General features: G+C 61.9%; 53 protein-coding genes, 1 tRNA gene and 3 pseudogenes (1 of these 57 only partly in view). 23 read left to right on the top strand and 34 right to left on the bottom strand.

Features of this window, described 5'->3' with window-relative positions; translation table 11 throughout:
• The 3 genes from M2375_RS07165 to M2375_RS07155 form a co-directional block, all read left to right on the top strand.
• Positions 1-1,185 carry the 3' portion of a glycosyltransferase family 39 protein gene (locus M2375_RS07165; RefSeq protein WP_259164870.1) on the top strand. Its footprint begins 432 nt before the window's first position, so 1,185 of the gene's 1,617 nt are visible here — the last part of the coding sequence; the start codon falls outside the window, past its left edge; it ends in the stop codon at positions 1,183-1,185.
• A 115-nt stretch (positions 1,186-1,300) separates the two neighbouring features.
• The gene (locus tag M2375_RS07160; RefSeq protein WP_259164869.1) at positions 1,301-1,858 is read left to right on the top strand and encodes an NADPH-dependent FMN reductase; all 558 of its coding nucleotides are present in this window, start codon (positions 1,301-1,303) and stop codon (positions 1,856-1,858) included.
• A 63-nt stretch (positions 1,859-1,921) separates the two neighbouring features.
• Positions 1,922-2,590, top strand: a complete 669-nt coding sequence (locus tag M2375_RS07155) for an alpha/beta hydrolase (RefSeq protein WP_259164868.1) — start codon at positions 1,922-1,924, stop codon at positions 2,588-2,590.
• Positions 2,591-2,599: 9 nt separating this feature from the next.
• Here the strand turns inward: M2375_RS07155 and M2375_RS07150 are convergent, their stop codons facing one another.
• The 5 genes from M2375_RS07150 to M2375_RS07130 form a co-directional block, all read right to left on the bottom strand.
• Complete coding sequence (locus M2375_RS07150) at positions 2,600-3,439, bottom strand: zinc-dependent peptidase (protein ID WP_259164867.1); 840 nt, start codon at positions 3,437-3,439, stop codon at positions 2,600-2,602.
• 1 nt (position 3,440) lies between these two features.
• Complete coding sequence (locus tag M2375_RS07145; RefSeq protein WP_259164865.1) at positions 3,441-4,298, bottom strand: UDP-2,3-diacylglucosamine diphosphatase; 858 nt, start codon at positions 4,296-4,298, stop codon at positions 3,441-3,443.
• A 19-nt stretch (positions 4,299-4,317) separates the two neighbouring features.
• Complete coding sequence (locus tag M2375_RS07140) at positions 4,318-4,824, bottom strand: peptidylprolyl isomerase (RefSeq protein ID WP_259164864.1); 507 nt, start codon at positions 4,822-4,824, stop codon at positions 4,318-4,320.
• Between the two features lie 69 nt (positions 4,825-4,893).
• Positions 4,894-5,475 (bottom strand): peptidylprolyl isomerase, encoded by a 582-nt coding sequence (locus M2375_RS07135; RefSeq protein WP_404979287.1) that lies wholly within the window; start codon positions 5,473-5,475, stop codon positions 4,894-4,896.
• A gap of 136 nt (positions 5,476-5,611) precedes the next feature.
• Positions 5,612-6,220: a tetratricopeptide repeat protein gene (locus M2375_RS07130; RefSeq protein ID WP_259164863.1), complete on the bottom strand. Its 609-nt coding sequence runs from the start codon at positions 6,218-6,220 to the stop codon at positions 5,612-5,614.
• A gap of 264 nt (positions 6,221-6,484) precedes the next feature.
• Between M2375_RS07130 and cysS the strand changes: the two genes are divergently transcribed.
• From cysS to M2375_RS07100, 6 genes are all read left to right on the top strand, one after another.
• The gene (cysS, locus tag M2375_RS07125) at positions 6,485-7,870 is read left to right on the top strand and encodes a cysteine--tRNA ligase (RefSeq protein ID WP_259164862.1); all 1,386 of its coding nucleotides are present in this window, start codon (positions 6,485-6,487) and stop codon (positions 7,868-7,870) included.
• 57 nt (positions 7,871-7,927) lie between these two features.
• Positions 7,928-8,578, top strand: coding sequence for a DNA-3-methyladenine glycosylase (locus M2375_RS07120; protein WP_259164861.1), 651 nt, complete (start codon positions 7,928-7,930; stop codon positions 8,576-8,578).
• A 77-nt stretch (positions 8,579-8,655) separates the two neighbouring features.
• A complete protein-coding gene (locus M2375_RS07115) occupies positions 8,656-9,630 on the top strand; it encodes an acetyl-CoA carboxylase carboxyltransferase subunit alpha (RefSeq protein ID WP_259164860.1) in 975 nt (324 codons plus the stop codon).
• An 86-nt stretch (positions 9,631-9,716) separates the two neighbouring features.
• Positions 9,717-10,688, top strand: a complete 972-nt coding sequence (gene tilS, locus M2375_RS07110) for a tRNA lysidine(34) synthetase TilS (RefSeq protein WP_259164857.1) — start codon at positions 9,717-9,719, stop codon at positions 10,686-10,688.
• Between the two features lie 77 nt (positions 10,689-10,765).
• Positions 10,766-12,046, top strand: a complete 1,281-nt coding sequence (locus M2375_RS07105) for an aspartate kinase (RefSeq protein ID WP_259164856.1) — start codon at positions 10,766-10,768, stop codon at positions 12,044-12,046.
• Positions 12,047-12,071: 25 nt separating this feature from the next.
• Positions 12,072-12,164: transfer RNA gene (locus tag M2375_RS07100), tRNA-Ser, on the top strand.
• Between the two features lie 153 nt (positions 12,165-12,317).
• Here M2375_RS07100 and M2375_RS07095 read toward each other — a convergent pair.
• The 3 genes from M2375_RS07095 to M2375_RS07085 form a co-directional block, all read right to left on the bottom strand.
• Positions 12,318-13,136, bottom strand: a complete 819-nt coding sequence (locus tag M2375_RS07095; protein ID WP_259164855.1) for an MFS transporter — start codon at positions 13,134-13,136, stop codon at positions 12,318-12,320.
• 141 nt (positions 13,137-13,277) lie between these two features.
• A complete protein-coding gene (locus M2375_RS07090; RefSeq protein WP_259164854.1) occupies positions 13,278-14,168 on the bottom strand; it encodes a hypothetical protein in 891 nt (296 codons plus the stop codon).
• A 371-nt stretch (positions 14,169-14,539) separates the two neighbouring features.
• Positions 14,540-15,469, bottom strand: coding sequence for a LysR family transcriptional regulator (locus M2375_RS07085; RefSeq protein WP_404979286.1), 930 nt, complete (start codon positions 15,467-15,469; stop codon positions 14,540-14,542).
• A 104-nt stretch (positions 15,470-15,573) separates the two neighbouring features.
• On the opposite strand from M2375_RS07085, the gene M2375_RS07080 reads away from it, so the two are divergent.
• The 4 genes from M2375_RS07080 (at position 15,574) to M2375_RS07065 (ending at position 20,576) form a co-directional block, all read left to right on the top strand.
• Entirely contained in the window at positions 15,574-16,710 is a 1,137-nt protein-coding gene (locus tag M2375_RS07080; RefSeq protein ID WP_259164853.1) for an iron-containing alcohol dehydrogenase, read from the top strand.
• A gap of 112 nt (positions 16,711-16,822) precedes the next feature.
• Positions 16,823-18,154: an MFS transporter gene (locus M2375_RS07075; protein WP_259164851.1), complete on the top strand. Its 1,332-nt coding sequence runs from the start codon at positions 16,823-16,825 to the stop codon at positions 18,152-18,154.
• Between the two features lie 119 nt (positions 18,155-18,273).
• Entirely contained in the window at positions 18,274-19,866 is a 1,593-nt protein-coding gene (locus M2375_RS07070; RefSeq protein WP_259164849.1) for an aldehyde dehydrogenase (NADP(+)), read from the top strand.
• A 266-nt stretch (positions 19,867-20,132) separates the two neighbouring features.
• Complete coding sequence (locus M2375_RS07065; RefSeq protein ID WP_259164847.1) at positions 20,133-20,576, top strand: GNAT family N-acetyltransferase; 444 nt, start codon at positions 20,133-20,135, stop codon at positions 20,574-20,576.
• Positions 20,577-21,357: 781 nt separating this feature from the next.
• Here the strand turns inward: M2375_RS07065 and M2375_RS07060 are convergent.
• Both M2375_RS07060 and M2375_RS07055 read right to left on the bottom strand, forming a co-directional pair.
• Entirely contained in the window at positions 21,358-21,930 is a 573-nt protein-coding gene (locus M2375_RS07060) for a GNAT family N-acetyltransferase (protein WP_259164845.1), read from the bottom strand.
• Positions 21,920-22,216: a hypothetical protein gene (locus tag M2375_RS07055; RefSeq protein ID WP_259164844.1), complete on the bottom strand. Its 297-nt coding sequence runs from the start codon at positions 22,214-22,216 to the stop codon at positions 21,920-21,922. The genes M2375_RS07060 and M2375_RS07055 overlap by 11 nt, the downstream gene beginning before the upstream one ends.
• Positions 22,217-22,618: 402 nt before the next feature.
• Between M2375_RS07055 and M2375_RS07050 the strand changes: the two genes are divergently transcribed.
• Positions 22,619-23,023 carry a VOC family protein gene (locus tag M2375_RS07050; RefSeq protein WP_259164843.1) on the top strand — a complete coding sequence of 135 codons (405 nt, stop codon included), beginning with the start codon at positions 22,619-22,621 and terminating at the stop codon, positions 23,021-23,023.
• 78 nt (positions 23,024-23,101) lie between these two features.
• Here the strand turns inward: M2375_RS07050 and M2375_RS07045 are convergent, their stop codons facing one another.
• The gene (locus tag M2375_RS07045) at positions 23,102-23,446 is read right to left on the bottom strand and encodes a hypothetical protein (RefSeq protein WP_259164842.1); all 345 of its coding nucleotides are present in this window, start codon (positions 23,444-23,446) and stop codon (positions 23,102-23,104) included.
• A 292-nt stretch (positions 23,447-23,738) separates the two neighbouring features.
• Between M2375_RS07045 and M2375_RS07040 the strand changes: the two genes are divergently transcribed.
• From M2375_RS07040 to M2375_RS07030, 3 genes and pseudogenes are all read left to right on the top strand, one after another.
• Complete coding sequence (locus M2375_RS07040; RefSeq protein WP_259165326.1) at positions 23,739-24,194, top strand: hypothetical protein; 456 nt, start codon at positions 23,739-23,741, stop codon at positions 24,192-24,194.
• Between the two features lie 139 nt (positions 24,195-24,333).
• Positions 24,334-25,496 (top strand): annotated as a pseudogene (locus M2375_RS07035) (IS30 family transposase).
• Between the two features lie 98 nt (positions 25,497-25,594).
• On the top strand, positions 25,595-25,951 hold the full coding sequence (locus M2375_RS07030; RefSeq protein ID WP_259164841.1) for a hypothetical protein: 357 nt from the start codon (positions 25,595-25,597) through the stop codon (positions 25,949-25,951).
• A gap of 825 nt (positions 25,952-26,776) precedes the next feature.
• Here M2375_RS07030 and M2375_RS07025 read toward each other — a convergent pair.
• Positions 26,777-27,334 (bottom strand): GNAT family N-acetyltransferase, encoded by a 558-nt coding sequence (locus M2375_RS07025; protein WP_259164840.1) that lies wholly within the window; start codon positions 27,332-27,334, stop codon positions 26,777-26,779.
• Positions 27,335-27,505: 171 nt separating this feature from the next.
• On the opposite strand from M2375_RS07025, the gene M2375_RS07020 reads away from it, so the two are divergent.
• Positions 27,506-28,042 carry a hypothetical protein gene (locus tag M2375_RS07020; RefSeq protein ID WP_259164838.1) on the top strand — a complete coding sequence of 179 codons (537 nt, stop codon included), beginning with the start codon at positions 27,506-27,508 and terminating at the stop codon, positions 28,040-28,042.
• Between the two features lie 92 nt (positions 28,043-28,134).
• Here the strand turns inward: M2375_RS07020 and M2375_RS07015 are convergent, their stop codons facing one another.
• Entirely contained in the window at positions 28,135-29,127 is a 993-nt protein-coding gene (locus tag M2375_RS07015; RefSeq protein ID WP_259164835.1) for a LysR family transcriptional regulator, read from the bottom strand.
• Between the two features lie 124 nt (positions 29,128-29,251).
• Here M2375_RS07015 and M2375_RS07010 point away from each other — a divergent pair, with 124 nt between their 5' ends.
• The 4 genes from M2375_RS07010 to M2375_RS06995 all read left to right on the top strand — a co-directional run bounded on the left by M2375_RS07010 (position 29,252) and on the right by M2375_RS06995 (position 33,141).
• Positions 29,252-30,190 (top strand): dihydrodipicolinate synthase family protein, encoded by a 939-nt coding sequence (locus M2375_RS07010; protein ID WP_259164833.1) that lies wholly within the window; start codon positions 29,252-29,254, stop codon positions 30,188-30,190.
• An 85-nt stretch (positions 30,191-30,275) separates the two neighbouring features.
• Positions 30,276-31,250 (top strand): tripartite tricarboxylate transporter substrate binding protein, encoded by a 975-nt coding sequence (locus M2375_RS07005; protein ID WP_259164830.1) that lies wholly within the window; start codon positions 30,276-30,278, stop codon positions 31,248-31,250.
• Positions 31,240-31,938 (top strand): SDR family NAD(P)-dependent oxidoreductase, encoded by a 699-nt coding sequence (locus tag M2375_RS07000; protein WP_259164829.1) that lies wholly within the window; start codon positions 31,240-31,242, stop codon positions 31,936-31,938. Before M2375_RS07005 ends, M2375_RS07000 begins: the two co-directional genes overlap by 11 nt.
• A gap of 36 nt (positions 31,939-31,974) precedes the next feature.
• Positions 31,975-33,141: a mandelate racemase/muconate lactonizing enzyme family protein gene (locus M2375_RS06995; RefSeq protein WP_259164828.1), complete on the top strand. Its 1,167-nt coding sequence runs from the start codon at positions 31,975-31,977 to the stop codon at positions 33,139-33,141.
• A 205-nt stretch (positions 33,142-33,346) separates the two neighbouring features.
• Here M2375_RS06995 and M2375_RS22515 read toward each other — a convergent pair.
• From M2375_RS22515 to M2375_RS06895, 21 genes and pseudogenes are all read right to left on the bottom strand, one after another.
• Positions 33,347-33,455, bottom strand: a pseudogene (locus tag M2375_RS22515) (integrase core domain-containing protein); the annotation flags it as partial.
• A gap of 55 nt (positions 33,456-33,510) precedes the next feature.
• On the bottom strand, positions 33,511-34,527 hold the full coding sequence (locus M2375_RS06990) for a PleD family two-component system response regulator (RefSeq protein WP_259164827.1): 1,017 nt from the start codon (positions 34,525-34,527) through the stop codon (positions 33,511-33,513).
• Positions 34,524-35,516, bottom strand: a complete 993-nt coding sequence (cheB, locus tag M2375_RS06985; RefSeq protein ID WP_310473165.1) for a chemotaxis-specific protein-glutamate methyltransferase CheB — start codon at positions 35,514-35,516, stop codon at positions 34,524-34,526. Before cheB ends, M2375_RS06990 begins: the two co-directional genes overlap by 4 nt.
• Before the next feature lie 11 nt (positions 35,517-35,527).
• Positions 35,528-37,750: a hybrid sensor histidine kinase/response regulator gene (locus M2375_RS06980; protein ID WP_259164825.1), complete on the bottom strand. Its 2,223-nt coding sequence runs from the start codon at positions 37,748-37,750 to the stop codon at positions 35,528-35,530.
• Positions 37,751-37,805: 55 nt separating this feature from the next.
• Positions 37,806-38,492 (bottom strand): chemotaxis protein CheW, encoded by a 687-nt coding sequence (locus M2375_RS06975; protein ID WP_259164823.1) that lies wholly within the window; start codon positions 38,490-38,492, stop codon positions 37,806-37,808.
• Positions 38,476-39,735 carry a protein-glutamate O-methyltransferase CheR gene (locus tag M2375_RS06970; protein WP_259164821.1) on the bottom strand — a complete coding sequence of 420 codons (1,260 nt, stop codon included), beginning with the start codon at positions 39,733-39,735 and terminating at the stop codon, positions 38,476-38,478. Before M2375_RS06970 ends, M2375_RS06975 begins: the two co-directional genes overlap by 17 nt.
• On the bottom strand, positions 39,732-40,214 hold the full coding sequence (locus tag M2375_RS06965; RefSeq protein ID WP_259164820.1) for a chemotaxis protein CheW: 483 nt from the start codon (positions 40,212-40,214) through the stop codon (positions 39,732-39,734). Before M2375_RS06965 ends, M2375_RS06970 begins: the two co-directional genes overlap by 4 nt.
• A gap of 2 nt (positions 40,215-40,216) precedes the next feature.
• Positions 40,217-41,854, bottom strand: a complete 1,638-nt coding sequence (locus M2375_RS06960) for a methyl-accepting chemotaxis protein (RefSeq protein WP_259164819.1) — start codon at positions 41,852-41,854, stop codon at positions 40,217-40,219.
• Positions 41,855-41,913: 59 nt separating this feature from the next.
• Positions 41,914-42,309 (bottom strand): hypothetical protein, encoded by a 396-nt coding sequence (locus tag M2375_RS06955; protein WP_259165324.1) that lies wholly within the window; start codon positions 42,307-42,309, stop codon positions 41,914-41,916.
• A 140-nt stretch (positions 42,310-42,449) separates the two neighbouring features.
• Positions 42,450-43,964, bottom strand: coding sequence for a dynamin family protein (locus M2375_RS06950; RefSeq protein ID WP_259164818.1), 1,515 nt, complete (start codon positions 43,962-43,964; stop codon positions 42,450-42,452).
• A complete protein-coding gene (locus M2375_RS06945) occupies positions 43,961-45,232 on the bottom strand; it encodes a GTPase (protein WP_259164817.1) in 1,272 nt (423 codons plus the stop codon). Before M2375_RS06945 ends, M2375_RS06950 begins: the two co-directional genes overlap by 4 nt.
• Before the next feature lie 75 nt (positions 45,233-45,307).
• On the bottom strand, positions 45,308-46,288 hold the full coding sequence (locus M2375_RS06940; RefSeq protein ID WP_259164816.1) for a tripartite tricarboxylate transporter substrate binding protein: 981 nt from the start codon (positions 46,286-46,288) through the stop codon (positions 45,308-45,310).
• A gap of 19 nt (positions 46,289-46,307) precedes the next feature.
• Positions 46,308-46,586 carry a muconolactone Delta-isomerase gene (gene catC / locus M2375_RS06935; protein WP_259164813.1) on the bottom strand — a complete coding sequence of 93 codons (279 nt, stop codon included), beginning with the start codon at positions 46,584-46,586 and terminating at the stop codon, positions 46,308-46,310.
• Positions 46,587-46,607: 21 nt separating this feature from the next.
• On the bottom strand, positions 46,608-47,957 hold the full coding sequence (locus M2375_RS06930; RefSeq protein WP_259164812.1) for an aromatic acid/H+ symport family MFS transporter: 1,350 nt from the start codon (positions 47,955-47,957) through the stop codon (positions 46,608-46,610).
• Between the two features lie 30 nt (positions 47,958-47,987).
• A pseudogene (locus M2375_RS06925) lies at positions 47,988-48,092 on the bottom strand (RidA family protein); the annotation flags it as partial.
• 73 nt (positions 48,093-48,165) lie between these two features.
• A complete protein-coding gene (gene benD, locus M2375_RS06920) occupies positions 48,166-48,963 on the bottom strand; it encodes a benzoate diol dehydrogenase BenD (protein ID WP_259164807.1) in 798 nt (265 codons plus the stop codon).
• Positions 48,960-49,997: a benzoate 1,2-dioxygenase electron transfer component BenC gene (gene benC, locus M2375_RS06915; protein ID WP_259164806.1), complete on the bottom strand. Its 1,038-nt coding sequence runs from the start codon at positions 49,995-49,997 to the stop codon at positions 48,960-48,962. Before benC ends, benD begins: the two co-directional genes overlap by 4 nt.
• Positions 49,998-50,014: 17 nt before the next feature.
• Positions 50,015-50,524 carry a benzoate 1,2-dioxygenase small subunit gene (gene benB, locus M2375_RS06910; RefSeq protein WP_259164805.1) on the bottom strand — a complete coding sequence of 170 codons (510 nt, stop codon included), beginning with the start codon at positions 50,522-50,524 and terminating at the stop codon, positions 50,015-50,017.
• Positions 50,521-51,885 carry a Rieske 2Fe-2S domain-containing protein gene (locus M2375_RS06905; RefSeq protein ID WP_259164804.1) on the bottom strand — a complete coding sequence of 455 codons (1,365 nt, stop codon included), beginning with the start codon at positions 51,883-51,885 and terminating at the stop codon, positions 50,521-50,523. The genes benB and M2375_RS06905 overlap by 4 nt, the downstream gene beginning before the upstream one ends.
• A gap of 133 nt (positions 51,886-52,018) precedes the next feature.
• Complete coding sequence (gene catA / locus M2375_RS06900; protein ID WP_259164803.1) at positions 52,019-52,954, bottom strand: catechol 1,2-dioxygenase; 936 nt, start codon at positions 52,952-52,954, stop codon at positions 52,019-52,021.
• Between the two features lie 58 nt (positions 52,955-53,012).
• A complete protein-coding gene (locus M2375_RS06895; protein WP_259164802.1) occupies positions 53,013-54,224 on the bottom strand; it encodes a muconate/chloromuconate family cycloisomerase in 1,212 nt (403 codons plus the stop codon).
• 143 nt (positions 54,225-54,367) lie between these two features.
• Here M2375_RS06895 and M2375_RS06890 point away from each other — a divergent pair, with 143 nt between their 5' ends.
• Positions 54,368-55,306, top strand: coding sequence for a LysR family transcriptional regulator (locus M2375_RS06890; RefSeq protein WP_259164801.1), 939 nt, complete (start codon positions 54,368-54,370; stop codon positions 55,304-55,306).
• The last annotated feature ends 575 nt before the right edge of the window (positions 55,307-55,881 follow it).

Below are 55,881 nucleotides of genomic sequence, written 5' to 3'. Positions count from 1 at the left end.
ATGGATATGTTGCTGGCCGGGTGTTTGACGGCCTGCATTTGCAGTGCCGCGATGGCCAGCTTGGAAGCGCGCAAGGCGACTGGCAGGCGCTCCGGGGCGGCTTGGGTGGGCTGGCTGGCAGCGGCTGGCGCCTGGGCGGGGCTGGGTTTTTTGGCCAAGGGCCTTATTGCACTGGTGCTGCCAGGCCTGGTATGGGCCCTTTGGCTGGTGTGGGAGCGGCGTTGGCGCCAATGGTGGCTGCCGCTGCATGCGGCCGCTTGGCTGCCCGTGCTGTTGATTGCAGGGCCCTGGGTGTGGATGGCGCAGCAGCGCCACAGCGGTTTCTTCTACTACTTTTTTGTGACCCAGCACTTTCAGCGCTATACCGGCACCAGCTTCAACAATCCGCAGCCCTGGTGGTTTTATGGCGCGGTGATGGCGCTGGCGGCCTTGCCCTGGACGGCTTGGGCCTTGGCTGCTGGCTGGCGCTGTTGGAAGCGCCGGAGCGTGGTGGCCCAAGCCCATGCAGCACCGGCCATGGTGCCTAGCCTGGACCGGCTGATGCTGGTGTGGTTCGCCGTGGTGGTGGTGTTCTTCTCCATACCGCACAGCAAGATTGTCGGCTACGTGCTGCCTGCGCTGCCACCGCTGGCCTATGGGGTGGTGCGGCTGGTGCAGGCGGCCGGCTGGCAGCGCTGGGGCCGGCATGCGGCGGCTTTGTCTGCGCTCTTGTGTGTGGGGCTGGCAGTGGTGCTGGGCACCGTGGCGGTGCCTGCCAAAGCCCAGTGGCGGGCATTGCACAGCCTGCCCGTGCAGTCGGCCGACCGGCTGGTGATGCTGGAGCATCTGTACTACGAAGTGCCTTTTTACTTGCCTGCCATGGCTGCGCCGCCGCTGGTCGTGGATGACTGGAAAACCGGAGCGGGCCTGCAGGCTGATAACTGGAAGAAGGAGCTGAGCGATGCGGCGCAGTTTGCGCCGCAGCTGGGCAGCAGCCTATTGCTGGATGCGCAGGGCTTGCAGGCCTATGCCTGCACCCACCCGCTGCAGCGCCTGTGGGTGCTGGGCAGCGCAGAGGCGGCCCAGCGCCAAATGCCATCTGTGGTGGCTGCCGCGCCCGCCATGCATTTGGGCAGCACCCAGGTCTGGCAACTGCAGGCTGGCCAGGCCTGCGGCGGCGTACAGAGCAACGGCACAGGCCGCTGAGCGGTGATGCGGCCCAGGGGCCGCGCAGTTCGCCTTGGCCTACAGGGTCGCCCACGAACAAGGGGTATAACCGGGGGTTTCATCCCCTCCGCATGTCTGGAAAGTGAGAATGACCGTGGCAAAACCCAAAATCGGCGTGATTGTTGGCAGCAACAGCAAGACCTCCATCAACAAGCAACTGGCCCATGGCCTGGTGAACCTGGTGCAAGACCAGGCGGATTTCGAGTTCCTCGATCTGAGCGCGCTGCCCCTCTACAACCGCGATGATGATGCCGATGCCTACCCGGCGGCCTTTACCGCCTTCAAAGACAAGGTGCGCGGCAAGGACGGCATTTTGCTGGTGACGCCGGAGCACAACCGCTCGGTGCCGGCTTATCTGAAAAACGCGCTCGACGGCGCCAGCCGCCCTTATGGCAGTGGCGCATGGAGCGGCATCCCTGCTGCGGTGATCGGTACCTCGACCGGTGGCCCGGCATCGGCCATGGCCCAGCAGCATCTGCGCAATATCATCGTGTTTCTGGATATGCCGACCATGGCACAGCCTGAGGGATTTATCCGCTGGACGGATGGCCTGGTCAGCGCCGATGGCAAGGTCGCCGAGGCCAGCGAAAAGTTTCTGCGCAACTATATGGACCACTTCCTGGCCTGGGTGGCCAAGCATCCCAAGCAATAAACCTGCTCAGCGCAATCAACATGGCTGCGGTACGATGCAGCCATTTTTTCGACCAAGGCTGCCATGTTGAATTTACCCCTCCACCACTTGTACCGCGCCGCTGCTGCGGACGCCACCACGCCTTGGCTGCTGGTGCTGATGCATGGCGTGGGCAGCAATGAGCAAGATTTGTTTGGCCTGGCCGGCATGGTGCCGTCGGCCTTCCATGTGCTGAGCCTGCGCGCGCCTTACACCCTGGGCCCCAGCAGCTATGCCTGGTTCCAGTTTGGTGTGAATGCCGATGGCAGCCGCACTATCGATACCGCGCAGGAGCAAGCCAGCCGCGCGCTGGTGGCCCAGACCTGCAGCCAAGCGGCCCAGGCCTTGCAGATACCGGCCGAGCGGGTGGTGGTGGGTGGCTTCAGCCAGGGCGGCATCATGTCGCTGTCTGCGTTGCTGACCCAGCCGCAATTGCTGCAGGCCATCATGGTGTGGCACAGCCGTCTGCTACCCGAGATTGCCGCAGAACAAGTGGAGCCCGCGCAGCTGGCCGGGCGCCGTGCCTGGATCAGCCATGGCACGGCCGACAATGTGATTCCGTTGGCACAGGCCCATGCGATCCGCGCGGCGCTGCAAGCTACGCCTGTTGACTTGGCGTACCACGAATACCCCTGCCGCCATGAGCTGCATCCGCAAGAGCTGCAGGAGAGCATGGCCTGGCTGCAGGCGCTGACGCAGGACCAGCTGGGTTAAGGACGGCGTTTAACGGGCATCGGGGCGACCGGCGTCCGGGCGGAACAGCCCGGACAGCATGCGGTCGAGCTGCGGCCATTCCTGCGCGAACTGGCTGCGGTTGACAAAGTAGGCCTCGCAGGCCACCGCAAAGAACTCGGCCGGGGCCGTGGCGCCATAGCTGTCCAGCCAAGGGGCGGGCTCGCCAAAGCGCTGGGATTTGGCAATGGCGTGACCAAAGGCCTGGAAGGACGATGCCCAGCTGCGCTCCCAGGTCTGGCGTGCCTCGGCGGCACTGGCCAAGCCAAGAAAGCCGCCGGGCAGCGAGGGATAGCCATCGGCACCGCCATTGCGCATGTCGATCTTGTGGCAGAACTCGTGGATGACGACGCTGGTGCCGCGCGCGTTTTGTTGCAGCGGGTCTTGCGCAATCGCGGCCCAGCTCAAGGTGACGGGGCCATGCTGCATGGCCTCGCCTTCGAGCATCATGCGCCGGTGCGAGATGAGGCCAGCTTCGTCATGCATGTCTCTGGCGGCCACCATGGTGCCTGGGTGCACGACGATGCCGACAAAATCATCGTAGAGCGCGATGGCCTGCCGCGCCTCACCCCGGTGGAGCAAAGGCACGCAGGCCTGTGCGGCAATGGTCAGCGCCATGGCATCGCTCACCACCAGCCCATGGGCGCCCGAGAATTGTTTTTGGCGCAGAAACAGGGCGCTGAGCGCCCGCAGTTTGGCTTTTTCTTCGAGCGACAGCGCTTGGAGGAACGGGTATTTTTGCAGCACTTGCAGCCACAGGGCGGCGGGTATCTCCGGCACAGGGCGCGCCAGCGCGCGCAACCGGGACCAGGTGCGGTGCAGCCAGGCCATTTCAGCTTCCTGGCTGCGGCGGCTGGGCCAGGTAGTCTGCCAGCGCGATGCGCTGCAGACCCGAGGCGTCAATACGCAGCACCTCGGCGCGGGCGGGTTGCAAGTCAGTCTCCCAGTCGGTCAGCACCACGCGCTGGTGGTCGGCATCCAGCGGGTGGCTGGCAGGTCGGTGGGTGTGGCCGTGGATCAGCGTGGAGGCCTGGACCGTGTGCAACCAGGCCAGGGCTGCTTGGGTGTCTACATCGGCAGTGATCACCTCACGCATGCGGCGCGCCTCGCTTTGGCTGCGCATGGCGCCGGCCAACTGGCGGCGCTGGGCCAGCGGTTGGGCCAGAATCTGCTGCTGCCAGGCGGGGCTGCGCGCCACGGCGCGAAAGCGCTGGTAATCGGTATCTTCCACGCACAGCGCATCGCCATGGCTGAGCAGCCAGCGCTGGCCCAGAAAATCGATACAGCTGGGGTCCGGCAGCAATGGCATGCCGGTGCATTGGGCAAAGTGCGCGCCTACCAGAAAGTCGCGGTTGCCATGCATGAAGAAGAGGGCGCGCTCGCCGCTGGCCTGGCGCAAGGTCTGGGCGCATTCGGCCTCAAAGCTGCCGGCCTCATCCAGGGCGTCGTCGCCCACCCAGGCTTCAAACAAATCGCCCAGCATGAAGATCGCATCGGCGGTGCTGGCCTGCAAATATTGCTGCCAGCTGCGCAGTGTCAGCGGCAACTGGGGCTGCAGATGCAGATCAGAGATAAATTCGATGCTGCGCCAAGCGGGCGGCGCAGCGAAGGCATGGACTGCCGTGGTGGCCAACTGGGCACGCAATGCCCCATGCGGGTCTGCGGCGCTAGAGTCGGTCGGGTTGTCCATGCAAGCTAGGGGCCGCTGATTACAGCGCCACTGCCTTTTCGATCAGCAGCTCTTCTTTTGGCACGTCTTGGTGCATGCCCTTGGAGCCGGTCTTGACGGCCTTGATCTTGTCGACCACGTCGTTGCCGCCAACCACCTTGCCGAACACGGCATAGCCCCAGCCGCTAGGCGTAGGCGAGGTGTGGTTGAGGAAGTCGTTCTTGGCGACGTTGATGAAGAACTGGGCCGTTGCCGAGTGGGGGTCGCTGGTGCGGGCCATGGCCACGGTGTACTGGTCGTTCTTCAGGCCGTTTTGCGCTTCGTTCTGGATGGGAGCCTGGGTGGACTTCTGGTCCATGCCCGATGCAAAGCCGCCGCCTTGGACCATGAAGCTGTTGATCACGCGGTGGAAGATGGTGCCGTCGTAATGGCCGCTCTTCACATAGCTCAGAAAGTTTTCGGTGGACTTGGGGGCTTTTTCTGCGTCCAGCTCCAGCGTGATCACGCCGTGGTCTTTGATATGCAGTTCAACTTGTGGATTGCTCATGGTGTTTTTCCTGTTGAGAAAGGTGGGAAGGGTGCAGTTGGCGATGGTAGAGGCCAACTGCAAAGCCATTTACTTGACGACGGTGGCCGATTTGATGACGACCGGGGTCTTGGGCACATTCTGGTGCGGGCCGGCATTGCCGGTTTCCACGGCCTTGATCTTGTCGACCACCTCATTGCCGCTGACGACTTTGCCGAAAACGGCATAGCCGTTGCCATTGCCGCTGGCGTTCAGCGCATCGTTGTTCTGCACATTGATGAAGAACTGGGCAGTGGCCGAGTCCGGCACTGCCGTGCGGGCCATCGCAATGGTGTAGGTGTTGTTCTTGAGGCCGTTGTTGGCCTCCAGCGGGATAGGCGAGCGTGCAGGTTTTTGCTGCATGTCGGGGGTGAAGCCACCGCCCTGGATCATGAAGTTGCCGATCACGCGGTGGAAGATGGTGCCGTCGTAGAACTTGTCGTCCACGTACTGCAGGAAGTTGGCCACCGTTTTGGGCGCTTTTTCCGGATTCAGCTCCACCACGATGTCGCCCATCGAGGTGGTCAGTTTCACGCGGGGCTGGTCCGCCGCATGCGCGGCGCTGGTCAGCACCATGCCGCCGGCCAGTGCCAGGCCGCCCAGAATGGAAAGAGTGTGTCGTTTGGAAGGCATCGGTTTCCTCTGTCGTTGAATACGGTGATGGCCAGGGCAGGGCGCTGCGGGGTCCGCAAGGCATCCTGCGCTAGGCACAGATCATGGGCGTTGCACCGAGTTGAGGGCCAACGGTGCAAGATTCAAGGCAAGGCCCTTACTTTTTTGCGTCGGGCTCTGCTGCAACCGAAGCGGGCGCTGCATCAGCTGGCACTGCGGCAGCCGGCACTGCGGGCTGGGCCCGGGTGACCAGCAAGCGCAGGCTGCTGATCTTGGGCTGCAGCCGGGCTTGCTGCGCTGGCGCCAGCGTGCTGGCCTTGCTCAGCGATTGTTCGGCCAGGCGGATGTAGATATCGCCCAGGTTTTCATAGGCGGTGGCGTAACCCGGGTTGGCGCGTACGGCGTCTTGCAGCGCGCGGCTGGCTTTTTCCAGCTGGTTGTTCTGCGCGTAGAGCACGGCCAGGTTGTTGTAGGGCTCGGGCAGCTCAGGGTAGTCCTGCACCAGCTTTTCGAAGGTGGCGGTCGCGGCATCGCGCTGGCCCGCGTTCATCTGGGCCACACCTTGCAAAAAGCGCCACTGCGGGTCACGCGGGGCTTGCTGGATCTTGGGTTCGAGCTGCTCCAGTGCCAAGGCGGTCTGGCCGGACTGGATCAGCTTTTCCACCGCCGCGTATTCGTCCGCGTAGGCGGCGCTGCAGCTCAGGGCAAGCGCCAGCAAGGCGGCACGGGGCATCAGGGGAGAGAAAAGGCAACTGACTAACTTCATAGGGTTCGAGCGCGGTGAGCGCGTGCAAGTGGCCTGCAGGCTTATACTGCAGCGCATTGTAGCTGAGGGGCCTGGCGCCCCGGAACGGCGGGCGGCCATGGTTTGCAGGGCATGGCATCAGCTACCATACACCGTTCGGCGATCCATGCCGGGCTGCTGTGCCCAGGCAGGCGCTGCAAAACCCTCGCCCAATGGAATGGGCGCGGACCGGGATGAGGCGCTAGGCGTCTGTCCCTCTCTCAACCTTTACCACGCTAATTTTTCATGAGTTTGCGCATCTACAACACGCTTTCGCGTGCGCTGGAGTCATTTGTTCCGATTGAGCAGGGCCATGTCCGTATGTATGTATGCGGCATGACGGTCTATGACCTGTGTCATCTGGGACATGCGCGCTCGATGCTGGCGTTTGATGTGGTGCAGCGCTGGTTGCGCGTGAGCGGCTACCAGGTGACCTATGTGCGCAATGTCACCGACATTGAGGACAAGATCATCCGCCGCGCGGTGGAAAACGGCGAGACCATTCGCAGCCTGACCGACCGCATGATCGAGGCACTGCACCAGGATGCCGATGCGCTGGGCATCGAGCGGCCCACGCACGAGCCCCGTGCGACTGAATACGTGCCGCAGATGCTGTCCATCATCTCGCAGCTGGAAGCCAAAGGCCTGGCCTACCGCACCGAGGGCGGTGATGTGAACTATGCCGTGCGCAAGTTCCCGAGTTACGGCCAGCTGTCGGGCAAGTCGCTCGATGAGCTCAATGCCGGGGAGCGCGTAGCCGTGCAGGATGGCAAGCAAGATCCGCTGGATTTTGTGCTGTGGAAGAGCGCCAAGCCGACCGAGCCCGACGAGGCCAAGTGGCAGAGCAGCTACGGCACGGGCCGGCCCGGCTGGCACATCGAGTGCTCGGCCATGAGCTGCGCGCTGCTGGGGGAGACCTTCGATATCCATGGCGGCGGCGCAGACTTGCAGTTTCCCCACCACGAAAACGAGATTGCCCAGAGCGAAGGCGCGCACGACAAGCAGTTGGCCAAGCTGTGGATGCACAACGGCTTTATCAACGTCGACAACGAGAAGATGTCCAAGTCCTTGGGCAATTTCTTCACGATTCGCGATGTGCTCAAGCGCTACGACGCCGAGACGGTGCGCTTTTTTGTGGTGCGCAGCCATTACCGCAGCCCGCTCAACTACAGCGATGTGCACCTGGACGATGCCCGCAATGCCTTGAAGCGCCTCTATACCGCGCTGAGCCTGGTGGCCGCCGAGCCGGTGACCATCGACTGGAGCCACCCGAGCGCGGCGCGCTTCCAGGCGGCGATGGACGAGGACTTTGGCACGCCCGAAGCCGTGGCCGTGCTGTTTGAGTTGGCCGCTGAGGTCAACCGCAGCAAATCGCCCGCCGTGGCGGGCCTGCTCAAGGCCCTGGCCGCAACCCTGGGTCTGTTGCAGGCCGATCCTGCTGCCTATCTGCAAGCCGGCGCCAGTGTGGATGCCGCGTATATCGAGGCACAAATCGCCCTGCGTGCCGCTGCCAAGGCAGACAAAAACTATGCGGAATCCGACCGTATTCGCGCAGCACTGCTGGCCCAGGGGGTGGAGCTCAAGGACTCGGCGCAGGGCACAAGCTGGACGGTCGTCCAGGTGGTTTCTTGATGTCTGCTTGTGGGGCTCTGCGCCCATTCGCATTTTTGCGCGAACGGGCCTAGCGGCATGCCGGGTATCAGCAACAAGCCGCTGTCTGCGGACGATTGGGCCGTGGCCTGCAAGCACCTGGCCCGCAAGGACCGGGTGATGCGCCGGCTGGTGCCCCTGTATGCCGGCGAGATGCTGCGCCGCGAAGCCGATGGCTTTGCGCTGCTGATGCGCTCCGTCGTGTGGCAGCAGCTATCCGAGACATCGGCGCGGCAGCTGTGGAAGCGGCTGATGGCCGTGCCTGGCGCCACGACGCCCAAGGGCTTGCTGGCGCTGAGCGACGAGGCAGCCAAGGCGATCCGCCTGCCCCAGCGCAAGCTGGGCTATCTGCGCGATTTGGCCCAATGGTTTGTACAAGAGCCCAAGGATGCGCTGTCCTGGGTGCATGTGGATGACGATGCCGCCATTGAGCAGCTGCTGGCCCAGCGCGGGGTAGCCCGCTGGGGTGCAGAGATGTTTTTGCTGTTCCACCTGGGGCGGCCCAATGTGCTGGCCATTGATGATGCCGCGCTGCTGCAGGGCATCAGCGACCATTATTTTTCTGGCGAGGCCGTCAGCCGCAGCGATGCGCGCGAGGTGGCCCAGGCCTGGCAGCCCTGGGCGAGTGTGGCGGCCTGGCTGATCTGGCGATCCCAAAATGCCATGCCGCTGGGGCAGGATGCTGATTGACGGGGCTTGACCGCATGCGGTTACACTGTCGGTCGTTATGAGAAGGCTGCCTGCAGCGCTTCCCGAGGAGAATCATTTTGGCGAAAAGAACCTTCCTGGATTTCGAGCAACCGATTGCGGAGCTGGAAACCAAAATTGATGAACTGCGCTATGTGCAAAGCGAAAGTGCCGTCGATATCTCTGAAGAGATTGACCAGCTCAGCAAAAAAAGCCAGCAGCTGACCAAGGACATCTACAGCGAACTCTCACCCTGGCAGATCACCAAGATCGCGCGCCATCCCGAGCGTCCCTATACCCTGGATTACGTCAACGAGATCTTCACCGATTTCGTCGAGATGCATGGCGACCGCCACTTTGCCGATGACCTGTCCATCGTGGGCGGCCTGGCGCGCTTCAATGGCAACCCCTGCATGGTGGTGGGCCACCAAAAGGGCCGCGACACCAAGGAGCGCACCTTGCGCAACTTTGGCATGAGCAAGCCCGAAGGCTACCGCAAGGCGCTGCGCCTGATGAAGACGGCCGAGAAGTTCAAGCTCCCGGTGTTCACCTTTGTGGATACCCCCGGCGCCTATCCCGGCATCGAGGCAGAAGAGCGTGGCCAGTCGGAAGCCATTGGCCGCAACATCTATGAAATGGCGCAGCTGGAAGTGCCCATCATCTCCACCATCATCGGTGAAGGTGGTTCGGGCGGCGCGCTGGGTATTTCGGTGGCCGACCAGGTGTTGATGATGCAGTACTCGGTGTACTCGACCATCAGCCCCGAAGGCTGCGCCTCCATTCTGTGGAAAACCAGCGACAAGGCCCAGGAAGCGGCTGACGCCATGGGCATCACCGCGCACCGCCTCAAGGCGCTGGGCCTGATCGACAAGATCATCCACGAACCCGTGGGCGGCGCCCACCGCGACCACAAGCAAATGGCGGCCTTGCTCAAGCGCGGCCTGAGCGATGCCTTCCGCCAGCTGGCCGACTTGAAGCCGGCCGAGCTGCTGGACCGCCGCTACGAGCGCCTGCAAAGCTATGGCCGTTTTTCGGACACCAAGGCTGAACACTGATGTGTGCCGCAGCGCGCATCTGATGCTGCGCCGCTGCTGCTGCCAAGCCTCCCTTTGCGGAGGCTTTTTGCTAGGGGGCGGTTGCCATGGCTGAGCCCGCTATTCTTGCGGCCTTGAAGGGCTGGCAACCTGCACTGCCGCTGGCGGTGGCCTACAGCGGCGGAGCGGATTCGACCGCCTTGCTCTGGGCCTGCCAGCAGCGCTACCCCGGCCAGGTGCAGGCCATCCACATCAACCACGGCCTGCAGGCGGCAGCCAGCATTTTTGAGGCGCATTGCCGCGCCCAATGTGCTGCTTGGGATGTGCCCTTGCAGGTGGTGACAGTGGACGCCCACCCGCAATCCGGCCAGAGCCCCGAGGACGCAGCGCGCATTGCCCGCTACCAGGCGCTGGCCCGCGCTGCATGGACGGCTGCTGAAGGCGGGCAGGGCGGTATCCAGACCATGGCGCTGGCCCAGCATGCCGACGACCAAGTGGAAACCGTCGTGCTGGCGCTGTCACGCGGTGCGGGTGTTGCGGGTTTGGCGGGCATGCGCCCGCAGTGGGAGCGTGCGGGGCTGCACTGGGCGCGGCCTTATCTAGCGCTGGGCAGTGCGCAGATTCGCGCTGATCTGACTGCGTTGGGCATTGCCTGGGTGGAAGACCCCAGCAACACCGACACCCGCTACACCCGCAACCGCATCCGCAACCAGGTGATGCCGGGCTTGGCGCAGGCCTTTCCGCAGATCGCGCAGACCGTGGCGCGCAGCAGCGCGCATGCGGCGCAGGCAGCAGAGCTGCTCGACGACCTGGCGCGGATGGACCTGGATAGCACAGGCGCACCGCCGCGTATCCGAGCGCTGCAGGCCTTGTCTGCCGCACGCATGGCCAATGTCTTGCGCTACTGGCTGCGCAGCGCGCATGGCCAAACCCCCAGTGCTGCGCAGCTGGCGCAACTGCTTTCGCAATTGCAACGCTGCACCACGCGGGGCCACCAAATCCATATAAAAGTAGGCCTTGGGTATATACAGCGCCACAGAGATGTCATCGATTGGTACAATCCGCCAGTTTTGGTCTGACTAATGTACGAATCCGACGGCGTGCCAAAACACTTTGCATCAACGCCGAGCTTCGTGTTTCGTCATCGTGATATTCAATGGCACTGATCGTTCATAAGTACGGCGGCACGTCGATGGGCTCCTCCGAGCGCATCCGCAATGTCGCCAAACGCGTCGCCAAGTGGGCAAGGGCTGGCCACCAGATGGTGGTGGTGCCCAGCGCCATGAGTGGCGAAACCAACCGTCTGTTGGGCCTGGCCAGTGAGCTGGCACCCAGCCGCGCGGACAAATCCTATTACCGTGAGCTGGACATGCTGGCCGCCACTGGCGAGCAGGCCTCGTCGGCCTTGCTGGCCATTGCGCTGCAGGCCGAAGGCGTGCCCTCGGTGAGCTACACCGGCTGGCAAGTGCCGGTGCGCACCGATGACAGCTACACCAAGGCGCGCATTGAGTCGATTGACGACCAGCGCGTGCGGACCGATCTGGACGCCGGCCGGGTAGTCATCGTCACAGGCTTCCAGGGCATTGACCCACACGGCAACATCACGACCCTGGGTCGTGGGGGTTCGGACACCTCGGCTGTCGCCGTGGCCGCTGCCCTCAAGGCTGCTGAATGCCTGATCTACACCGACGTCGATGGTGTTTACACCACCGACCCGCGTGTTGTGTCGGCCGCGCAGCGCCTCAAGACCGTCAGCTTTGAAGAAATGCTGGAGATGGCGAGCCTGGGCTCCAAGGTGTTGCAGATTCGCTCGGTGGAATTCGCCGGTAAGTACAAAGTGCCAATGCGTGTGCTGTCGAGCTTCACGCCCTGGGATATTGCATTGGATGAAGAGGCCAAGTCGGGCACTCTGATCACATTTGAGGAAGACGAAAAGATGGAAAAGGCCCTCGTATCGGGCATCGCTTTCAACCGCAGCGAAGCCAAAATCTCTGTCCGTGGCGTGCCTGACACCCCTGGTATTGCCTACCAGATCCTGGGCCCGGTGGCTGATGCCAACATCGATGTGGACGTGATCCTGCAGAACATCGGCAAGGACGGCAAGACGGACTTCAGCTTCACCGTCAACCAGGCTGACTTCAACCGCACCGTGGAGCTGCTGCGCGAAGAAGTCCTGCCCAAGCTCGGCGCAGACGAAGTCATTGGCAATCCCAACATCTGCAAGGTGAGCATCGTCGGTATCGGCATGCGCAGCCATGTGGGCGTGGCATCGACCATGTTCCGCGCGCTGGCCGAAGAGGGTATCAACATCCAGATGATCTCGACCTCCGAGATCAAGACCTCCGTCGTCATCGACGAGAAGTACCTGGAGCTGGCCGTGCGCGCACTGCACACCGCTTTTGGTCTGGATTCTGCAGAAGTTTCCAAATCGGCCTAAATTTTCAGGTTAGAATAGCTTTATTGGAAACGTGACCGAGTGGCCGAAGGTGCTCCCCTGCTAAGGGAGTATGGGGTGTAGAGCCTCATCGAGGGTTCGAATCCCTCCGTTTCCGCCAAGAATCAAACCCCTGAGTGTTCGCATTCAGGGGTTTTTCTTCGTCTGGGCCTTATTGATGACCAGACGCTTGGCGCTTTAGAAACAAAGCCCTGCAAATGGCAATTGGCAGGGCTTTGGTTTGTGATGTTGGTGTCCCGCTAAATGCGCGCAGTCAATCCAGCCGCGGATGCAAATCAACGTACCTCTGCTTGCGCAACTCCAATGCCGCAATCTGTTCCAGCAGCTTGGCGATGTCAGCATCAATGTCTTCCACGCTTTGCTCAATGTCGTCCAGCGTCTGGATCAGCAGCTCTTTGGCCTCCTGCTTGCTGGAGGCCGATGGCGTGGCGCCGCGCAGGGGGAGGTTGGCGGTTTCCTTCATGAAGATGCCAGTGACGATGCCCACCACCGCCACCGCCACCGCCATCAGGTAGTAGGCAGGAAGGTACAGGCTGCCGGTGGTATCCACCAAGGCCGCTGCGATGGTGGGTGTGAGGCCGGCCACGATGATGGCAATGTTGAACGATGCGGCCAGCGCGCTGTAGCGGATGCGGGTGGGGAACATGGCGGGCAAGGTCGAGGCCATCACACCGGTAAAGCAGTTCAGCACAATGGCCAGCATGAACAGCCCGACAAAGATCAACCCGATCTTGCCGCTGATGATCAGCGTAAAGGCCGGAATCGCCAGCACCAGCAAGCCGATGTAGCCCACGATGACAAAGGGTCTGCGGCCAAAGCGGTCGCTGGCCAGGCCGATGAGGGGCTGTACAAAGAGCATGCCGATCATCATCGCAATGATGATCAGCACGCCATGGTCTTCGGAATAGCGCAGGTTGTGCGACAGGTAGCTGGGCATGTAGGCCAGCAACAAGTAGTAGGTGAAGGGTGCCGCTTTGTGGCGGGATGAGATGCGGCGACGGAGGTGTCGGATCGGCCGCTGTATTGTTGTTGGTGGTGTCCATGCGGTTCCCCAGTTGTGGTGGGTCGCCATCTTCCCCAATCGCTGATCACCCGTCTGTAAGACGAGGGGGCACGCGCTGCAGCCAAAGTTCGCCGGCGAACTCCCGTAAGGGCTGCGGTTGGCAGGCTTTGGTTGGCCCGCAGGCGGCGCTACGCGATCGGTAAACCGCCTTCAGTCTGTTTGGGCCGTGGGTGCAACTGGCGCGGGCGCGGCTGTAGTTGTAGCTGCCGCAGCTTGCAGCTTGGCCAACTGGCGTTTCCTTAGGCTGTCCGTCGTCTGCTCGCAAAGCTGCTGGGTGGCTGCTTGCAGTGTGGGCAACAGCACGCAGGTGCCCGGGGAGCTGCGGAAGGCCGACTCCTGGACTTGGTGGATATAGTCCAGCTCGCCATCGCCTTTTTTGATGGTGTAGCGAAACTGGTATTGCGTGGTAGCGGGCTTATCCGCCAGTGAGCCGAGCACGGCTCCCAGTATCCCGACTGCCAGATTGACCCCGACGGAATAGCTGTGTCCACCGCGAATGGCGCGATCAATGTAGGCGGCGCTGGCCACGGCACCGCCGATGGCCGCGCCCGCGTTCGTGCCTGGGGTTGATTCATCCACACCCTGCACATCCACGATGGTGCCGAACTCTGCCGCTGCAAAGTAGTCGACGCTGTAGTTCGCTTCCAGCAATTGCCGCTCTGAGGCAGCCAAGTCATCCCATACCAATCGCGACAGCTGCAGGGTGGGGCGTGGCGCCAAAAGATATTTGTCCGCAGTTCCCAGCGAGAGATCTTGCGACTGGTAGACGCTGGGCGCCAATTCGCCATTGAGGTAAGCCCGGTATTCGCTCAGCGCCATCGTGCGCGATCCACTGTGAATGCGCTCTACGGTCAGGTTGTCTTGGTTGACCGAGCACACCAGCGGATCGCCATCAGAGACCATCGCGACATTGACCGCCCAATGGTCGGACATATGTTGGTTGCCATCGTTTTTGGCGTCGGTGGCAGCGGGAAATTCTGCAAGGCAAACGGCTGCATATTTCTCAAAATCCCGGGCGACTTCGCGGCGTGAGGTCTCCACATCCTGGTGGATCTTCAGCTGCTCTTGCTGGGACATGCGTCCATGGTGGGCATAAGGCGTGCATCCCCCCAGCAGGACAAGGCTGGCCGCTGCGATCGCAATCTGCTTGGTTTTCATGTGCTATTTATTTTTTGCTGGTGATTATTCATTTGAATTCTTAACGCGCAGCAATGTGAGGCATCTTTGCCTGGGCCAGACCTTTGGGATGCACGAAAGCTTCTTTGAATAAGAGAGAAATTTGCCCTGAAAAACAGAGGCGCCATGCCCAATCCTAGCAGTATTTTTATTACATTGACTTACGATAATGCAGCTGAAGCGGCAGGTACCCAACTACAAGCGCCGCTATCCATCGGTCTTTTTCTCCTGACGCCTTATTCGCCGCACAGCGCCTCCACCAGCAGCCCCAGCGCTGCGCTTTTGGGCGCTCCCTTGCGCAGCACCAGCTCATAGGGCTCGCTGCGGGATTGAAGGGTGAGGTCGATGACGCCGACCAGGCCATTGCGCGAGAAATAGTTCGCAATGTCGTCGGAGACAAGCGCCACCAGGTCGTTGTTGCGGCCGAGCATGGTGACGGTGGCCAAGGCCGAGGTGGTTTCGATCAGGTGCGAGGGGAAGTGCAGCCCCGCTTCGTGGAACTCGCGCTCCAGCAATCGGCGCATGGGCATGCGGGCGCGGTACACCAGCCAGCGGCTGTCCTGCAAGTCTTGCAGCTGCACGGCCTTGGCGCCCATCGCAGGGTGGCGCACGCTGGCGATCACCGACAGCGACTCCTGCTTGATGAACAGCGACTCATAGACTTCGGGCGTGCGGCTGACGGACGAGCGGCAGATGGCCGCATGGATCTGGCCGCGCTCGATCATGCCCAGTAAGGTCTCGCTGGTGTCCTCGATGATCTCCACCGACATATGTGGTTGGCGTGCTAGCACGTTCGACAGCGCATCGGACAGCAGCGGCACCGCGCCCATGATGGTGCCAATGGCCAGGTGGCCGCCCACGCCACTGGCGATGGCATCGAGCTCAAAGCGCAGGTGGTTGATGTCCGACTGGATCAGGCGGGCAAAGCGCAGTGCACAGTGCCCGGCCTCCGTCGGGATTAACCCTCGGTTTGTGCGCTCGAACAGGTCGACCTGCAAGGTCGACTCCAGCTCCCGCAGCGCCTTGCTGGCCCCCGGCTGCGTGAGGCCGACTTTGTCCGCAGCGCCAAGCAGGGAGCCGCTTTCCTCGATGGCGATGAGCAGGCGCAGCTGCTTGGCATGCAGGCGCGACATGACGGAATTGAGGCTGGGTATGCCGCTGGCCATGAATAAAAGTTATATCGGTATGGGAAGCCGTCAGTGTACCGAATGGGCTGCGCTGCCTAGACTTCGGGCCTTCTGATAGCAATGGATATAACTGGTAAAACGTTATGGCTCTGATCAACTATGTGACTGAAGTGCGCTTTGGCGCCGGTGTGCTGGCGGAACTGAAGCAAGTGTGCGAGACGCTGGGTATTACCAATCCTTTGATCGTGACCGACAAGGGGGTGGAGGCCGCAGGCATCATCGACCAGGTCCAACAGGCGCTGGGTGCTGCCCGGTTTGGCCTGTTCAACGGCACGCCGCCCAACCCGTCGGAGACGGCGGTGCGTGCTGGTGTCGAGGCGCTGAACAGCAGTGCCTGCGACGGCATCATCGCCGTGGGCGGCGGCTCGTCGATTGACCTGGCCAAGGCGGTGGCGGTATCGGCCCGCCATACAGGCCCGCTGCGCCAGTTTGCGCTGATCGAGGGCGGCGCGCTCAAGATCACCGCCGCCACCTTGCCCATCATTGCGGTGCCCACCACGGCGGGCACCGGCAGCGAAGTAGGGCGCGGCGCCATCATCATCCTGGACGACGGGCGCAAGGTCGGCATCCTCTCGCCCCATGTGATTCCCAAGGTTGCCATCTGCGACCCCAACCTGACCCTGGGCCTGCCTGCGGGCCTGACGGCCGCCACCGGCATGGATGCGATTGCCCACTGCATCGAGACCTTTCTGGCGCCCGCCTTCAACCCCCCGGCCGACGGCATTGCGCTCGATGGCCTGTGGCGCGCCTGGCGCCATATCGAAGTGGCTTTCCGGGATCCTGCCGACGTGGAGGCGCGTACCAACATGATGAGTGCCTCGCTGCAAGGCGCGCTGGCTTTCCAAAAGGGCCTGGGCTGCGTACACAGCCTCAGCCACGCACTGGGCGGCATCAACCCCAAGCTGCACCACGGCACCCTCAACGCCATCCTGCTGCCGGCCGTGATCCGCTTCAACCGGGGGGCCGAGTCTGTGGTGCGCGAGGACAAGATTGCGCGCCTGGCGCAGGCCATGGGCCTGGCCGATGGCATGTCGGTCGAAGAAGCCCTGGTCACCAAATCCCGCGCACTGCAGCTGCCCACCGGCCTGGCCGAGTTGGGCGTGGGCGAAGACCTGTTTGACCGCATTGTGCAAGGTGCGTTGGCCGACCACAGCCACCGCACCAACCCGCGTGAGGCCAGCGCCGACGACTATGTCGAGATGCTGCGCCAGTCGATGTAAACCGGCATCCCTCATCAAAAGACGCAGCCCCGGACCGCCGCCGCGATGGACGGCAGGCCGGAGGCTTGCGCGCAAGAAGACATTTACAAATCAACAAGCAAAAGGTGGAGACATGAGTAGCAGTTCTCTGAATCACACGGCCACGGTGGCCGACAAGGAAACCATGGTGCCCGATGCCGAACGCCGGCGTGCGCTGATTGGCAGCGCGGTGGGCAGCACCATCGAGTGGTACGACTATTTCCTCTACGGAACCATGTCGTCCATCATATTTGCCAAGCAGTTCTTTCCCAGTGACAACGCCTTGGTCAGCCAGATGCTGGCGCTGGCCACGTTTGCACTGGCGTTTTTGATCCGCCCGATTGGCGGCGTGATCTTCTCGCATATCGGTGACCGCATTGGCCGCAAAAAGACCTTGGCGATGACCTTGTCGATGATGGGCCTGTCGACCGTGCTGATGGGCTTGCTGCCCAACTATGCGCAGATTGGGATACTCGCGCCGATCCTGCTAACCATTCTGCGTTTGATGCAGGGCCTGGCGCTGGGCGGCGAGTGGGGCGGCGGTGTGCTGCTGGCGGTGGAATACTCGCCCCGCAAAAAACGCGGCTTCTATGGTGCCGTGCCGCAGACCGGCGCGGTGCTGGGCCTGGCACTGGGCAATATCATCACCTCGCTGTTGAGTGCGGGCATGAGCGAAGAGGCCTTCCTGTCCTGGGGCTGGCGCATTCCGTTTGTTGGCTCCATCGTGCTGGTGATGGTGGGCATGTGGATCCGCAATGCGGTGGGCGAGACGCCCTCGTTCAAGAAAATACAGGCCAGCCGCAGCAGCGCGCCCATTCCGATCAAGCAGACCCTGCAGTTCCACTGGCGCCAAGTGCTGATCGCCATCGGCGCCAAGGTGGTGGAGACCTCGACCTTCTTCCTCTACGCCACTTTCACCATCTCGTACATGATGGACCACGGTTTTGCCCGCTCGACGATTCTCAATATTGTGCTGGTCTGCGCGCTGATTGCCTTCCCCTGCATGCTGTACTTCGGCCACCTCTCGGACAAGATCGGCCGTAAAAAGGTCTTCATCGGCGGCAGCATCGCCTTCATGCTCTGGATCTTCCCTTACTTCTGGCTGCTGGATCAGAAATCCGTCTGGGCGGCGTCGCTGGCCGTGGGCGTGGGCCTGGGCATCATCTGGTCCAGCTATGGCGCCATGATCGGCACCTTGCTGGCCGAAGCCTTCCCGCCGGACATCCGCTATACCGGCATGTCCCTGGGCTACCAGATTGGTGCGGCCCTGGTGGGCGGCCCCATGCCCCTCATCGCCACCGCGCTGATCGCCTACTACAGCGGCAGCTATGTGCCGGTTGTGATCTTCCTGGTGCTCTGTGCGCTGGTGTCCATCGTCGCCGTGGGTGTGGCCCGCGACCGCAGCGGCCAGCCGCTGGACGAGTGATGGCCTGAAAGGCCGGACCTGCCGCAGCGCTGCTTGCCTGCGGTGGTCTTGTCATTCTTGGCGACCTTCGCGCATCCCCTTCATCTTTTTCCCTATTCAACTTCTTGAGGAAACCCTCCATGCAAATCACTGGAGACATGGTCATTGGCTACCGCACGGTGCGCGGCACCAGCGGCAGCCAACGCGCCTTCAACCCCACGCTGAACGCCCCCATCGCTGAGCCCGAATTTGGCCTGGGGGGCCATGACGAGGTCGAGCTGGCGGCCAGCTTGGCCGCTGCCGCCTTTGACCCTTACCGCAATCTGCCATTGGCGCAGCGCGCCGCCTTTTTGGAAACGATTGCCGAAGAAATCCTGCAGCTGGGCGATGCACTGATCGAGCGCGCCCATGCAGAAAGCGGCCTGCCCATCGCCCGGCTGACGGGCGAGCGCGGCCGCACCGTGGGCCAGCTGCGCTTGTTTGCCCAGGTCGTGCGTGACGGCCATTTTTTGCGCGCCACCATCGACACGGCCCAGCCCGAGCGCCAACCGCTGCCCCGCGCCGATCTGCGCCTGGCCAAGATTCCGCTGGGCCCGGTGGCAGTGTTTGGCGCCAGCAATTTTCCGCTGGCGTTCTCGGTGGCGGGTGGCGACACTGCATCGGCACTGGCTGCCGGTGCGCCGGTGATCGTGAAGGCGCACAGCGCGCATCTGGGCACCTCGGAGATGGTGGCGCGGGCGGTACAAAAGGCGGCGCAGCGCCAAGGCATGCCCGAAGGCGTTTTCTCGCTGTTGGTGGGCGCGGGCCGTGGGCTGGGTGAGGCCCTGGTGGCCCACCCCGAGATCAAGGCCGTCGGCTTTACCGGCTCGCGCCAAGGCGGGCTGGCGCTCTTGCGCCTTGCCAACAGCCGCGCCGAGCCCATCCCCGTCTATGCCGAGATGAGCAGCATCAACCCCGTCTTTCTGCTGCCCAATGCCTTGGCCGCGCGGCCTGAGGCCCTGGCCCAGGGCTTTGCCGATTCGCTGGCCATGGGGGCAGGGCAGTTCTGCACCAACCCCGGCCTGGTGCTGGCCATCGACAGCCCCGCGCTCGACACCTTTATCAGCGCGGCAGCGGTGGCCATCCGCGCCAAGGGCGCACAAACCATGCTGACCGCCGGCATCCACCAGGCCTATGAGGCCGGCCGTGCCCAGGTGCAAGCCGCTGACGGCGTGGAGGAGCTGGCCGCCGGCGTGGCCGCAGACCATGCCAACGCCGCCCAGGCCGCGCTGTATGTGACCAGCGCCCAGACCTTGTTGGCAAACGAGGCCTTGCAGTCGGAAATGTTTGGCCCGGCCTCCATCGTCGTCAAAGCCCGCAACGCCGAAGAGTTGCTGCAGGTCGCCCAGCACCTGGAAGGCCAGCTCACCGCCACCTTGCACCTGGAGCAGGGCGACCACGACAGCGCCCGCGCCCTGCTGCCGGTGCTGGAGCGCAAGTGCGGCCGCATCCTTGTGAATGGCTTCCCCACCGGCGTGGAAGTGAGCCACGCCATGGTCCATGGCGGCCCCTTCCCGGCCACCTCCCACGCCATGTACACCTCCGTCGGCGCCAGTGCCATTGACCGCTTTCTGCGCCCGGTCTGCTACCAGGACCTGCCCGATGCGCTGCGCCCCGAAGCTTTGCAGAATGACAATGCGCTGGGGCTGTGGCGGTTGGTGGATGGGCAGCCAAGCCAGGGGGCGGTTGGCTGAGGTTGGATGGCAGGGCAAAACGCCCTGCCGTGGTCTGAAGGCGGGCTAGTGCGATCCGCTGCCTTGTCTTCCTCGGCAATAGCGACAGCTCGCCTTCAAAAGACGCCTTGCGGCGCATCGCGATCCGCGCCCATCCCATGGGGCGAGGGTTTGCGGAGCCTGGCTAGCAACGCCTGACCCATACAGCAGGGCATCAGCAAATGGCTGGCGCATAGCGCATGTACCAGGCATGATCCTCTGGATATCTTTAAAGAGACCCATTGCACATGCGCGTCGCCCCAGAAATCTTGTTTCGCCCAGCTGTGGAAGCCGATCTGCCTCAACTCTACGAATGTGACCCTTATTCAAAGGCCCATGAGAGCCGAAGATTGGAGCTGAGGCACATGGTCCAGCAAGGGGCATGCATCCTTGCGTTTGTTGACGGCCAGGCGCTGGGATTTGCAGTGTTGGAGTACAGCTTCTTTGGACACGGCTTTATATCCCTGGTATGCGTCGCTGTCGAGCATCGGGGTAAGGGGGTTGCGCTTTCTCTTTTAATGGAGCTGACGCAGCGTTGCGTCACGCAAAAGCTGTTCACCAGTACCAATGCCTCGAATGCGTCAGCGCAGAGCCTTTTTTCACGCGCGGGTTTTATGCGAAGCGGCAGCGTGGAAAATCTCGACCAGGGGGACCTGGAGCTGATCTTCTTCAAAGAATTGCGGGAAAGTTAACCGCACCAGCAACGGGCTCGGTAGGTTTGCCCGAATGGATGGGCTACCGCGCCCCCGGCACCGCGCCGAAGCGCTCCCATCGGACCTCTGCGGTAGTGGCTTGACTTAAACTAGCCAGCACTCCTTCCAACGACGTGCGACACCGTGACGACCCCAAACATGATTTCTGATGCCGCACTGCGGATAAGTGCGACCGAGGCGGCCGATCACCCGCGTTGCACTGATTGCGCACCGTTATGGCGCCCAGGTTGGGAGTCGGTTTCTGGTGCAATAAGCGTGTCTCACCTTGTGCTACTGGGCGCGTTGGGAAGCGAAGCGTCTTGGGAGCGCTTTGACGAATTTCATCCCAACGGCACCCATTTATGGTCCCCGGATGCGCCTATAGCGCCGGGTTGGCACCCCTACACGCGCAGCACCCTGTGGCGATGCCCTAAGTGTTTGGGGGCCTTTCTGCGGTATACGGAGTACGGGGGCTATTACGTCGAAGAGCGCATACGGCCTTTGTTGTCTGATCTGATAGTGAGTCCCCCAAACTCGCAATGACGGAAGGGCTGCCCTGCCGTAATCAGCGGCAGCCATGGCGGAAACCGGCTTGCGGCTGAACGGATTGATTCACGGATCAAGGCCTAAACCGCAGCGATCGCCAATAGCATGCGTTGGAGGTGCGCTGCCCTGAACGAGCACTTGCGACCCAAGCCGATTGCTCCATTTGAAAATTGCGGCGTACCCGGTGCAGGGACTGCATTGCATGCCGCCGCTGGCGCATGTTGACGCCATCCGTTCAGGCGCGCTGCTTTTCCAGTCGGATGTCTCCGCCACCTATATCGACGTCATTGCCCCATCCGAGGTAACGATAGAGCTGCGCAGCGCGGCTTCCATCCGCAGTTTCAAGCCACGCGGTAGAGTGCCGTTCGAACAGGGCGCGTTCACAGATCTGGGTGAGGCGCGTGCCTATTCCGCCACCTTCATAGCCAGGCAGAACAAACAATGCAAACAGGCACGCGCTGTCCAAGTCGACCATTGCAAATCCGACAACTTCTTCCTGAATAGTTGCGACCCACGCGCAAGGGGAGCTGGTGATGGCCAAAGCAATCGCCTCGGGCGTGATTCCCATTGCTGAAAGCGCCTCGGCGGACAAGGTGTTCTCTCCAACCGATGCCCTCACGTGGAACATTGCGCGCACGTCGGAGACATCCGCAGGCCGAATATGGGGAGACAGGTTTTTCATAAAAAGATGGGTAGCAAGCGATGTCAGATCGTCGGCCGATCTGCGGCTGTCGCAGATTGAACCATTGCGCTCAACAGCCTTCTGCCAAATGGCGTCGTTGGAATGATCGACGTATTCACTCCTCACGGACCACCTGGGAGTACCTCCTGTACCCCCACACCGCGGCGACGATTATTCCAATACCTACGCCCCAACCCACAGGGACACCAAAGCCAAAAACAAGCAAAAACATCAAGCCGACGCTGACCAGCGCAATCCACAGCGCCGTGACGAAATCAAAGCGCGCGACCGCCATGGCGTCATCCGCCATGTCGCGAGTGGCATGGCCTCGTTTTTGGCGCTGGCGCCTGAACACCCATACATCGGCGAAGAACTCCGCGACGCCGGCGAGAAGATCGGTGACAAGGCTCATGGTGGAATAGGTTGTGTTGGGGTGATATTTCGGTATTGCCATCTGTAGCGGCTCGCCAAGTTGTCGGTTCTCATTGATCTTGCAAATTTTCTCACTGCATGCAAATTGGGAATCGACTGTCAGGTCTCCGCGAGCTTTGAATTTTTCTCACTGAAGTTTGAACTCGGGGCGCTTTGGGCTCAACCAGATGGGGGCCGGGGCGGCTTCCAGTCTGTCGCTGGCCTGTGAGGCTGCTGTCGCGCTTGGTCAATGCGGAGGTAGGATGGCGGCTAACGGCTAACGGCTAACGGCTAACGGCTAACGGCTAACGGCTAACGGCTAACGGCTAACGGCTAACGGCTAACGGCTAACGGCCAACAGCAGACAGTCGAAGCTGCCTTCCAAATTGCCTGAGGAGTCAACGTGTTTTCACATGTCTTTGTAAGCGTCAGCGATTTCGAGCGAGCCTTGAATTTCTACAGGGCAGTGATGGAAAGTCTAGGTATTGAACTGCGCTTCTGCGAGAGAGAAAGACCGTGGGCTGGTTGGCACAGCGCAGGTGAGACGCGTCCATTCTTCGTCATTTGCAAGCCTTATGACGAACAGTCGCACCATCCCGGAAATGGGCAAATGGTTGCCTTCGCAGCGGCCTCCAGGTCAGCCGTCAGGGTGGCTTACCAAGTTGCGTTGGAGAATGGCGGCACCTGTGAGGGCCCGCCAGGGCTGCGCTCGCAATACCATGACAACTACTATGGCGCGTACTTTCGCGACCCGGACGGGAACAAGTTCTGCGTTGCCTGTCATGTCCCGACGCACGATGATGTGTGAGGCGTTTAGGCAGGATCCGGCCAGGAGCAGTCAACCGCTTGTTTGAGTTCCACGTCTCGTCTAGGCTAAAAGCGAACCTCAGTTATTCAGCAGCAGTTGAACGCGGCCAGCTTCAGATGCTAATCCATGTTCCTTCAAGATTGACGAGAGCACACCCAAGTAGGCGCTCTCGTCCACGAGAATCTCCCAGCCCGGCGGTATCCCAATTGCGAGGCCATAGACAAGCAAAGTCCCCGGCGGGATGTTGACCCCCTCCACCTGAATTTCGTATTCATCCAGGTCTTCTGGATAGATAACGCCAAATCCCCCGTCGCTGTTTCCGTAGCCATGCCGTAGCTCGGCGAACTCAGCCAGCTGATATAGTGGGCTCCATTCCAAGATCACTTCCCTACATGCGGCTAGCGGTTCAGGTGCGTCCAACATCCTGCTCCTCCCTTGCGTTAACGATGCCGATTTTACCCACGGACGATAGTTGCTTCCGCTGCAAAGCAAACGTTTACTGCCGAGAATTTGGTGACAGCAATGGGTTGTTCAGCAACCGTCGCATACGGGCCATATGCAGGCATTCGGACCTTTGCACCAAAGACTGAGATCAAAATTTTTAGGCCTGTCTAAAATGGCGACAGCAAATTTGCATATCGAACAGCAAGCTCATATATTATTGGCGAACTAGGCATGCAGACTGCATGTCTTTTAAATCTAGTTAACCTTGGCAATGACTCTCTCAGAAATCGAGGTCGGACTGCGATCAGCTCAGTTGTTCTCGGCTTGTGGCCAATTTCGCAGTGAGCCGGGCGCTATACAGCTCCAATTGGCCATTGGCTGGGATTGGTTACCAACTAGTCGTGACCAGCCAGATCCTGTTCACGGCCTTACACAGCTAGATCAACTAGATGCAGCCGGTCTCGGACCTGAGCGCAGGGCTGCTGAGCTGTGTCTTGCTAAAGCTGTATTGGCGGGGCAGCGATCGATCGAAAGCTATCCCGTGCTTGTCGAAGGCCCGGATGATTATGGACAAGCTGCACTTGCCGGCGCTCAATTCGCCGCACGCATGGCAGCCCGCGAGCTACTGCTAGAGCAGCCCGGCTTCTGGGTCAAGGTAGTGACGCTTTATCTCGCCGGGTTCTGGCCATGCGGCATTCTTCCAAATCAGGATTTGGCCGTTTACTAAGCCAGGTCCAACAACTGATTCAAGTCGAAGCCGCTTCGCGGCTCGGACTAATTAAGAAGTTGGCGAATGACCGCTACAGGCTGCGGATTCAACTGGTCAATGCAACACAATATCTGCCTAAGGCTGAAGGAGTGTTTGTATGAAGCAAAGACCGCGGATTTACTACACCGAAGCTCAGAAAGCGCTGATGTGGGATCGCTGGAAGGCCGGCGATACCTTGCACGAGATCGGTAAGCTCTTTGACCGGCCACATACCTCTATCCAGAACATCTTAAGTAAAACAGGTGGCATTCGGCCACTTGCCAGGCATCGATCTCGCTTGGGTTTGACCATGCCAGAGAGAGAGAAGAGATCTCCCGAGCGTTGGCAGCAGGTGAATCGATTCGCTGCATCGCCAGACGCTTGAGACGAGCGGCCTCGACCATCAGTCGTGAGCTGCTGCGCAATGACGGCAAGACTTGCTACCGCGCGGCCAAGGCCGATGAAGTCGCCTGGGAGCGAGCGCTCCGCCCCAAGACTTGCAAATTAGCCCACAACCCTGTGTTGGCTCAAATCGTGGCGGTTAAATTGCAAGGTCTGTGGTCACCCGAACAAATAGCGGGATGGCTCAAGCGAACCTACCCGGACCAAAAGGAGTTGCAGGTGTCTCACGAAGCCATCTACCGCACACTATTCGTCCAAACACGTGGGGCTTTGAAGAAGGAGCTCCTGGAGCACCTGCGGCGAACCAGAGGTATGCGTCGCTCCCGGCACTACACCCAGAAAACTCCCATCCATGGACGGATCGTAGGTGCAGTGCCTATCAGCGAGCGTCCAGCCTGCGTTGAAGATCGAGCAGTTCCTGGTCACTGGGAAGGCGACCTGTTATTCGGTGATGCCTACAGTCAGATAGCGACACTGGTCGAGCGGCATACGCGCTATGTGATGTTGGTCAAACTCGTGGACAAAGACTCGTACACCGTAGGAGCCGCGCTGGCCCGGCATGCACAAACATTGCCCAGGCAGCTGTATCTCTCTTTGACTTGGGACCGAGGATCGGAAATGGCAGGGCACAAGCGGTTCACCTTGGCAACCGATATCCAGGTCTACTTCTGTGACCCGCAGAACCCCTGGCAGTGAGGCTCCAACGAAAACACCAATGGATTGCTTCGTCAGTACCTACCTAAAGGAATTGATCTGTCTGCATACTCACAAGATAGCATGGATGCTATTGCGAGAGATCTCAATCAACGCCCACGCAAAACTCTGGGATATCGAACTCCTGCTGAAATGTTCGATGAGTGTGTTGCGTCGATCGGTTGAATTCACAGCCGGTCTGCGACAGTCGCAGACCGGCCAGAACCAGTCGGTCGTTGGCGCTATCCAATCTGGCGAGGAATTGGCATCGAGGAGCAACAAAAATGTATGCGTCCCAGGTTCGCGAGGAACTTCTGAAAGCCGAGCATGTGCTCGATACCGGGTTTTCGTTTGACTTGGCCGAGCCTTTTTACCGTCGATGCTTGAGTCTCATAGAGGCAGCGCCAAACGACCAGCAAGAAATCGAACGACTTGTCATCGAGATGTTTCGCACCAAGCAAGTTAGCAGCGAACCACTGGCATACCTGATGCATGTCCTTCGCTGGGAGGGAGTGCGAGATGCACTCGAAGCGGACTTACGAAACCAAGTAGCGCCCCTTGCTACTGGTGTCGAACAGACAAAGATTCTTGCAGCATTCGAGCCAGACTGGGAAAACAGATTGTTTTATCGATTTTCTTGATGGAGAGCGCTCTTTTTGCACTCAGTGGAACCAATCCATGTGAGGCAGAATGCGGCCATGAGTGGCCGTTCACGGTTCGTCCGCAATTGGGCGCACCCCCGAAAGTACGTTGATGCCCTTGTACACCTACATCGTTTCCTACAAAGGAGCTACCCACGTAGCGCAGGGAAGTCACAGCAACTATCGAGGATTTATATCGACCTGGTGTTCGAATATGCCTTCTGGCGCGCTTCCCGCGTTGACTCCCGCACTTCGCAAAGAACTCGCCTCAAAGGCATACGGCGATTTCTGCGCTATCTCGAACATGAAGCATGCATGGCGCAAGTCCATTGACGTCGGTGGAAGCGAATGCATCGTGGTCGTCGTTCAAACTCAGCAGTAGTGATGGTGCTCGAAGACAACAAGGCCTGCGGCCAGCAGCATTGCTTAGCGAAAGTTCCAGTGAGTCCTCGTTGCAGAGTCAGGCTGCCTGTTGAATGTCAACTATGGAGCCACTGCTAGGACCGCTCAGGGTCGCAAGCTGCCATCGAGCAGGTTCCGTCCGCAGATCACTCTTGGCTTGGTCTGCAGGATCTTTGCAAGAGTGTGAGACTGGCTGGATCAACTGTTCTCACTGATTCTGCAAATGTCCTTGATCTACAAGGACACGAATTTGCAAGATCAATGAGAACCTACACAAGTGGCGCTGATCACGATGGCGAATGTAGCCGACAAACAGGAAGACCCATTTAGCTGAAGAAAAAAGTTTCCGGCAGATAAACCTGCACATGGCCATGTTTGCTCAGTTAGCGATGGCTGCGCTGGGCCAAATACGGAAATCGCAAGCTAGCGTGTTGAGGCATACACACAGCCGTTTTTCAACTGTCCCGACGGCGTGATACGTTCATTTTTCATGACCCCCTCCAGCCGCATCCCTGCACTGGCGCAGGTAGCACGACTGCCAACATTATCTTCATCGGTGCGCGCAAAGACCCGCCGCGCTTTCAAATGCGTAAATGCGAAATGCAGGACGGCTGTGACAGCCTCTTTCGCAAATCCTTGTCCGTGCGCGCAACTGCGAACCCAAAAGCCAATTTCCATGCTGGGAATGTCCCAGCGGATGGTGTGAAGGCCGACGCTGCCGACCAATTGCTGTTCGTGGTCCCACACCAGAAATACCAGCCCCGTGCCTTTGTCGCGCTCGCGCATGCTGCCCACGCAGAAGTCTTCGGATGCGGATATCGACGGCTCATAAAGTGCCCAGGGGAGCGACGTGGGCCAGGTGCGCAGGCTGTCCAGGCTTTCCACTACCGTTGCATAAACAGCTTTGCCATCGCCTGGGCCGGCAAGGCGCAACGTCAGGCGGGGCGTTTGAATAGGGGTGTCGACACTTTCAGGAAACATAGGCGTTATCGCTGGATGGCACAAAGCTTGTGGAAAGGCAGAGTCTGGCAGTGTACGACGGCCACAGACTTATCGAATGCCGTGTTCAACCTCGCGTGTAGTATCCAAGGCGCCCGGCGTTTAAGCGCCGGTTCTATGGCACACATGCGCTAGAAAAATTGGAACACCCCAATGGATCAAACCTTTCCTGATCGCTCGATAAAACCCTTTCGCACTGGTCGAATCCCCAACTATCCGGTCTCGGGTGATCAGCTTTTGGCCGATACCGAAAATCGCGTCCAAAACCATGCAGATATCTTGGGGTGTGCGTTGTTCCAATCGCGAAACGACATCTTGTCCACGCTTGCTGTGCTGGTCCAAGATGAGGATTACCGGGCCAAATTTGGAAAAGCAAACAGCGAGCCCTTTGCAGCGCTGGCCGAGCTGCCTCCCGAATCCCAAGCTGCTGCCATGAAAATCGCGGAGCTGGCGATGAATCGACTTATTGAAGCCATGGTGGGCGAACTAGCCGCAGGCGAAAGAGCGTTGCCTGGCGACTACTGCGTCAGCTACAAGCTGGAGGCGCAGCTGGAGAAAATCACCGGCGCCACCGCGAATGGTGTCAAGCTGAAAAAAGTCGACAAATGCACGATCCTGGATGCGAACCAGAGTGTGTTGCCCGCATCCTTCAATAGCTGGCTGCAGCGCTTTGGGAAGAGCAGCGTTTGAGTGCTTGGTAGAACGCATTGGGTGGAGAGTCGCTCCACGTAAAAAGGTCGTCCAGCGCGATATTCGCTGCATGTCTGCAGCTCTATGGCTAATCAGTCGACCTGCTTCCCTTCCGTATCCCCAGCCTGCTGCCCCTGCACCAGCGCCCACAAGGCCTCTGCCGCCGGCGCCATCTCTGACCGCTGGCGGTACAGACGGATCTCCACCGGTACGTTCCAGCGGTCGTCGCCAGCAGGCACCAGGCTGCCGCTGCGCAGCTCTTCGGTGATAAGGCTGTGGGGGAGCCAGGCGACGCCTCGGCCTTCTAGCGCCATGGTCTTGAGCAGGGCAGCGTGGTGGGCGGTGAACACGACGGATACGCTTTGTGCCAAGCCCGGCTGGGGGGCGTGAAAGGCGTCGGCGCCTTCCGTAAACATGCCGCGCATGCGCGATCGCATGATGCGTCCCAGGCCCGAGGCTTCGCTGTAGGCGAGGACCGGGACGGCGCTGTGCTGGCCGATGCGGTGCTGCGCTTGTCCGGGGGAGTCGGGCGCGGCGGCGCTGACTGGGCGCAGCAGGTCATCGGACAGGCGCAGCACGGGGTACTGGCCTTCGTCCAGCCGGCCGGGCACGGCGGCGTGGCCATGGCACAGCACAAACTGCACGCGCCGCTGCAGCATCAGGTCTTCGCAGGCGAGTGAGCTGTCGCTCATCGTCTGGATCGGGCCCATGCGCAGCTGCGCCTCCATACCCACCAGCCAGCGCGGAAAGAAGGTGAGCGACAGCACATGGGTAGCGGCAAAGCGCAGGCTGGCGGCAGCCTGGTCATGCGCGGCGCGGGCCTTGATGCGGGCGGCCTCCAGGTTGGCCAGCACGTTTTGCAGCAGCGGCAAAAAGCGCTGGCCGGCGGGGGTGAGCGCCGCCGGATGGGCGCTGCGGTCAAACAGCTCGACGCCGACCCAGTCTTCCAGCGAGCGGATATGGCGGCTGAAGGCGGGCTGGGCGATGGCGCGGGCCTCGGCCGCGCGCGAGAAATTGCCGGTATCGGCCAGTGCCATGAAGTCTTCGAGCCACTCCAGATCTAGGGGGCGGTTGCCGGGTCCCATGGGGTTCCTTGGAGCCTACCTGGCTCGTAGATAGTTGTATGCGTTTCGGGTATTGGACAGTACAGACCCAGTAGGAAATGATGAACACCGTTGAACACCAGCACCCCTAACGGAGACAAAAAACATGCCTGCCATCGCGAATTATCGTGGAATTATTCCTGCCATCTCTTGCCCTTTCACCCCGGACCACCGCATCGACGAGCCCGCGCTGCGCAAGCTCGCATCCTGGCTGGCGGGGCACGAGGGGGTGGTGGCGATCATGACCAACGGCCATACCGGCGAGGTGTTCTCGCTCACGCCGGGCGAGCGCGCTGAGGTGACGCGCATTGTGGCCGATGAGCTCAAGGGCCGTATGCCGGTGATCTCGTCCATCGTCTGCGAAGGCCTGGCCGAGGCTGCAGCGCATGCCCGCGCTGCGGTGGAAGCCGGCGCCGTGGCGCTGGATGTGATGCCCCCGCACCACTGGCTGCGCTTTGGCTTCACGGCCGGCCACGCGCTGCAGTACTTTGATGCCATTCACCAGGCTGCCCCCAACGCAGACCTGGTCTGCCATGTGTACCCGGCATGGACGCGCGCCTCCTACTCGTCGCAATTGCTGGCCGATCTGGCCAAGTTGCCTTATCTGCAGGCCTTCAAGGTGGGCCAGCGCGACATGAACAAATACGCCCGCGACATCCAGGCGATCCGCGAGGCCGATGCCTCCAAGGCCATCCTGACCTGCCACGACGAATACCTGCTCGCCTCGATGGTGCAGGGCGTGGACGGCGCGCTGGTGGGCTTTGCGACGTTTATTCCGCAACTCATCATCGACCTGTGGAATGCGGTGAAGGCGGGCGACCTGAAGAAGGCGATGGAGGTGCAGGCCATCATCACCCCGCTCAAGGATGCCGTGTATGGCGGTGGCGAGCCCACCGGCGAGGCCCATGCCCGCATGAAGGGCGGCATGTACCTGGCCGGCGTGATCGATGACGCCACCGTGCGCCCACCGACTGAAGCGCCGAATGCGAAGGAGGTCGAAGTACTGCGCGCTGCCGTCAAGCAAGCCGGGCTGCTCAAGCGCTAAGCAGCCGTTGAAGTAGGGCAGGGGATTTTGAGCCCCTGCGCCCTGGGGTCAGACATCTAAAAAAGCCGACAGGAGACAAGACACCATGCAACGCCAACAATTCATCCGCACCGCGCTACGCAGCGCCATCGGCGCCGCCGCCTTGGCCCTGGCCACCAGCGGTATTGCGCAGACCTACCCGAACAAGGCCGTGCGGGTAGTGATCCCCTTTCCACCAGGCGGCACCCTGGATGTGGTGGGCCGCATGCTGGGGCAAAAGTTGTCCGAGCAGATGGGCCAGCCAGTGGTGATCGAGAACAAGCCCGGCGCCAGCGGCGTGATCGGCGGCGAGACAGTGGCACGGGCCCCGGCCGACGGTTACACCTTGCTGTTCAGCGCATCCACCCACGTGACGGCGCCGATGACGCTCAAGTCCGTGCCCTACAACGTCACGCAGGATTTTGCGCCGATTGCGCTGGTGGCCAAGGCACCGCTGTCGGTGGCCATCAACAAGAACCTGCCGGTGACCGATATCAAGTCGCTCATCGCCTATGGCAAGGCCAACCCCGGCAAGATGACCTTTGCCGTGGGCTCCATTGGCTCGGCCGGCCATCTGTCCACCGAACTGCTCAAGCGCGCGGGCGGGCTGGACTACCTGATCGTTCCGTACAAGGGCACGGCGCCTGCGTTTCAGGATCTGATTGGCGGGCAGATCGACGGCTTTATTGACCCGATCCTCGGCTCGCTCCAGTACCACAAAGGCGGCATGCTGCGCGTGGTGGCCGTTACCTCGGCCCAGCGCGTACCCAACCTGCCGGATGTGCCCACCGTGTCCGAGACCATTCCTGGTTACGAGTTCTACAGCTGGTATGGCCTCTGGGCCCCTGCCAAGACCCCGCCCGCGCTGGTGCAGCGCTTGAACGCCGAGGTCAACAAGGCCCTGGCCGACATGGGCCCCAAGCTCAAGGAGCAGGGCCTGCTGACCACCCCCGGCAGCGTGGACGACTTTGCCCAGTTCCAGCGCAGCGAGATGGCGCGTGCGCAGAAGATCGTCACCGAAGGGGGCATCCGTGCAGAGTGATGCCGGCCATGTGGTCGTGACCGGAGCGAGCAGCGGCATCGGGCGCGCCATTGCCCAGGCGCTGCTGGCGGCCGGCTGGCGCGTCAGCGGGTTCGATGTGGCGCAGGCCTCCATCGTGCATGGCAGCTACACGCATGTGCCGGTCGATCTGACCGACGGCGCCGCCATTGCGCGCGCCGCTGCAGGCTTGCCCGCTGTGGATGCGCTGGTGCATGCCGCTGGCGTGCTGCGCGTGGGCCCATTGGGCCAGCTCGACCATGACGGTGGCGCGCTGATGTGGCGCCTGCATGTGGGTGCCGCCACGCGCCTGGCCGACGCCATCGTGCCCGGCATGGCGCTGCGCGGCCAGGGCCGGGTGGTGTTTATCGGCAGCCGGGTGGCGCAAGGCATGGCAGGGCGCGGCCAGTACGCGGCCACCAAGGCGGCATTGATTGCACTGGCGCGCAGCTGGGCGGCCGAGGTGGCTGCGCAGGGCGTAACGATCAATGTGGTCTCGCCAGCGGCCACGGCGACCGGCATGTTGAACGACCCGGCCCGCGCCGGCAGCGCGCCGCGCCTGCCACCCATCGGCCGCTTGATCGAGCCGGCCGAGATCGCCGCCCTGGTGGGCTTTCTTCTGTCTCCAGCGGCGGCCGCCATCACCGGGCAGGACATCGCCATCTGTGGTGGCTCGTCCCTGGCCCGCTGATATTTCATCTTCCCATTTCCACTACCGATGACCACCATGAAGATCGTCAACATCCTCGAATCCACCCGTCCCATCAAGTCGGACATCCGCAACGCCTACATCGATTTTTCCAAGATGACCTTGAGCCTGGTAGCCGTGGTCACCGATGTCATCCGCGACGGCAAGCCTGTCATTGGCTACGGCTTTAACTCCAATGGCCGCTACGGGCAGGGCGCGCTGATGCGCGAGCGCTTTATCCCGCGCGTGCTGGAGGCCGAGCCCGGCAGCCTGCTCGATGAGACTGGCGAAAACCTGGACCCGCACAAGGTCTGGGCCCGCATGATGATCAATGAAAAGCCCGGTGGCCACGGCGAGCGCTCGGTAGCCGTGGGCACCATCGACATGGCTGTCTGGGATGCCACGGCCAAGATCGCCGGCAAGCCCTTGTTCCAGCTGCTGGCCGAACGCTATGGCAATGGCATACCCAAGCCGCGCGTGTTCGTCTATGCGGCTGGCGGCTACTACTACCCCGGCAAGGGCCTGGAGGCACTTCAGCGCGAAATGGAAAGCTACCTGGCGCGTGGCTACTCGGTGGTCAAGATGAAAATCGGCGGCGCTAGCTTGGCCGAGGACTGCGAGCGCATTGAATCCGTGCTGAAAATACTGGGACCGGGCCAGCAATTGGCCGTGGATGCCAATGGCCGCTTCGACCTGCAGACCGCCATCGATTACGGCAAGGCGCTGTCGCAGTACCCGCTGTTCTGGTACGAAGAGGCCGGTGACCCGCTGGACTACGAACTGCAGGCCAAGCTGGGCGAGGTCTACCAAGGCCCGATGGCCACGGGTGAGAACCTGTTCTCGATGCAGGATGCCCGCAACCTGATCCGCCACGGCGGCATGCACAAGGACCGCGACTGGCTGCAGTTTGACTGCGCGCTGAGCTATGGCCTGGTGGAGTACCTGCGCACCTTGGACATGCTCAAGGAACACGGCTGGTCGCCCAGCCGCTGCATTCCCCACGGCGGTCACCAGATGTCGCTGGCCATCGCCGCCGGTCTGGGCCTGGGCGGCAACGAGAGCTACCCCGACCTGTTCCAGCCCTATGGCGGCTTCCCCGATGGCGTCAAGGTAGACAACGGCTATGTCACCCTGCCAGCGCTGCCGGGCATCGGCTTTGAGGGCAAGTCCGATCTGATTGCAGAGATGCGGGCTTTGGCGTCTTGACCGGAGTGAGCGCCTGGCAGCAGCGAGCCGCAGCAGGCGGATGCGGCCCCGTTGCTGCGGCAGGTACTCACTCCCATCGCCAAAAGCTGGCCTCGACCTGCTTGGCTAATTAGAGATACCTTTAACGTGAAGACAGCGGGTTGCAGGTCTTGGCGAAGTTGTTGCTTGAAATCAGCCGGGGTGAAGTACTGCAGACTGTGGTGTGGTGCGGACGTACCTCGTTGCAGTGATTGCGCCAGGATTCGATCAGAACGACGGCCTCGCGGCGCGAACGAAACCCCCTCCAACGACAGACACCCGTCGCGGCACATACCGACCAGCGCCCATCCGATGGGCGAGGGTTTTGCAGTGCCTGGCTAACAGCGCTCTTCAGGCCACGCCGATGCGATTTCGACCACTTTCTTTGGCCTGGTACAGACCCATGTCTGCGCGCTGTATCAATGCAATGGGTTTGAGGTCTTGCTCAGGCACCATGGTGGCAACGCCGATGGAGACCGTCAGTGTGGCATCGGCTACCGGTGCAATATGTGCAATGGCGAGTGCCTGGACTGCGCACCGCACACTATTGGCGAGTGAGCATGCGCCTTCTTGCGAGGTATTGGGCAAAATGATAGCAAACTCTTCACCGCCATAGCGGGCTACCAGATCACCGGAGCGCGAGCAGGATTGTGCAAGGACCTGGGCCACGCTGCGCAGGGTTTCGTCGCCCATCACATGGCCGAAGCTGTCGTTATAGGATTTGAAAAAATCGACATCGATCATCAGTAGTGAGAGTTCAATTTTCTCTCGCCGTGCACGTTTCCATTCCAGGTCCAGGTGCTCATCGAAATGCCGCCGGTTTGACAAACCAGTCAAGCCGTCGAGTTTCGTCATACGCTGCAGCGCAAGATTGCTTTCTAGGAGTTGCTGTTGGCTCAGGCGCAAGGCTTGGTTTGCCAGGTCGCGTTGCTTCATCGCCAGATAGGCTCGGGAGTGGTATCGGAGACGTGCGATCAGCTCCACTGCATCCGGCAGTTTCACGAGATAGTCATTGGCCCCAACTGCAAATGCCTGGCTCTTGATCTTCGGGTCTTCCTTGGATGACAGAACGATGATGGGCAGGTCGCGCAATTTCTGATTGTTGCGATATTGGCTCACCAAGTCCAGACCATCAACACCGGGCATCACCAGGTCTTGCAGGATGACGGTCGGTTGGATGTGTTCAGCCATTTCAATGGCTTTGTTCGGGTCTCCGCAGTAGTGGAAAGACACGCCGATCTCTTGGCTCAGCATGCGCCGCACGGCCTCGCCGATGATGGCTTGGTCGTCCACGAGTAGAACTTTGACTTCAAGCTCGTCTGGCTCCCCGGCAGAGGTGTTTTCATCCAGAGTGGGAATATGAATCATGAATTTCTCTTTACCGCCATCCAGCGGCATAGTTCGGCCAAGCGGTTGGCGATGCGGTCCAGAGGCAGGACTTCCGCTGCCGCATCGATGGCAACGGCGGCCTTGGGCATGCCCCACACCACGCTGCTGGACTGGTCTTGGGTAATGGTGGCAAAGCCTCGCTCGCGCATGGCCTTGAGCCCATGTGCCCCGTCTCGCCCCATACCCGTTAGCAACACACCGATGGCATCACCTCGCCATTGCTCGGCAATGCTGTGAAAGAAAATGTCGATCGACGGGCGGTAAATTTGTGCGTCAGGCTTGAGTGAATACTGCAGGTCACCTCGGCGGCTCACCGTCAAATGCTCATTGCGGCCTGCCAGCAAGACCACGCCGGTCTGCGGTATCTCACCCGCCTGGACCAGGCGCACCGGCAGCGCGGACTCCCGCGCCAACCATTCGGCCATGCCCGCAGAGAACTTGTCGTCCAGGTGCTGAACCAGTACCACAGCGGCGTCAAGATCTTTAGGCAGTTCACGCAGCAACTGGTTGAGTGTGGCGGGCCCACCAGCGGAGGCACCGATGGCAATCAGGCAGGCGCGTTTCGCGCTCGTGCGCGTGGCTCGGTGGGCAACAGGCTGCGAGGGCGTGGCCAGCCAGGCGATGTTTTGGATCTTGCGCAGCAGCAGCGCTGGATTGAATGCGCTGCTGTTCGCCAATTCGGGCAGATGCACCACATCAAGGGCACCGTGGCCCAAGGCATTGAATGCCCATTCGGTATTGAGCTCGGACGCCAGATCCAGCAGCAGCAAAGGGCATGGCGCCTCATTCATGACACGTTGCGAGAAGGCCACTCGATCGGCGGTGCCCAGTTGCAGCAGCAGTAGCTCAGGGGGCGTGTCGCGACACAGGCGCAAGGCCTGGGTCTCGTCTTGTGCCACCCAGTGGATGTCGTGCAGCGGCTCCAAAGCGTGTTCGAGGCGTTGCACCAACTCAGGGGTATTAACCATCAGTCCAAGCTTCATTCAACCGCCTCGCCGATCAGCATATGTACTGCCTCCAGTAATGTTTCATCGTGAAAGCTCGATTTAGCAAGGTAGTAGTCGGCTCCCGCATCAAGGCCGCGTCTGCGGTCTTCCTCGCGGTCTTTGTAGGATACAACCACCACGGGCATGGACTGCAGTTGTGCGTCGCGCCTTACCAGGCCTACCAGCTCAATGCCATCCATGCGAGGCATGTCGATATCGGTTACCAGGAGGTCGTATTTTTCTGCACGCAGAATGTTCCAGCCATCGATGCCATCCACGGCCACGGTCACCTCGTAACCGCGCCCGATGAGCAGCTTGCGCTCCAGCTCACGCACGGTCAGCGAGTCGTCCACCACCAATACGCGTTTGCGCCGCAGTGACGGCCCTTCGGACAACCGTGCAACCCGTTCGACTTGGCCTGCACCCAATAGCTTGTCAGCGGAGTTCAGCAAATCATCCATATCAACGATAAGCACCGGACTGCCGTCATCGAGCAGGGCACCGGCCTCCACGCCGCGCAGCAGGCCTAGGCGGGTGTCGATGGGAACGACAGCCAGATTTTGTTCGCCGACAATCCTGTCTACCGCAATGGCAAGGCTTCGGTCGTGGTGCGGTATCAAAACCACTGGGAGCCCCAGCGGATCAGATTTGCCATGCGGCAGTTGTAAAAGCTGGTGGGCAGCGACCAGACCGATGGCGCGCTCGCGCACCCAGATATGTTGCTGGCCCTCCACCATGCTGATGGCGTCCGCCGGGATACGCAAAGTCTGTTCCATTTGCGCAAGCGGAAGCGCGTAGGCTTCTCCGCCAATCTCCACCACCAAGCAGCGCAGCATCGACAAGGTCAGAGGCAGTTGCAGCTGGAACACGGTCCCTCGCCCCTGTTGCTGGCGGACGCGCACCGTACCGCGTAGTTGACGCAGCGTGTGCTGGACCACATCGAGGCCCACCCCCCGGCCAGAGATCTCGCTGACTTTCTCGTTCACGCTGAAACCCGGCAGGAACAGAAAAGCCAGCAATTCCTCCTCAAGCATGTGCTGGGCCATCGCTTCGGTGGCCAGCTTGCGTGCGATGACTGCGGCACGTACACGAGCGAGGTCCACGCCTGCTCCATCGTCTTCAAGCTCAAGGACCAGGAGCCCAGCGGCATGCCGGGCCCGCAGTACCAAGTTGCCTTGTGCGGGCTTGCCGCTGGCCAACCGTTGCGCGGGGCTTTCAATGCCGTGGTCCACCGCGTTGCGCAGTAACTGGATCAGTGGTGCTTCCAGTGTTTCCAGTACGTCGCGGTCGCCTTGTATCTCTTCGCCCTCCAGATTCAGCCATACCTCTTTGCCAAGACTGCGACTCAGCTCACGCACCATGCGCGCCTTGCCTGCCATCAGATCCGCACAGGGGCGCATGCGCGATGCCAATACGGTGTCATACATGCGCTGGCTGCGCTGCTCAAAGGCCCAGCCAAAGCTGTCGAAAGCCGCTGTGTGTTGTTGCAACTGGCTTTTGGCTTCCAGCGTCCAGTGGTTCACATCGGATAGCAAGGACTTGGCACGAGGCGGTAGCTCCTGCCCCAGCAGCGCATCGCGCAACCCATGCAGGGATCGATCAAGATGGTCTTGCAGCCGTTTGAGCTGTGCCAACTCTTGGCCAAGGGACTTGGTGCGCTGTGCAGCCACCAGTGAGCGTCCCGCCAGATCGAGCAGATGGTCCAGGCGTTCGGCTGACACCCGCAGGATACGGTCATGCAGTTCACCGGCGGGCTCGGGCTCGTTGGTCTCAATGGGGGAGACTTCTTCCGGCAAGGCCGGCGTGAAGTCCGGCATGGCCTCTGGTGCCGGCGCATCTTGCTGTGTATCTTCTGCCAGGATTGCTTGCAGCGCAGGCAGCCCTTGCACGCTGATCCCTTCACTCAACTGCCGCAATGCGTCTGAAGCGCGTAGCAGGGCATCGATGCGTGTGGTGCTCAGGCGGACCTTGCCGCTCTGGGCCCAGACTAGCAAGTCCTCCATCCCATGGGCCAATGTCACAGCGACATCCAAGCCGACAATGCGTGCCGCACCTTTGAGTGAATGCGCTGCGCGCATGCAGGCCTCCAGCTGCGCGGGATCGGTAGGCTCACGCTCAAGTACCAGCAGGCAGGTATCCATGACCTGGGTTTGTGCCTGCGCTTCTTGACGGAACAACTCCAGCATGGAGCTGTCTTTGTAGGCATCAAGGCTCATGGCTTGACCTTTGGTCCATACATCGCGAGATGTGCCAGCGCTGTTGCTTGTTGGATCATCTAAGGCTCCTGGACAAGGCTTGCAACAGGCGATCAGCATGGAGCACCGTGATGCTGCGCTGCCGCCACTGCATCACCGCAGAGGCTAACTGGCTGACCGCAAGGCCACTGGCATGGCCGGTCTTTTGCAGCTTGGCAAGTGGAATCGCGTATATGCCTTCCACCGTCTGAACCTCCGTCACCAGTGGGCCACCCGGTGTGTCCAGTATCAGCATGTGGGGCCGGTCTTGCGGCGTGGTCTCGGTGGTCAGGCCCAATACCAGGTCAAGTGCCATACAGGGAACCAAGGTTCCCCGCACATTGCACAGTCCGCGCAGTGAACGGTTGCGGGGGTAAGGCAGTCCGTGAACGGGCACGGGCAACGCTACTTCTAGCAAAAGCGTTGAAGGCAGAGCCAACCAGTTTTGCCCAATGCGAAAGATCAGGACCGACAGTGTCTCGCCATCAGCCAGCGGGTCAGGTTGCTGGTCCTCCATGAACGAAGCCTCGTCCACCGTCTCCAGGTTCAGCTCATGCCGATCGAGCAGCAGAGCGGCAGCCTCGGCATAGCGCTCGCAGTTATGGCAATGAACATGCTGGAGCAGCCGCTCGCAGGAGCGGTCGCCGCGAACACCAATGCGCTGCCAGCAGGCGTCAATAGCTGGGGGCTCTAGCGCAATAAGGGGATCAGGACTTGCCGGCATCTTGGGTTTCTCTCTGCTTCAGCCGTTGCTGTAATCGTGCCGCCCCGCTGTGGTCGCCTTGTGTCACCAGCAGGGCTGCCAGGTGTGCCAGGGCTCGGCTGTGGTAGGGCTCAAGGTAAAGCGCTTTGCGGTAGTGGCGCAGGGCAGCCTCGGCCTGGCCCGCACCGTCACAGATCAAGCCCCACCAGAAGAACAACTCGGCGGACGGCCCATGCTGGGTCAACTGCTGTGCGCAGGCAGTGAGCGCCTCTGCGCTGCGTCCCGCATTGGCGAGCTCAGTGATTTTGCGCAGTCCAGCCGCTGCATCTCCCGTTGGCGGCGCTTCACTTTTGGCGGCTGGTGACGGCGCCATGGGGCGTACGGCCGCAGTGGCACGCAATGGCAAAGGCAAAGGCGCGCGCGGCGTGACCGCCGCAGGCAATACGGGGCGCGCTGGCACTGGGGGGCATGGCAGGGTACGGCGGCGGAACGCGAAACTGTGTGCGGCATCCAGCGATTCGAAGCCTTGTTGGCTGAGCATGCCTGCTTCGGCTGGCCCAGCGAACAGCAGTCCGTCGGCGCGCAGCCAGCGTTTGAGGTTGGTCAGCGCCCGCAACTGCGTGGGTCGGTCAAAGTAGATCAGCAGATTGCGACAAAATACGATGTCGTAGTCCGTCAGCGAAGGCGGCATGATGCTGTCGAGTATGTTCCCACACTGAAAGCGCACCACGGCGCGTAGCCTCTCATGGATGCGGTGGGAGCCATCCGCCTCACGTTGAAAATGCCGCTCGCGGATGCCTGGATCATCGCCGCGAAAGGCATTCACGCCATATTGGCCAAGGGTCGCATGTTCTATGACGCGCTGACTGATGTCCAGCGCATCGATCTGAAATTCGTGCGCCGCAAAATCAGCATCGAACATGGCGATTGCCATGGAGTAGGGCTCTTCTCCGCTGGAGCAGGGCAAGCTGAGCAAGCGCAAAGGTTGCCCGACAGGGAGTCGACGTTGTAGCGCCCGCGCCTGGGTGGTCAACAGCGAGAAGGATTCTGGGTAGCGAAAAAACCAGGTCTCAGGCACCACCATGGCTTCGATCAGTGCACGTTGCTCTGTCTGCGATTGGCGGATATGGCTCCAGTAGGCTTCTTCGTCCATGGAGTTGGCCTTCAACCGTTGCCGCATCGAACGCTCGACCGCCCCCCGGCCCAGCGTACTCGCGTCGAGTCCGATAAGCGATCTCAGGAGTTGTTCCAGTCGTTCAATCATGCTAGCTTGCCCTGGGGCGGGAACAGCAACTGGACCATATCCGGTGGCAACAGCCCTTCAATGGAGATGTGCTGAACCATGTCGCCCAAGCCTTGCGCCTGAACCGAGCCCAGGTAGGCGCCTCCCGCATCCAGCCCCATGGGCTTTTGCGCGGGGCTAGGCAGGCGCACCACCTGATTGGCCTTTTCAAGGATCAGGCCAAGGGATTGGGTCGACGAATAGTGCAGCAGCACCAGGCGGGTGTTGATGCTATGCCGGGCCTTTTGCCCAAACACACGCTGGCAAAGATCCAGCACCGGAATGATCTCCCCGTGGTAGGACAGCAAACCAGCCACCCAGGCGGGGGCCTCCGGCACATGCTTGAGCCGTTGCAAGGGCATGATTTTGCGAACCACGCTGGCAGGCAAGGCGTAACGATCAGCACCCAGGTTGAACAGCAGGTGCAGCGGTGCGGGCCCCGTTGCGGGAGTCAATGCCACGGCTAAACCTTGAAGCGGCTAACCCCGCTGCGCAGATTGTTGGCCACATCGCTCATGTTCTCAACAGCCATGCCGGCCTGGTGCAGTGACTCCACGGTTTGGCCACTGGCTTCGGTCAGTTGGCTCAATGCCTGCTCAATTTGCTCGGCCCCGCTGGACTGGGTTTGCATGCCTTCGCTGACCTGTTGCATCTGCGGGGCCAGAACCTGAACTTCGTGGATGATCTGTGACAGCTGGTCGCCAACTTGGGACATTTCAGTATTGCCGCGGCGCATCTCTTCGGAGAATTTTTCCATGCCCATAACGCCTGCAGACACGGCAGACTGAATTTCGCGCACCATCTGTTCAATATCGTAGGTGGCAACCGCCGTCTGGTCCGCCAGGCGGCGTACTTCAGTGGCTACCACGCCAAATCCGCGGCCATATTCGCCCGCTTTCTCGGCTTCGATCGCAGCATTGAGAGACAGCAGATTGGTTTGGTCAGCGACTTTGACGATGGTGGTAACGACTTGGTTGATGCCACCAGCCTTTTCGTTAAGCAGGGCGAGTTTGGCGTTGACCATTTCGGAGGCACTGGTCAACTCCTGCATCACCTCTGCCATGCGTACCACGCCTCGGTGGCCAGATCCGGCCAGCGCTGCCGTTTGCTCGGAGTGGGCCGAGACATCACCCATGGTGCGCACCAGCTCACGAGAGGTCGCGGCAATCTGGCGCGAAGTTGCGCCAATTTCGCTGGTGGTCGCAGCCGTTTCCGTGACGGTAGCTTGTTGTTGCTTGGTGGTTGCTGCGATCTCAGTGATGGACGTTGTCAGCTGTACCGATGAACGCTGCGCTTGTACAACCAGTTCGCGAAGCGAGGTGACCATGCCATTGAAGCCTGCCTCAATGGCAGCGAATTCATCGCTACGGTTCAGACTCAGCTTGCTCGAAAGGTCGCCCGTACCCAGCGTTTTCATGGCCGCCAAGGTTGCTTGAATAGGACGTAGTATCGAGCGGTGCAAGAGCAGGCCGCAAATGATGGCCAGCGCCAGAGCCAGCACCAGCGCACCGACTGCCAAGCGTTTGTTGGAGCTTGCGATTTCTTGAATCGTCTGCATGTCCTCCACCACGGCATGTTGGTTCAAGTCAACGATGTTGCTGACCTGCTCCTGCGCCTTGCGCCATTGCGGCAGCATTTGCCCGCTGCGCAACTGCGCAGCTTCAGCGACCTGGCCACGCTCCAAAATCTCAACCAGCAGATGCGTATTTTTCTGATACGCCTCACGTGTGCGTGCGAATTCTGCGGTCGCATCGCGATCCTCCTGGCGGGTGATGGTGTTGAGATAGTTGGCGTAACCCTTGTCCAAACGGGCTTCGATCGCGCTCAACTGTGCCTTGTTTTCAGCGAGTACATCGCTGCTGCGACCGGCATTCGCTTCCGCATCCCGCAGTAGATTGAGCGTCTGGTAGAAATGGAGGGTCAAATCTTGGCGCATCTGGCCAGCGAATCCCATGCCCGCGAGGTCGGAGGAGAGAACATCGGCAGCCCGCTCGTAGTTCGAATCCGCACGCATATAAAAGGTGGCGGACATCCCGAACATCACCGCAATAATTAGTGCAAAACTGGCGGAGATTTGCTGACTGACTGTTAAGCCTCTCATCGTATGTCTTTCTATAGAACGTACTCAAATTGTATTGCTTTGTGCACTCCAAATCACATTTAATTACCGGGCGTGCTGCTGTTGCCGAGCGCTGTTTGAGGCTGAAATCCAGCTAGGTCGTTGCGCTGCGCAGGCCGTCCTGCTCTCTGTAGATCCTTCGTAATCTTGCGAGAGTGCAAGCCCAAAGTCCCTTTGCTTAATTGTTCTTTGTTCGCCTCAAATCTATAAACAGACACAACGGGTATGCGGCAAGCTATCAGATAGATGCTAGGTCGATGAGGATATCTATCGTGCGAATCTGGCGATTGGCTGGCACCAACGGTTCTGGCCTGACCAGGGGCCGTCCAGCAGAAGCCAATCCAGTCCCCAAGGACCCTGCTGGCGTTCCGCAGACTTTCAAAGCGGTGTCTGTGCACGCATTGTTGCTTCAGCGTTCGGGTCACGCGTTCGGCCATGCCGTTTTGCTGCTCTTGGGCATCGTCCATCCATCTTGAAAAACATGGACATGTTTTTGCCCCAAGCCCGAATGGGATGTCAAACCATGACTCTAGGTGACTCGTCAGGGGACATGGGGGACATTGGCGTCCGTTCGCATTCAAGCCCGCAACGCAGTGCCCAAGCTATGCAAACCCTGGCTGCACTGCCGCAAGTGCGCCTGCATCTGCGCGACGGGCAGCACCATCGGCTCCAGTGCATGGCTGCACGTATCAACCGCTGCAGCAAAAGCCATCTCCAGCTGCTCACGCACAGCGTTTTGCAAAGTCGCGTAAAGGGCATCAGGGCCTGCAATGCCCGCTGGCAGCGCCACGGCAGCTACTCCTGCTGGCAGCGCAGGCAGTACATAGCCAGCGAGATGGCTGCGCAGCTGTTCCGTAATCTCACCTCGCAGCAGCGCATCAACCTGGGCGCACAACACAGGCAACTGCTCCGCATACCGCTCCAGCAACCCAGGCAGCGCAGGAATGGTCTGGCGCCATGCGGCGCGCAACATGGCAGCCTTGCTGTGTTGCAGCCGCTCCTGCTCTTGGGCCAACGCTATCTGCAGGCGCTGCAGCTGGGGCAGCAGTTCCGCGTCTATAGCGCCTTGCACGTTTTCTTCCAGGTGGTGCAGCAGCACCTCGCCTGGTTTGCGCTGCTTGTAAGCCTGCGCGGGGGCCAGTACCTCGGTGATGGCGGCATAGAGGCGGAGCAGGCCGGCGTCGGCCAGCGCGTCGGGGCCTGGCTGGCTGCGGGCGGCGTGGACGGAGATGGAGACGGGGTCTTTCAGCACCGACAGATCGATGCCCAGCTGGCGCAGTTTGCCCTGGGCGCGTGCCTGCACGTCGGCCTCTTGCAGCGTGCGGTTGGCTTCGGTTTTGTTGCGCAGGCATTTTTGGATTTCGCCATCGATCTCGTCTTCTTCGATCAGATCGCTGCGGGTGATCACCGGCAGCAGGGGCTTGTTGCGGCGCAGCTCGCGGGCGAGTTCATCCAGCTCTTGCACCTGGCCGGGGGAGGTGGAGCTGCTGAGCCAGAGCAGGCCATCGGCGCTTTCGGTAAAGCGCTGGGTGAGGGCGGCGTTCTCGGGTGTGACGGAGTGCAGGCCGGGGGTGTCCAGCAGTACCAGGCCGGTGCCCAGGCACAGGCCTTGCAGCCGTGCTGTGGTTTCAGTGGCGCCTTCGCGCAAGGGCTCGTCGCTCTCCACCATGGCACCGTTTGCCAGGTGGAAGAAGCGCACCGGCTGGTCCTGGGCGGCAAAGCGCTCGGCCAGAAAGTTGCACAGCGAGCTTTTGCCGGCATTGAATTTGCCAAACACCAGCAGGATCACGCGCTGCTCAAAGTCTTGGGCCAGGCTGCGCGCGGGCTGCAGGCTGGCCCATTGCTGCGCCCAGCGCGTCTGCAGATCCTGGCATTGCTGATCGATGGCTTGGGCTTGCTGGGCCATCGGGTGGCCGGCCTGCAAGCCCGGGGCGGGTGCCAGCACGGTGCCCAGGCCCTGCTGCAGCGTGGCCTGCCAGGCTTGCAACTGCAGCAAGCGCGAATGCAGCTGCGCCAGCGCGGCCTGGTCGGCTGCGGTGGCGCTAGCGCCCGCATGGGCCAGAAATGGCTGCTCGCCGGCCATCGCATTCATGCGGGGGTCTCCAGCGCTTCCAGCGCGCTGAAGGCGGCTAATGCCTGGGCGCTGGCCTGTACCTGGGCCTCTTGGTTGGCAATACGCTGGACGAGTGCCTGGTGGTCGGCCGACAGCTCAAAGTAGCGCGTAAAGGACTGCGCCAGTGCGCTGCGCCCGGCGGCCTCGCAAAACAGGCGGCGCAGGTCTTGGCGGTATTTCACCGAGACGCCCATGACGGCGACCATCACGCTGTCCAGGCTCTTGACCTGGGTCTGCTGCGCCAGCGGCAGCTCCACCACGCCGTGCTTGGTCAAGATGGCGCTGATGCAGATGCAGGCCTTGGAGTAGGCGACCTGCAGGCGGTTGCGCTCCAGCTTGCCGGGCGTCATCTTGAACTGGTCGGCAAAGCTATCGGGCGTGAGCGAATGGTCCGGCCCCGGCACATCGAGCACGGCCTGGATGTCGCGGCCGGTCTTGTCTTGCACAGCGGCCAGGTCCTGCGCAAAGCGCTGGCCTTGATCAGTTTGCAGCTGGTGCAGCTGGGCCAGGCCCTGTTGGCGCTCGGCATGCAGGGCCTGGAGCTGCGCGCGTATCTCCTGCAGCAGCAGGGCTTTCTCATAGCTGCGCGCCTGGGGCACCTGGGCGAGGGCCAGCTTCAGGGATTGCTGCAGCGCCGGGATGCCGCTTTTCTGCAGCAGCAGCTGTTTGGCACCATCCACGCCCTGGCGGTAGCGGGTGGAGGATACGGCCAGCCACATCTGGCCGGATGCCTGCGCGGCGATGGCACCGCTCACCTGCTGCTGGGCGGCGTCGTCGGCCAGCTGGTCGATCTGGGTGAGCACGCACAGCGTTTGGCGGCGGGTGCGCTCGGCATCGGCGTGCAGGGCTAGCAGCAGGCTGCGCTCGCAGGCATCGAGTTCGCCTTCCTTGGCGGCATGCACAAACAGGCGGATGTCGGACTCCAGCCAGGTGGCGCGGTGCGCGTGGTCGTCATCGGCCTGGTCCACATCGGCATCCAGCCCCGGCGCATCGAGCCAGCGCACCTGCTCATGCACATGGCTGGACAGGGCCACGGTCTCGCGCCGGTCGGCCACGGCAAAGCTGGGGCTGCCAATCAGCTCATTGAGCAGGCGGCTTTTGCCGTGGTTGTACTTGCCCACCACGGTGACCACGGGCTGCAGGCCGGCCTCGGCCAGCACGCGCAGGCGCGCCAGATCCTGCCTGCGCTGGGGCAGCACGGCGCCAATGGCGTGCTCGGCGTGGCTGCGGGTGTCGTTGAGGTTCATGGTTCAGACCTGGTTATCCGTTGACAGGCTGTGCCCAGCCTGGTGCCTGCATGGTGTCTGCCTGGTGGTACGGCATCAATCCAGGCGAATGCCGCGCGCCTTGATCAGCGTGCCCCAACGCGCCAGCTCCTGCTGCAAATGCGTGGCGAGTGCCTGGGGCGTGCTGCCAATCGGCTCGGCACCTACGCTTTCGAGCTTTTTGAGGGTATCGGGCTGCTGCATCGCGCCGTTGAGCACCTGGTTGAGCCGGGCCACCACGGCGGGTGGCGTGCCCGCCGGTGCAAACACCGCAAACCAGGGCGATACCTCGTAGCCGGGCAGACCGGCTTCGGCAACCGTGGGCACATCGGGCAATGCGGAGGAGCGCTTGGCCGTGGTCACCCCCAGCGCGCGCAGCTTGCCCGATTGGATATGGGGCCGCGCCGAGGTGATGCTGTCAAACATCAGATCGACCTGGCCGCCCAGCATGTCGGTGATGGCCGGGCCACTGCCTTTGTAGGGCACATGCATCAGCTCCACCCCGGCGGTGGAGGCAAACACCTCGCCTGCCAGATGGATGGAGGTGCCGTTGCCAGCGGATGCATAGCTGAGCTTGCCGGGGTTGCGGCGCGCATGGGCCAGCACATCCTGCACCGATTGGTCCGGGCTGCGGGCGGCATTCACCACCAGCACATTGGGCACCACCGCCAGCAGGCTGATGGGCGCAAAGTCCTTGACCGGGTCATAGGACAGCTTGGCGTACAGCGCCGGGTTGGTGGCCATGCCGATCGAGGTGATCATGATCGTGTAGCCGTCGGCAGGCTGCTTGGCGACATAGTCGGCGCCAATATTGCCGCCCGCGCCGGGCCGGTTCTCGACCACAAAGGGCTGGCCCAGCGTGCGCGCGGCGCGGTCACCCAGTGTCCGGGCAATCACATCCATCGCGCCACCTGGCGGAAAGGGCACCACCCATTTGATGGGCTTGGCCGGCCAGGCCGCATCGGGTTGCGCCATCGCAGCACCTGGCAAGGCCAGGGCCGCCAGCAGCAGGGCTAGGGTTCGCCGTTGCATCGTCATCGTAGGTTTGCCTGTCTGCTTATCGGATGGAAGAGGGGTGCTGGGCCAGTGGCGTCACCGTGATCCGCATGTACGGGAACAGTGGCAGCTGGCTCAGGGTCTCGTGCAGCGCGTCATTGCTGACCACATCGAAGACGCTGTAGTTGGCATACTCGCCCACCACGCGCCACAGGTGCGGCCATTGTCCGGATGCCTGCAGTTGCTGCGAATAGGATTTTTCCGCAGCCTTGATGCGCGCAGCCTCGTCGGCGGGCACGCTGGCGGGGATGTTGACGACCATATGGACAAGATAGAGCATGGGTTTTTTCCTGAAGCGGGATCAGAGGGCAGGGCGAACGGCAGCCACGGAGACACTGAGCGCCTCCTGCTTGCCACGGTAGGAGAGGATGAAGAAGCCGATGGCGAGCGCAGCCACCAGGCCGGGCACGGCAAACACCAGGAAGTTCATGTGCAGCGGCAGGGCTGCGGCCATCAGCCAGCCGCCCAGCAGCGGACCCACAATGGCGCCCGTGCGCCCCACCCCCGAGGCCCAGCCCAGCCCGGTGGAGCGGATGGCCTGCGGGTAGAACTGCGCCGTGTTGGCATACAGCAGGATCTGCGTGCCGATGGTGGTAGCGCCGGCAATGGCAATCAGCAGGTAGAGCACGGGCATGGGGCTGTTGATGCCCAGCAGCGCGATGGCCACGGTGCCCAGCGCAAAGAAGGCCAGCACCACCTTGGGCAGGCTAAAGCGGTCACCCAGCCAGCCGCCGGCAATGGCGCCGACGACGCCGCCAAAGTTCAGCATCAGCAGGAACGACAGGCTCGATCCCAGGCTGTAGCCGGCCGTCGCCATCAGCTTGGGCAGCCAGGAGCCCAGCGCATACACCATCAGCAGGCAGCAGAAGAAGGACAGCCAGATCATGAAGGTGCCCATCGCGCGGCCCTTCAAGAACAGATCGAGCATGGGCACGCCGGCGCCCTTGGCATCCGTCTGCATCAGTTGCACATCACTGCCCATGGCCACATCGGGCGCGACCTGGGACAGCATCTGGCGTGCCTTGGCCTGCTGGCCCTGGCGCAGCAAAAAGCCGACCGACTCGGGCAGCTTCCACAAGATAAGGGGCAGCAGCACCAGGGGCAGGGCTGCGGCAAAGAACATGGACTGCCAGCCAAAGCGCGGCAGCATATAGATGCCCAGGCCCGCGCAGAGCACGCCGCCCAGCGAGTAGCCGCTGAACATCAGCGCCACCAGGGTGCTGCGGGCGCGTTTGGGGGCGTACTCGTTGATCAAGGCCACGGCATTGGGCATCAGGCCGCCGCAGCCCAGGCCGGCGATAAAGCGGAAGATGCCAAACTCGGTCGGCGTGGTGGCAAAGCCGCTCATAAAGGTGGCGATGCTGAACAGCACAAAGCTGATGGCCACGCCCTTTTTGCGGCCGATGCGGTCGGCCAGCGGGCCAAAGATAAAGGCGCCAAACATCATGCCGAACAGCGCATAGCTGCCCAAGGCGCCAGCCTGCACGGGTGACAGCCCCCACTCCTTCATCAGCACCGGCAGCACGGCGCCGAAGATGAATAGGTCATAGCCGTCAAACACCAGCAGCAGGCCGCATAGCAAGGTCACCATCCAGTGGAAGCGCGTAAAGCGGGCGTTGTCTATGACTTGATTGACATCCAAGGTTTTCATCTCTGTCTCCTTTTATAAGGGCTGGGTTGTTCAGCCCGGTTTGGCTTCATGGGCCGGTATTACTGCAATGGCCTTGATCTCCACGATGTAGCCGGGCACGCCGCCCAGCATGTGTGCACCCACCGCCGTCCATGCCGCATGCAGTGCTGCACTGGCGCGGGCTGTACTTTTTTATGAGTGGGCAGGGCGGTTGGCGGCGGGGGAGCGCTCAGCCGTTGTCGCCACCGGCCACGGGCAGTACCGCCCCGGTGATATAGGCCGCCTCGTCGGAGGCCAGAAACAGGATCGGGCCGATCTGGTCATCGAGGCTGCCGTAGCGCTTGAAGTAGTTCGACTCGGTCACCTGCTGCACGGCCTCGCGCATCCAGGTCTGCTCCTGCGGGCTGTCGCCCGCGGCATTGCGCGGCACACGCCGGGGTGGCGCGTTGGTGCCGCCGGGGGCAGAGGCGACGACGCGGATGTTCTGCGGCGCGTATTCCATCGCCAGCGATTGCGTCAAGGCATTGACGCCGCCCTTGGCCGCCGAGTACGGCACCCGGCGAATGCCCCGCGTGGCGTTGGACGACACATTGACGATGCTCCCGCCGCCGCGCGCCAGCAGGTGCGGCAGCACGGCATGGCAGGCATACAAGGTGGGCATCAGCGAGCGGCGGATTTCCGCATCGATCTGCGCGGGCTCGAACTCGGCAAAGGGGCGCATGCGGATGGCGCCGCCCACACCGTTGACGAGGATGTCGATACCGCCAAACAGCTCGGCGGCCCGGGCCATCGCAGCGTGCGCGCCCTCGTAGGTTTCCAGGTCGGCGACCAGGCCGGCCGCGTTGGGGCTGCCGGCCTCGGCCGCCACCTCGGCAATAAAGTCGGCCCGGTCGACAAACAGCACTTTGGCGCCTTCGGCCACGGCGCGCAGCGCCACGCCCCGGCCAATGCCCTGGGCCGCGCCGGTGACGACCATCACCTTGCCGGCAAAGCGTTGGGTGCTTGCGGGGTGCAGGGGCGCGTTCATGCCAGGGCCTCCGCCACGGCGGCTACCGGCTGGGTGGGCGTGAACTTTTCGTAATGGAAGTTGGCGGGCACTATGCCTTCGGCCTGGAAGTGCTTTTGCACCGCATCCACCATGGGCGGCGGGCCGCAGAGGTAGACATCCACATTGCCCCCATGCAGCGCCTGGGCGGGCAGGTGGTGGGTGACATAGCCCTGGCGTTCATGCGCGGTTTGCGCATCGGCCACGCAGGTGCTGAAGCTAAAGCCCGGGATCTGCAGCGCATAGGCCTGCAGGCGCTCGACCAGCACCAGGTCCGCATCGCGGGTGACGCCATAGACCATGTGGATGGGATGGTTGCAGCCCTCACAGGCCAGCACTTCGAGCATCGACAGAAAGGGCGCCAGGCCCGTGCCGCCCGCCAGAAACAGCAGCGGCCGCGTGACTGCACGCAGGTAAAAGCTGCCCAGCGGCCCGGTCATCTGCACCGGCTCGCCCTGGCTGGCGCCCTGGAGCCAGCTGCTCATCAGGCCCCCGGGCACCTGCTTGATCAGAAAGGCCATGCGGCCATCGCCGGGTGCGGAGCTGAACGAGTAGGAGCGGTGCTGGCTGCTGCCCGGCACGCCAATATTGACGTATTGGCCCGGCAGAAAGGCGGGCGCGGCGTCTGCCACATCCAGCACCAGTTCATAGGCCGCGTCGCCAAAGGGCTGCACCTGGCTGACCGTGGCGCTGAACTGGCCGGTGCCCGTCTTGCAGGCGGTCGACGGCAGGGGCACGGCGATCACGCAGTCCGACTGCGGCACCATCTGGCAGGTCAGCACCAGGCCTTGGCCGGCTTCGTCCTCGGTCAGTGCGTCATCGATGTAGTCGTCGCCCAGGTCGTAGCTGCCGCTTTCGGCCTTGCACTTGCAGGTGCCGCAGACGCCGTCGGAGCAGTCCATCGGCAGGTTGATGCGGTTGCGGAAGGCGGCGTCCAGCACCTTTTCGTGGGCGCCGCAGTCCACAAAGCGGGTGACCCCGTCCTCAAAGTTCAGGGCAATGCGATAGCTGTTCATGGTGGTCTCCTGGCGTGTCAGATGTGGTAGACATCAATGACCTGGCGGATGTAGTCGTTCTTGAGGACGATCTTCTTGCGGGCGATGAGGAAGCTGTCATCTACTTTGCGCAGGGTCAGAAAGACCGTGCCGAAGAAGTGATCGGTCTGCTTGTAGCGGTGGCTGAGCGTGTGAAAGTTGTAGCGCAGCTCCACCGTATCGGCCCGCTCTGCCAGCACTTCCACATTGGTGATCATGTGGTTGGTGCGCGGCTCGGGCATCGAGGCACTGGAGCGCTCGGTCTTGATGCGAAAGACCCGGTCTTCCAGCCCGTTGCGGTTGGGGTAGTAGATCAGCGAGATCTGGCTGTGCGGGTCGTCGGTGAGCTGGTCATCGTCGTCCCAGGCGGGCATCCAGTACTCGGCGTCAGACGCGTAGAGTGCCAGCCAGGGCTCCCATTCGCGGTCGTCCAGGTAGCGCGCCTCGCGGTACAGAAAGGCGCAGATGGCGCGGTGGTCCGCCGCGTTGCTGTGGCTGCCCGTGCTCATGGCTGGGCTCCTGCGCGCTCTTGCTGCACGGCTTGGCGCATGGTCTTGGCCCAGTAGTCGTGCTGGCAGACAAACAGGCCCTCGTCCTCGCTGCGCTCGCCGCTGAGCAAGGGGCTCATTCCCATCTTCTTGGCGTTCTCGTCGGGGCCCTCGATCCACAGTGGCGCGCCCCGGCTCATGTCGTTCCAGCGCACTGCGCTGCCGGCGTAGCCCGCCTGGCAGGCGCGGAACTCTTCCAGGTCGTCTGCCGTGCCCATGCCCGAGACGTTGAAGAAATCCTCGTACTGGCGGATGCGGGTGGCGCGGTCTTGCGCGCTCTCGCCCTTGGGGCCAAAGCAGAAGATGCTGATCTCCGTCTGGTTCACGTTCAGGGGGCGGGCCACGCGGATCTGGGTGCCGAACTGGTCCATCAGAAACACATTGGGGTAGAGGCAGAGGTTGCGCGTCTGGCGCACGATGAAGTCGGCGCGCTCCTGGCCCACGCGCTGGGCCAGCTCTTCGCGCTGGTTCCAGATCGGGCGCACCTCGGGGTTCAGGGTGTTGGTCCACAGCAGGATGTGGCCGTTCTCAAAGCCATAGACGCCAGCGACCGACTTGCTCCAGTTGTTGGCATCGGTGGCCTTGGTGCCTTCGGCATTGCGGCGGCTCATGGTGGCGGCATAGTTCCAGTGCACGGAGCTGACGTGGTAGCCGTCGCAGCCGTTTTCCATCTGCATCTTCCAGTTGCCGTCATAGATGTAGCTGGAGTTGCCGCGCAGCACTTCCAGGCCGCCGGGCGCCTGGTCCACGATCTGGTCGATGATGACCCGGGTCTCGCCCAGGTAGTCTTCCAGCGGCTGCACATCGGCGTTCAGGCTGCCAAACAGAAAGCCCCGGTAGTTCTGGAAGCGCGCCACTTTGGTCAGGTCGTGCGAGCCGTTCTTGTTGAAGGAGATCGGGTACTCGGTGGTCTTCTCGTCCTTGACCTTGAGCAGCTTGCCGGCGTTGTTGAAGGTCCAGCCGTGAAAGGGGCAGGTGAAGCTGCCCTTGTTGCCATGCTTTTTGCGGCACAGCATGGCGCCCTTGTGCGCGCAGGCGTTGATCACTGCATGCAATTCGCCTTGCTTGTCGCGGGTGATGATGATGGGCTGGCGGCCGATCGACGTGGTGTAGTAGTCGTTGTTGTCGGGGATCTGGCTCTCGTGCGCCAGGTAGACCCAGTTCGATTCGAACAGGTACTTCATCTCCAGCTCGAACAGCTCGGGGTTGGTGAAGATGTGGCGGCGGCAGCGGAAAATGCCGGCTTCCTTGTCGTCGTGCAGGGCGGTTTCCAGCAGTTGTTCGACGGCGCCGAATTGGTCGGTAGAGGCAATCGTGGTCATGGTGAGGTCTCCTGGGGGTACAGCTCCGCCTCGCAACGCAGAGGGCGGCGCGAAAGGCAAGGGGAGGGGAGGGAGGATGGGGGGCTGGGGCACTGCCTGCTGGGCAGCACCCCGGCCGCGTGGCGTCAGCCGGTCAGGCCGCCAGGCGTGGGCGGTCCACGACCTGGTTGTCGACACCGCCCACCAGCGCGCTGAGCTGGATGTCAAACACGATCTCGGCAAACGGGCCGCTCAGGCCGTGGGCGCGGATGCTGGCCTCGTCGCTGCGCTCGGTCAGCGGGGGCACCAGGCCTTCGCGGGTGGCGTAGGCAAAGTCGTCAAACACCAGCGGGTCGCCGTCGATATTGATCTGCGTGGTGAGCTTGCGGTGGCCATCGGCCGTGACGAAGAAGTGGATGTGCGCCGGGCGGTTGCCGTGGCGGCCCAGCTGGTTGAGCAGGGCCTGGGTGGGGCCATCGGGCGGGCAGCCATAGCCCATGGGTACGATGCTCTGGAATTTATAGCGGCCTTGGGCATCGGCCATGATGGTGCGGCGCATGTTGAACGGCTTTTGCTCGCCGGTGGGGTCAAAGTGCGAGTAAAAGCCCTTGGTGTTGGCATGCCAGACCTCGATCTGCGCACCGGGCAGTGGCTGGCCGTCGGCGCCGTAGACGGTGCCGTGCATGATGAGGGTGTGGCCAGCGGTGTCGCTGCCATCATCCAGGCGGCCAGAGCCTTGGACCACGGGGGCGCCTGCCACATAGAGCGGGCCTTCAATGGTGCGCGGTGTGCCGTTGGCTACGCCCAGTGCGGCGTCTTCGGCATCCATGCGCATGTCAAAGTAGCGGTCCAGCCCCAGGCCGGGCGAGAGCAGGCCTGCCTCGCCGCGCGCGCCGAGCTGGTTCAGGTAGGCAACGCCGGCCCAGTATTCGTCAGACGTGATGTCCAGGTCTTCAATGGCCTTGAACAGATCGGACAGGATGCGGTGGATGATTTGCTTGGTGCGCGGGTTGCCGCCGTCCTGGTTGAGGCCGCTGGCCAGACGCAGAAAATCCTGCACGTCGGGGGTGTTGAAGATAGGGGCGCTCATCGTAGTCTCCTTGTCGTAAATTCTTGGGGTCTATCTGTCTGTCTATCCATCTATCGCCTCAGGCGGCGGCCGGCTCACCGACCGGCACCGTCACGCAGCTGCGGTCCCTGCGGAAGTGCCGCACGCGGTCTTCATCGAGTGTGATGCCCAGGCCGGGGGCGGTGGGCACCGTCAGGTGGAAATCCTTGTACTCCAGCGGCGTAGCCAGTATCTCTTCGGTCAGCAGCAAGGCGCCAAACAGCTCGGTGCCCCATTGCAGCGCGCGGAAGGTGGAAAACGCATGGGCCGAGGCGATGGTGCCCACGCCGCCTTCGAGCATGGTGCCGCCATACAGCTCAATGCCAGCCGCATCGGCAATGGCGGCCACCTGTTGCGCGGCCTGCAGCCCGCCGGACTGCTCGGTTTTGATCGCAAACACATCGGCGCCGGCCACCCTTGCCAATGCCAGCGCCGAGGCCGGCCCGATCAGCGATTCATCGGCCATGATGGCAATCGGGTAGCGGCCTTTGAGGCGGGCCAGCACCTCGGCGCTGGCCACCGGTTGTTCGGCCAGTTCGCAGCCGGCATCGACCAGGCCGGCCAGGCCGTGGTGGGCTTCCAGCTCGCTCCAGGCCATGTTCACATCGACCCGCACCGAGGCCAGATCGCCCAGCGCCTTCTTGATGGCCGCCACGTGGGCCACATCATCGCGCACCGCCTTGCGCCCGATCTTGAGCTTGAAGATCTGGTGGCGGCGCATCTCCAGCATGCGCTGCGCTTCTTCGATGTCGCGGCCGGTGTCGCCTGAGGCCAGCGTCCAGGCGACGGGCAGGCGGTCGCGCAGGCGGCCGCCCAGCAGCTCGGACACGGGCAGGCCGGTGCGCTGGCCCAGCGCATCGAACAGCGCCGTCTCGACCGCGCACTTGGCAAAGCGGTTGTCGCGGATGGCCTGGTTCAGCCGCGCCATCAGCGCGGGCACGCGGTTGGCGTTGGCGCCCACCATCTGCGGCACAAAATAGGTATCGATGGCCAGCTTCATGCCCTCGGGCGATTCGGCGCCATAGGCCAGGCCGCCAATGGTCGTGCCCTCGCCAATGCCTACCGTGCCATCCGAGCAGCGCACGCGCACCAGCATCAAGGTCTGGCCGTTCATCGTGGCCATCGACAGCTTGTGCGGGCGAATGGTGGGCAGATCGACCAGCAAGGTCTCCACCTGTTCGACGACAACGGTGCCTGCTGCCGTATGTGCCGCAGTACGGGCGCTGTCTTGGGGCGGGTGTGTGTTTTGCATGGAGGCTATTGAACGACGCAAGCGGCCCATTGATCCAACACCGAATGGGTCTTGTTTCATACCTTGCAGGTATGGTGCATGGTTTGAGTATTAAAAAACAATGACTTAAAATCACTGCATTCCCATATCTATGGTTTTCCCTTATGGATCTGCGCCATATCCGGTATTTTGTGGCCGTGGCCACTACCCGCAACTTCACCCGTGCGGCTGAGCAAATGCATATTGCGCAGCCGCCGTTCAGCCGCCAGATCCAGCAGCTGGAGGACGAGCTGGGCGTGCAACTGATCCAGCGCAACAGCCGGCCGGTGCGCCTGACCGAGGCCGGGCGCTTGTTCTACGAGCAATCACTGCAGGTGCTGCAGCGGGTGGAACAGATGAAAAGCGCGGCCCGGCAAGTGGGGCTGAACCAGCGGCAGTCCATCTCGATTGCCTATGTGGCCTCCACCTTGTACGGCGGGCTGCCGATGCTGGTGCGCATGTTCCGCAAGCGCTACCCGGACGTGGACGTGCACCTGGTGGACATGGGCTCTATCCAGCAGATCCAGGAGCTGCGCTCCGGCCGCATCGACCTGGGGTTTGGCCGTATCCGCACCAATGACACCTCGGTGGCCCGCACCGTGCTGCGCGAAGAAAAGCTGGTGCTGGCCATTGCGCCGGGCACGCCGCTGGCCGCCGACACCGGCCGCATCCGCCTGCCCGAGCTGGCCGGCCAGCGCCTCATCGTCTACCCCAAGGACCCGCGCCCCAGCTTTGCCGACCATGTGCTGGGCCTGCTGCATGACCAGGGCATACAGCCTGCTGAGGTGCACGAGGTGCGCGAGTTGCAGGCCGGCCTGGGTCTTGTGGCCGCCGAGATGGGCGTCTGCATCGTGCCCTCTGCGGCGCGGCTGCGCTCGGACCTGGTCTACCGGCTGATCGACGATGAGCGCGCCACCTCGCCGATCATCCTGAGCCACCGCGTCAACGATGACTCCTGGTACATCGCGGCGATCAAGGAGCTGACGGCCGAGATGTACGCCCAGAACCCGCCCTGGCTGGATGTGGAAACCAACGCATTCCCAGTGGCAGACAGAGGCGCTTGACCTCGCCCCGTACCGAACTGCCCGCACGCTTGGGGCTGGCAGGCACAAGGCCAAGGCCAGCAGGTGCAGGGTCTGCCCTTGGCGGTGCACAGGATCTATCTGGAGCCATCGCTTAAAGCCCCCAGCGGTGCTCAGCATGTGCCACCATGGCGGCTCCGCGCGCATCTGCGAACCGTCCTCCGAACATAGGGCGGCCATGGCGACGGCGTTCAGCCGCTTGGATTTGAGCGGTAGCAGCAAGGTGAGCGATCCCACCCCCAGGCCCAGCAGCACAAAGACCGCCGAGGCCCCTGCGCGTCGCGCCTGTACGGTGGCTACCACTAGGGACCCTCTGCAAAACTCCCTGCCGTGGTCTGAACGCGGGCTCGGGCGATCCGCTGCGTTGTCTTCCTTGTCAATAGCTCGCTATTGACTGCAAAAGACGCCTTGCGCCTCATCCCGATCCGCGTCCATCCCGCTTGGCGAGGGTTTTGCAGAGGATCCCTAGGTGTGATGTTTCAATAGGTTGTTCAACCGGACAGGTCTGGGAAACTGGAGTTACCACGCTTCAGCAACTCAGAGGAATCCTGCCGGAT

It is taken from the genome of Comamonas sp. BIGb0152, assembly GCF_024809975.1.
In the GTDB taxonomy this organism is placed as follows: Bacteria; Pseudomonadota; Gammaproteobacteria; order Burkholderiales; family Burkholderiaceae_C; genus Comamonas.
Note: the sequence above shows the minus strand (reverse complement) of the source record. Positions and strands in the feature narration are given on the sequence as shown.

Coding starts and splice junctions, on each gene's coding strand:
- M2375_RS06955 (WP_259165324.1), bottom strand. CDS start 42,309: ATGGCCGAACGCGTGACCCGAACGCTGAAGCAACAATGCGTGCACAGA.
- M2375_RS07150 (WP_259164867.1), bottom strand. CDS start 3,439: ATGGCCTGGCTGCACCGCACCTGGTCCCGGTTGCGCGCGCTGGCGCGC.
- benD (WP_259164807.1), bottom strand. CDS start 48,963: ATGAACGCGCCCCTGCACCCCGCAAGCACCCAACGCTTTGCCGGCAAG.
- benB (WP_259164805.1), bottom strand. CDS start 50,524: ATGAGCACGGGCAGCCACAGCAACGCGGCGGACCACCGCGCCATCTGC.
- M2375_RS07075 (WP_259164851.1), top strand. CDS start 16,823: ATGAGTAGCAGTTCTCTGAATCACACGGCCACGGTGGCCGACAAGGAA.
- M2375_RS06945 (WP_259164817.1), bottom strand. CDS start 45,232: ATGAACCTCAACGACACCCGCAGCCACGCCGAGCACGCCATTGGCGCC.
- M2375_RS07065 (WP_259164847.1), top strand. CDS start 20,133: ATGCGCGTCGCCCCAGAAATCTTGTTTCGCCCAGCTGTGGAAGCCGAT.
- M2375_RS07025 (WP_259164840.1), bottom strand. CDS start 27,334: ATGTTTCCTGAAAGTGTCGACACCCCTATTCAAACGCCCCGCCTGACG.
- M2375_RS07085 (WP_404979286.1), bottom strand. CDS start 15,469: ATGGCCAGCGGCATACCCAGCCTCAATTCCGTCATGTCGCGCCTGCAT.
- M2375_RS07130 (WP_259164863.1), bottom strand. CDS start 6,220: ATGAAGTTAGTCAGTTGCCTTTTCTCTCCCCTGATGCCCCGTGCCGCC.
- tilS (WP_259164857.1), top strand. CDS start 9,717: ATGGCTGAGCCCGCTATTCTTGCGGCCTTGAAGGGCTGGCAACCTGCA.
- M2375_RS06960 (WP_259164819.1), bottom strand. CDS start 41,854: ATGAGAGGCTTAACAGTCAGTCAGCAAATCTCCGCCAGTTTTGCACTA.
- M2375_RS06970 (WP_259164821.1), bottom strand. CDS start 39,735: ATGATTGAACGACTGGAACAACTCCTGAGATCGCTTATCGGACTCGAC.
- M2375_RS07010 (WP_259164833.1), top strand. CDS start 29,252: ATGCCTGCCATCGCGAATTATCGTGGAATTATTCCTGCCATCTCTTGC.
- M2375_RS07105 (WP_259164856.1), top strand. CDS start 10,766: ATGGCACTGATCGTTCATAAGTACGGCGGCACGTCGATGGGCTCCTCC.
- M2375_RS07135 (WP_404979287.1), bottom strand. CDS start 5,475: ATGCCTTCCAAACGACACACTCTTTCCATTCTGGGCGGCCTGGCACTG.
- M2375_RS07045 (WP_259164842.1), bottom strand. CDS start 23,446: ATGTTGGACGCACCTGAACCGCTAGCCGCATGTAGGGAAGTGATCTTG.
- M2375_RS07070 (WP_259164849.1), top strand. CDS start 18,274: ATGCAAATCACTGGAGACATGGTCATTGGCTACCGCACGGTGCGCGGC.
- M2375_RS06980 (WP_259164825.1), bottom strand. CDS start 37,750: ATGAGCCTTGATGCCTACAAAGACAGCTCCATGCTGGAGTTGTTCCGT.
- M2375_RS07040 (WP_259165326.1), top strand. CDS start 23,739: ATGACTCTCTCAGAAATCGAGGTCGGACTGCGATCAGCTCAGTTGTTC.
- M2375_RS07080 (WP_259164853.1), top strand. CDS start 15,574: ATGGCTCTGATCAACTATGTGACTGAAGTGCGCTTTGGCGCCGGTGTG.
- M2375_RS07005 (WP_259164830.1), top strand. CDS start 30,276: ATGCAACGCCAACAATTCATCCGCACCGCGCTACGCAGCGCCATCGGC.
- M2375_RS06975 (WP_259164823.1), bottom strand. CDS start 38,492: ATGCCGGCAAGTCCTGATCCCCTTATTGCGCTAGAGCCCCCAGCTATT.
- M2375_RS06940 (WP_259164816.1), bottom strand. CDS start 46,288: ATGACGATGCAACGGCGAACCCTAGCCCTGCTGCTGGCGGCCCTGGCC.
- M2375_RS07055 (WP_259164844.1), bottom strand. CDS start 22,216: ATGAGCCTTGTCACCGATCTTCTCGCCGGCGTCGCGGAGTTCTTCGCC.
- M2375_RS07145 (WP_259164865.1), bottom strand. CDS start 4,298: ATGGACAACCCGACCGACTCTAGCGCCGCAGACCCGCATGGGGCATTG.
- cysS (WP_259164862.1), top strand. CDS start 6,485: ATGAGTTTGCGCATCTACAACACGCTTTCGCGTGCGCTGGAGTCATTT.
- catA (WP_259164803.1), bottom strand. CDS start 52,954: ATGAGCGCCCCTATCTTCAACACCCCCGACGTGCAGGATTTTCTGCGT.
- M2375_RS06905 (WP_259164804.1), bottom strand. CDS start 51,885: ATGACCACGATTGCCTCTACCGACCAATTCGGCGCCGTCGAACAACTG.
- catC (WP_259164813.1), bottom strand. CDS start 46,586: ATGCTCTATCTTGTCCATATGGTCGTCAACATCCCCGCCAGCGTGCCC.
- M2375_RS06995 (WP_259164828.1), top strand. CDS start 31,975: ATGAAGATCGTCAACATCCTCGAATCCACCCGTCCCATCAAGTCGGAC.
- M2375_RS07140 (WP_259164864.1), bottom strand. CDS start 4,824: ATGAGCAATCCACAAGTTGAACTGCATATCAAAGACCACGGCGTGATC.
- benC (WP_259164806.1), bottom strand. CDS start 49,997: ATGAACAGCTATCGCATTGCCCTGAACTTTGAGGACGGGGTCACCCGC.
- M2375_RS07015 (WP_259164835.1), bottom strand. CDS start 29,127: ATGGGACCCGGCAACCGCCCCCTAGATCTGGAGTGGCTCGAAGACTTC.
- M2375_RS07155 (WP_259164868.1), top strand. CDS start 1,922: ATGTTGAATTTACCCCTCCACCACTTGTACCGCGCCGCTGCTGCGGAC.
- M2375_RS06990 (WP_259164827.1), bottom strand. CDS start 34,527: ATGATTCATATTCCCACTCTGGATGAAAACACCTCTGCCGGGGAGCCA.
- M2375_RS07020 (WP_259164838.1), top strand. CDS start 27,506: ATGGATCAAACCTTTCCTGATCGCTCGATAAAACCCTTTCGCACTGGT.
- M2375_RS06930 (WP_259164812.1), bottom strand. CDS start 47,957: ATGAAAACCTTGGATGTCAATCAAGTCATAGACAACGCCCGCTTTACG.
- M2375_RS07030 (WP_259164841.1), top strand. CDS start 25,595: ATGTATGCGTCCCAGGTTCGCGAGGAACTTCTGAAAGCCGAGCATGTG.
- M2375_RS07120 (WP_259164861.1), top strand. CDS start 7,928: ATGCCGGGTATCAGCAACAAGCCGCTGTCTGCGGACGATTGGGCCGTG.
- M2375_RS06890 (WP_259164801.1), top strand. CDS start 54,368: ATGGATCTGCGCCATATCCGGTATTTTGTGGCCGTGGCCACTACCCGC.
- M2375_RS06895 (WP_259164802.1), bottom strand. CDS start 54,224: ATGCAAAACACACACCCGCCCCAAGACAGCGCCCGTACTGCGGCACAT.
- M2375_RS07095 (WP_259164855.1), bottom strand. CDS start 13,136: ATGGCGACCCACCACAACTGGGGAACCGCATGGACACCACCAACAACA.
- cheB (WP_310473165.1), bottom strand. CDS start 35,516: ATGGTTAATACCCCTGAGTTGGTGCAACGCCTCGAACACGCTTTGGAG.
- M2375_RS06950 (WP_259164818.1), bottom strand. CDS start 43,964: ATGAATGCGATGGCCGGCGAGCAGCCATTTCTGGCCCATGCGGGCGCT.